A 57671-nucleotide genomic window follows, 5' to 3' on the forward strand; every position below is an offset into this window, starting at 1 on the left:
CGATCCGCCAGGCCCAGCCGGCGGAGGTGTCGGTGGCGCCGCCCCAGGCGTAGTACCAGGACAGCAGGTAGTGCGAGGCGTCCTTGCCGGTGCCGGCCGGGCAGGACGTGCTCGTGCAGTTGCCGATCTTCTTGAAGTACTTGTCGTACATCGCGTAGCGCAGGTAGTCGCCCATCTTGGCGGCCTTGGCGACCGTCGCGGAGACGTCACCGCTCTTGCCCTGCTGCTTGGCCCACACATCCGCCCAGTAGGCGGCCTGCACCGCGCGGGCGTCCGCGTCCGGGGCGTTGGTGAACTTCCACTGCTTGGCGTAGGAGCTGTCGCCGGTGAACAGGTCCAGATAGCCGTTGCGGCCGCCGTACTTGAAGGCGTCGCAGGTCGGCTGCGTGACCGTCTCCCAGACCGACTCCTGCACGCCGCGCTGGAAGGTGTTGATGTACGACGGTCCGGTGGCGGTCGGTCCGGCCTCGCACTTGCCGGGCTCGTTGCCGTATCCGTAGACGTTGTCCACGTCCTGGATCCAGTGCATGCCGTAGATGTCGTCCGAGTTGTACGCGCTCTTCAGCTCACCGGCGATCGGGTCCGGGCCCACCGAGACCGAGGTGTCCAGCTTCGCCGGGTACTCGTTCGGGGTGTCCAGCTCGGGCGCGTAGGTGGCCGGCTTGGAGGCGTTGTAGAAGGAGTTCGTCGGCTGGTCGGCGTGCGTGGGGATCATGTACTTCTCCATGATCTCCCAGGCGCCGTTGAACTTCGACCAGTCGCCGGTGACCTTGCCGTACATCGCCTGCAGCCACAGCAGATAGCTGTACGCCTCGGAGGTGGTCTCGTGACCGTGGTCCGGGGCCTCGACGATCAGCGTCTCCACCGAGTGGTACGGAATGCCCTCGGGGGAGAAGTAGCCGTTCGCCGGGTCGGTGATCTTCCCGTACAGGTCCAGGAAGCGGGCGTCGTACGCCTTGGCCGCGGGCAGCTCGGTGACCGTGACCGTCGCCTTGGTGTGGCCGGTGGCCGACGCGGTGAAGGTCGCGCTGCCGGTGCCGGAGGAGTCGGCCGTGATGGTCACGGTCTGCGCGGTGTTCCAGTTCGACGGGGTGAAGGTCAGCGAGGAACCACCGGTCACGGACAGGCCGGTGTTGCCGTCCGTGCGGGTCGTGCTCACCGTGACGTTCGCGCTCGGCTGCGTGGACAGCTTCACCGAGAACGTGCCCGACTTGCCCTGCTGGACGCCCAGTTGGGACGGCGAGGCGACCACTGCGGGGCCGGAGGACACGGTGATGCCCACGGGTGTGGAGGTGGCGGACGCGCCCAGGCTGTCGTAGGCCTTCGCCACCAGGGAATGACTGCCCACGGTCAAACTTGAGGCCGAGAGCGAGTAGGGCGCGCTGGTGTCCGTGCCCAGCAGCGCGGTGTCGTCGTAGAACTCCACCTTGCTGATGGTCGCGTTGTCGGCCGCCGCCGCGGTCGCCGCGAGCGGGACGGCGTCCCCCTGGGAGTAGACCGCGCCCGGGCTCGGGCTGGTCAGCACGGTCACCGGGGGCTGGTGGGCGCCGGCGCAGGTGGTGCCGTTGACGGCGAAGGACGTGGGAGCGGTGTTGGCTCCGCTGTAGGTGAACTGGGCGCCGGTGGAGACGGCGGCGCCCGCGGCGATGGTGCCGTTGTAGGAGGCGTTCTTCACGGTGACCGACTGGCCGGACTGGGACCAGGTCCCGTTCCAGCCGCCGCTCAGCTTCTGGTTGCCCGCGTAGGCGTACGTCAGCGTCCATCCGTTGATGGCGTCCGTACCGCGGTTGGTGAGGGTGAGGTCGGCGGTGAAGCCCGAGCCCCAGTCGTTGGTCTTGTAGTCGACACTGCACTGCACGGCGGCCGCGTGGGCGGTCTCCGCGCCGGTGGCGAGCATCGACAGCGGCAGGGCGAACGCGGCGGCCACCGCGGTCCACAACCGGCGCGCGGTCGTGCGTCTGCGTCCAGGATCCATGTGCTGGTTCCTCCTTGCGGCTGCGGCTCGGGGGAGAAGTCAAGGCTTGAACCAGTGGGAGCGCTCCCATAGTGAAGACGGGGTAACGGACGGTCAAGACCTGGACACTGCGAAAAACATTCGGGGAACCCGAACGTAAAAAAGTAAAGCGAACCCCCTGTGTTTTCCCGTCGGTTGGCGCTACCTTCCTTCGCACCAGTGGGAGCGCTTCCATCAGTCGTCGTGTCCGTCCGGGCACGCCACACTGCGAGGACTCGCTCATGTGCCACCCCCGTTCTGCGCACCTTCAGCCGCCACCGGCCAGTGGGCGAAGGGTTTCCAGGACGGCCCCGGGCAGTGGAACACCCGCGGATCCGCCGAGCCGGCGGGCGGACTCCCCGCCGCCCGTCACCGCCACGCCCACGACGGCACACCCACCGCGTACGGCGCCGGGCCGTGCGACCGCCCGCGCACCGTCACCCCGCAAGTTCCCGACACGGCACCACACCGCACGACATCACACCGAAGGACACCCGCACTCATGAGTCGTACCAGAACATCACTGCTCGCCGCCCTGGCGCTGGTCGCCGGGGCCTCCGGGACGGCACTGGGCATGCAGTCGGCCTCCGCCGCTGCCGCCGCCGTCCCCTGCACCGTGGACTACAAGGTGCAGAACCAGTGGAGCACCGGCTTCACGGCCGCCGTGACCATCACCAACAACTCGCCCGCCAAGTCCAGTTGGTCGCTGAAGTGGTCGTACGCCGGCGACCAGAAGGTCACCAGCGGCTGGAACGCCAAGCTCAGCCAGAGCGGCAACGCGGTCACCGCCGCCAACGAGAGCTACAACGGCTCGCTGGCCACCGGCGGTTCGGTGAGCTTCGGGTTCCAGGGCAGCTACACCGGCACCAACGCGGTGCCCGCCACCTTCACCCTCGACGGGGTCGCCTGCAACGTCGACAACGGCGGGGGCGGCGACAACGGCGGCGGCGGGGACAACGGCGGCGGGGGCGACAACGGCGGCGGAGGCACCACCGGCCGCGTCGACAACCCGTACACCGGCGCCAAGGTGTACGTGGACCCGGAGTGGTCGAAGCTGGCCGCCGCCGAGCCGGGCGGCAGCCGCGTCTCCAACCAGCCCACGTTCGTCTGGCTGGACCGCATCGCGGCCATCAACGGCGTCAACGGCGGCATGGGCCTGCGCGCCCACCTGGACGAGGCCCTCAAGCAGAAGGGCTCCGGCGAACTGGTCGTCCAGCTGGTCATCTACGACCTGCCCGGCCGGGACTGCGCCGCCCTCGCCTCCAACGGCGAACTCGGCCCGACGGACATCGACAAGTACAAGACGCAGTACATCGACGCCATCGCCTCGATCCTGGCCGACTCCAAGTACGCGGGCCTGCGCATCTCCGCGCTCATCGAGCCGGACTCGCTGCCGAACCTGGTCACCAACGCCGGCGGCACCAACACCACCACCGACGCCTGCGTGACCATGAAGTCCAACGGCAACTACGAGAAGGGCGTGAGCTACGCCCTGGACAAGCTGGGCAACCTCTCGAACGTATACAACTACATCGACGCCGGCCACCACGGCTGGCTCGGCTGGGACACCAACCTCGGCCCGACCGCCCAGGAGTTCTACAAGGTCGCCACGACCAACGGCGCCAGCCTGAGCGACGTGGCCGGCTTCATCGTCAACACGGCCAACTACAGCCCGACCAAGGAACCCAACTTCAAGGTCACCGACACCGTGAACGGCCAGACCGTCCGCCAGTCGAAGTGGGTCGACTGGAACCAGTACGTGGACGAGCAGTCGTACGCGCAGGGCCTGCGGGACAAGCTGATCTCCACCGGGTTCAGCTCCAACATCGGCATGCTGATCGACACCTCCCGCAACGGCTGGGGCGGCACCGCCCGGCCCACCGGCCCCGGCCCGCTGACCTCGGTCGACAACTATGTCAACGGCGGCCGCATCGACCGGCGCATCCACGTCGGCAACTGGTGCAACCAGAGCGGTGCCGGACTCGGTGAACGGCCGACCGCGGCGCCCGCCGCCGGGATAGACGCCTACGTGTGGGCCAAGCCCCCGGGGCAGTCCGACGGTGCCAGCGCCCCCATCGACAACGACGAGGGCAAGGGCTTCGACCAGATGTGCGACCCCACCTACGGTGGCAACGCGCGCAACGGCAACAACCCCTCGGGCGCGCTGCCCAACTCGCCGCTGGCCGGGCACTGGTTCTCCGCCCAGTTCCAGCAGCTGATGCAGAACGCCTACCCGCCGCTGTCGTGACGCGGTGACTCCGCCGGGGCCCGCCCGACCCCCGGGCCCCGGCGGTCCGTTCCGGCATACCTGTTTGCCGGAACGGCAACGGAAGTGGCCCTCGGCCGGTGTGCCGTCGCACCCTGACGGCAACCGGACGAGAGGCTGATCACCATGGCACACGGACACCACGAACAGCACCACGGGCACCACGCCGGGCACGGCCACGGACATGGCCACGGGCACGGCACGGACATCGACTGGAACGAACTGGCCGGTCTGCTTCAGGCACAGGCGGAGCTGTTCGCCCCCCTCTACCGGGAGGCCATCGCCTGGCTCGGGCAGGACGTCACCGAGCCCGGGCTCGTCGTGGACGCGGGCAGCGGCCCCGGCGTCGTCTCCTGCCTGTTCGCCGAGGCGTTCCCCACCGCCCGCGTCGTCGCCGTCGACGGCACCGCCCCGCTGCTGGAACGCGCCCGCGAGCGGGCCGCCCGGCTCGGCGTCGGCGACCGCTTCGACACCGTGGCCGGCGAACTGCCCGAGGCGCTCGGCCGCCTGAACCGCCCGGCCGGCCTGCTGTGGGCCAGCCGCAGCCTGCACCACCTCGGCGACCAGCGGGCCGCGCTCGCCGCGTTCGCCGGGCACCTGGCCCCCGGCGGCACCCTGGCCCTGCTGGAGGGCGGACTGCCCTCCCGCTTCCTGCCCCGGGACCTCGGCATCGGCCGCCCCGGACTCCAGGCCCGGCTCGACGCGCTGGAGGAGGAGTGGTTCGCCCGGATGCGGGCCGAACTGCCGGGCTCCGTCGCCGAGACCGAGGACTGGCCCGCCCTGCTGACCGCGGCCGGCCTGAAGCACACCGGCACCCGTACCTTCCTGCTCGACCTGCCGGCCCCGGCCGACGAACGGGCCCGCGCCTATGTCGCCGCGCACCTGTCCCGGGTCCGCGAGGGCGTCGGCGAGGCGCTGGACGCCGACGACCGGGCCACCCTCGACCGGCTCCTGGACCCCTCCGACCCCGCGAGCGTGCACGTACGCCCGGACGTGTTCGTGCTCGGCGCCCACACCGTGCACACCGCCGTCCGTCAGGACTGATCCCGCACTTGACTTGAAGCGTTCTCCAAGTGATGGACTCCGGGCACCGGGTGACCGTCACCGGACGCGGGGAGCGGCGGCTGCGGGACTTCGCCGACGGACTCGGCCGCCCCGAGGGGCTGCTGACGGTGGCAGGCGACGCCGCGGACCACGCCGACGTCCGGCAGGCGGTCGACCGCACGCTGAAGGCGTACGGCCGGCTGGACACCGTCGTCACCAACGCCGGGTTCGCCACCCATGACACCGTGGCGGACGGCGACCCGTCCGGCTGGGCCGAGATGGTCCTCACCAACGTGCTCGGCCCGGCCCCGGGAACCTCTACGGCGCCACCAAGTGGGCGGTGACGGGGCTCGCCGAGAACACCCGGCGGCAGGTCACGGAGTTCGGTGTCGGGGTCACGCCGGCGGCCCCCGGCCGGGTGGAGACGCCCTTCTGGGACGGCTACGGCAGCCTGCCCCCTGGGCATCTGCTGACCGCCGGCCAGATCGCCGACTCGGTGGTCCGGACGATCCGGCAGCCGGCCGGGGTGGATGTCGACACCGTGGTCGTCCGTCCGGTGGGCCGGCCCGTCCGACGGACGACCGGCGTCAGTTGCTCGCGAGGAACTGCTTGGCCAGCCGGTCCCCGAGGGAGACCGCGGCGCTGTGGCTCTCTATGGGGGAGACCTGGGAGTTCTTGAACAGGATGTAGGTCACCCCCGAGTCCGCGCCCCCGGTCTCGGGGTCCGGGTCGATGCCGAGCGCCTTGGCGGTGGCGTACGACGCCTCGCCGATGATCTGCGAGGGGCCGGTGTCGCCGACGACGGCGTACTCGACCTTGTTGTTGTAGATCACGGCGACCACACCGCCGCCCTTGATGCCGGCGTTCGAGTAGTTCCAGATGCTGCTGGTGCTGGGCACCACGACGTACGGCAGGGTCTCCGCGTTCAGCGGCTTGCCGTCGGACTGGTGGAAGGCGGTGTCGGCCTGGAACCAGGGGTCGCGGTCCTCGTTGCAGTTGGCCGTGCGCTGGCCGTCGCAGTCGATGTCCATGTCCGCCTTCCAGAACACCGCGCCGTTCTTGCCGCACACGGGGACCGTGGCCGAGGTCTCCTCGTCGGTCCGGTACTTGCCGTTGGAGATCTGCGAACAGGAGGTCACCTTGGCGAGCAGGTCGGCGGCACTGACCGTGCCCTCCTGGGCGGACCTGGGGGCGGCGGCGGTGGCGTGGGCGGGCAGGAGACCGGCGGCGAGCAGGGCGGTGCCGGAGGCCGCGGCGAGGGTGAGGGTTCGGAGACGCACGGCGGGACCCTTCTGTTAGGAAAGTTTCCTTACCAGATGGGTCCACCGTGCCCCCACGACATGTCCCCGTCAACCCCGGGGAGGCGAACGGCTGAAACCCGTGCGCATTGCGGTGATCGCGGCCGCTGGAGAGACTGGTGGGGTCGGATGTGTCCTGGACGTCCGGCCGTTTCACGGCCGCCGTTTGCGGAGGCGAGTCCCATGTTCGTACGCGCGGTGTACGCGACCGGTGATCCCGCACTGCTGGACACGGCCGTGCGGTCGCTGAACAGCGAGGGGCGGGACCTGCTGGAGGAACGCCCGGGATACCGGGGCGCGGGCATCTTCGTGGACCGCGAACTCGGCAAACTCCTCGCGGTGAGCTGGTGGGAGACCGAGGCGGCGCGGCACAACAGCGACGAGATCATGCGTGAGCGGCGCGAGGCGCTGCTGGAGCCCTTCGCCGGCACGGTGTCGGTCGCCAACTACGAGGCCGCGGTGTTCCACCAGATCGAGCACCCCCGGCAGGGCGGCGGACTGCGCGCCGCCCGGCTGGAGTTCGACCCGCGCGACGCGGACCTGGTCGTCGACGCCTTCCGGGCCACGGTGGTGCCGCGGGCCGAGTCGCTGCCGGGGCTGTGCCGGACCTCCCTGCTGCTCGACCGGGAGCGGGGCCGGGCCGTGGCCGGCGCCCTGTTCGCCGACCGCGCCGCGCTGGCCGCCTCGCGGGCGGCCATGGCCGGCGTGCGCCACGAGGCGACGGCCAAGGCGCACGTCGACGTGGTCGGCCTCGAGGAGTTCGAGGTCGTGTACGCCGACGTGCGCCTCGACTGAGCCGCGGGGCCGCGCCGGGCCGGTGCTCAGGGCAGGCCGGTGATCAGGCCATGGTGATCAGGCCATGTCGAAGGTGGCCGGGTCGGGGCCGAGCCGCCGGTCCTCGTTGAGCGCGCTGATCGCCGCGAGGTCCTCGTCGTCCAGGCTGAAGTCGAACACCGCGATGTTCTCCTTGATCCGGGACGGCGTCACGGACTTCGGGATCACGATGTTGCCCAGCTGGAGGTGCCAGCGCAGCACCACCTGGGCCGGGGTGCGGTCGTGCTTGCGCGCGATCGCCACGATCGCGGGCACCTCCAGCAGGCCCTTGCCCTGGCCGAGCGGCGACCACGCCTCGGTGGCGATGCCCAGCTCCCCGTGGACGGCACGCGACTCGCGCTGCTGGAGGTGCGGGTGCAGCTCGATCTGGTTGACCGCCGGAATGACCGAGGTCTCCTCGGTCAGCCGCCGCAGGTGCTCGGGCAGGAAGTTGGAGACACCGATGGCGCGCACCCGCTTGTCCGCGTACAGCTTCTCGAACGCCTTGTAGGTGTCGACGTACGCGTCCCGGGACGGCAGCGGCCAGTGGATCAGGTACAGGTCGACGTAGTCGAGCCCCAGCTTCGCCAGCGACGTGTCGAAGGCGCGCAGCGTGGCGTCGTAGCCGTGGTCGCTGTTCCAGACCTTGGTGGTGACGAAGATCTCCTCGCGGGGCACGCCGGAGGCGGCGATGGCCTTGCCGGTGCCCTCCTCGTTGCCGTAGATCGCGGCGGTGTCGATGCTGCGGTAGCCGGCCTGGAGCGCCGTGGCGACGGCTCGCTCGGCCTCGTCGTCCGGCACCTGCCAGACGCCGTATCCCAGCTGGGGCATCTCGACGCCGTTGTTGAGGATGATCGGGGGGACGTTGCTGCTCACGAGCCTCTTGGTCCTTCGGTTGTCGACAGGTGTTACTCCCATGGTCAACGATCACGGGCCGTTCCGCATTCCTGGCCACGCGCGACACCGTGAATTCCCGGCCGCGCCCGGCATCCCGGCCGCCGCCCCGCGAAGGAGCCGCGCGGCGGGGCGTCAGAGGCGGTAGAGCGCCTCCACCTCGTTCGCGTACGCCTTCTCGATCGCCTTCCGCTTCAGCTTCAACGACGGCGTCAGCAGGCCGTGTTCCTCGGTGAACGGCTGGGCCAGGATGCGGAAGGTGCGGATCGACTCCGCCTGCGAGACCAGCGTGTTGGCGGCCACCACCGCGCGGCGCACCTCCGCCTCCAGATCCGTGTCGCGCACCAGCTCCGCCGCGGTCATGCCCGGCTTGCCGCGCATCTGCAGCCAGTGCTCGACCGCCTCCCGGTCCAGCGTGACCAGGGCGGCGATGTAGGGGCGGTCGTTGCCGACCACGATGCACTGGCTGACCAGCGGATGCTCGCGGACCCGCTCCTCCAGCACACCCGGCGACACGCTCTTGCCGCCGGAGGTCACCAGGATCTCCTTCTTGCGGCCGGTGATGGTCAGATAGCCGTCCTCGTCCAGCGCGCCCAGGTCGCCGGTGGCCAGCCAGCCGTCGTGCAGGGTCTCGTCGGTCGCCTTCTGGTTGTGCAGATAGCCCTGGAAGACGGTGCCGCCGCGCAGCCAGATCTCCCCGTCGTCGGCGATGTGCACGGTCACGCCCGGGACGGGCGGGCCCACGGTGCCGTAGCGGGTGCGACCGGGTGGATTGGCGGTCGCGGCGGCCGTCGACTCGGTCAGCCCGTAGCCCTCGTAGATCTGCACGCCCGCGCCCGCGAAGAACAGCCCCAGCCGGCGGTCCATCGCCGATCCGCCGGACATCGCGTTGCGGATCCGCCCGCCCATCGCGGCGCGGACCTTGGCGTACACCAGCTTGTCGAACAGCTGGTGCTGCATCCGCAGCCCCGCCGACGGGCCCGGCCCGGTGCCCCACGCCTTGGCCTCCACCGCCTCCGCGTACTTCACGGCGACGTCGACGGCCTTCTCGAACGGCCCCGACCTGCCCTCCCGCTCGGCCTTGCGGCGGGCCGCGTGGAACACCTTCTCGAAGATGTACGGCACCGCGAGGACGAACGTCGGCCGGAACGCGGCCAGGTCGGGCAGCAGGGCGGCGGCGTGCAACTGCGGCTGGTGCCCGAAGCGGACCCGGCCGCGGATCGCGGCGACCTCCACCATCCGCCCGAAGACGTGCGCCAGCGGCAGGAACAGCAGCGTGGACGCCTCGTCGCCCTTCCTGGAGTGGAACACCGGCTCCCACCCCCGCAGCACGGTGTCCGCCTCGCACATGAAGTTGCCGTGGGACAGCAGACAGCCCTTGGGGCGGCCCGTGGTGCCGGAGGTGTAGATGACGGTGGCGACCGAGTCCGGGGTGACCGCCTGCCGGTGCCGGTGCACCACCTCGTCGTCCAGGTGCGCCCCGGCGTCGTACAGCTCCTGCACACAGCCGGCGTCCAGCTGCCACAGCCGGCGCAGGTTCGGCAGCCGGTCGATGACGGTGGCGACGGTCATCGCGTGGTCCTCGTGCTCCACGACCGCCGCGGACACCTCGGCGTCGTGCAGCATCCAGGAGCACTGCTCCGCCGAGGAGGTGGGGTAGACGGGCACCACCTGGGCGCCGATGGTCCACAGGGCGAAGTCGAAGAGGGTCCACTCGTAGCGGGTGCGGGACATGATCGCGACGCGGTCGCCGAAGCGGACGCCGTCGGCCAGCAGGCCCTTGGCGAGGGCCATGACCTCGTCGCGGAACTCGGCGGCGGTCACGTCCCGCCACTGCCCGGCGGCGTCCTTGCGGCCGAGCGCGACGTGCCGCGGATCGGTCAGGGCGTGCTCGAAGACGATGTCGGCCAGACCGCCCGCCGGCGGTGGCGACACCAGCGGAGGGTTGGTGAACTCGCGCAACCTCGCTCCCCGTGTTCTCGCGTCTCGGTGGCGCTGGTCCACGCACCGCAACAGCGCGGTGAAAGCTACCTCACACGATCCGTGCGCGGGAGGGGTCCGGAAGCCGGGCAAACCGCGCGTTCCGCCCGGACGACGGCGGGGAAATGCCCGCACATGGGGAAGGGCCGGACACAACACCGACGGCACCGTAAGTTTCGGTACCGTAATCTCCACCGAATCTGTACGCGCCGATTACGGCGGCCGGATCCGCGCGGGCCCCGGCCCGCCGGTACACCCCGGGAGGCCGGTCCCGGCCGAAGCGTGCGGGACGGCCCCGGAGCCCTCGCCCCGTGACCGCCCCGTGAGCCGTACCGGCACAGGCGCCGTTCAGCCGCGTGCCGCCGCCTTGTCGGGCGCCGCCTCGGGCGCCGCCCCGTGGGCCGGTGCGGGCGTCGGGCGGCCCGGCCGCACCAGCGCCATCACCAGGCCGCCCGCCACCAGTCCGGCCAGGCCCGTCACCACCAGGGCGCCGTTCAGCCCCGAGGCGAACGCGGCCCGCAGGGAGTGCTCCGGGAACCCGCCGCGCAGCAGCGCCCCGGCGCCGCCGCCGGCCAGCGCGTGCGCCGCGCCCTCGGGGAGCCGGCCGGTCAGCCGCGAGGTGAGAACGGTGCCGACGACCGCCACTCCCAGCGCGTAGCCCAACTGCCGCACGGTGTTCACCGCGCCGCCCGCCATCCCGGCCCGCTCGGCCGGCACCGAGGCCAGCGCCGCCCCGGCCACCGTCGGCGCCACGAACCCGGTACCGATCCCGACCAGCACGAACCCCGGCACCAGCGCCGTCCAGTCGGAGCCCGCGCCCAGCACCGCCTGGCACAGCGTGCCGGCACCGACCAGCAGCAGCCCGCCGCCGACCGTCAGCCAGGCCGGCACCCCGTGCAGCAGCCGGCCCACCAGCACCGCCACCACCATGGACATCACCGTCATCGGCAGCAGCGTCAGCCCGCCGCGCACCGGCGACATCCCGAGCAGCGTCTGCATCCAGATCGACAGGTACGGAATGGCGCCGAAGGCCACCCCGTTGAAGGCGAACGCGCCCAGCATCGTGCCGACGAACGCGGGCCGGCGCAGCAGCGACAGATCCAGCAGCGGATGCGCGACCCGCCGCTCCACCAGGGCGAACACCACCACGGCCAGCGCGGCCACGGCGAACGAGGTCAGCGTGGCGGGCGCCGTCCAGCCGTCCTCGCCGGCCCGCACGACGGCGTACGTCGCCCCGCCCGCGAACACCGCGAAGGACGCCGTCCCCGCCCAGTCGACGCTCATGCCGCGCGGCCCGCGCGACTCCGGGACCGTGCGCAGCGTCAGCCACACCGCCACCACGCTCACCGGCAGGTTCACGAAGAAGATCCAGCGCCAGCCCGGACCCTCGGTGATCAGCCCGCCCAGCACCGGACCGACCGCCGCGGCCCCGCCGCTGACCGCGCCCCACACCCCGAGCGCGGCCGAGCGCTGCCGGCCCTGGTAGACCGAGCCCAGCAACGGCAGCGTCGTCGCGAACATCGCCGCCCCGCCGACGCCCTGCAACGCCCGCGCCGCCACCAGCAGGCCCGGGTCCGACGCCAGCCCGCACAACAGGCTGGCCAGCGCGAACAGCACCACACCCACCACGTGCACCCGGCGCCGGCCCAGGATGTCGGCCGCCGCCCCCGCCCCGAGCAGCAGCGCGGCCAGCGCCAGCGCGTACCCGTCGACCACCCACTGCAAGTCGCCCAGCGACGCGTGCAGCGAGCCCGTCATGTCCGGCAGCGCGACCACCACGATGGTCACGTCCAGCAGCAGCATGAACGTGCCCAGGCATATGGCCGTGAGCGTCCCCCAGCTCCGCAATCTCCTCAACTCCCTGTCCGAACGTGCGGTCTACCGCCGCGTACGATGACCCGGCGACGGCCGATCGGACGCCCCACCGGGGCGAACGCGACGGAATCCGACGGGGGAGAGCATGCTGCGGATGGAATCCGACACCTTCGACCTGCTGGACCTCCAACTGCTCTCCGCACTGGAGATGGACGGCCGGGCCCCCTTCAGCCGGATCGCCGCCGTGCTCGGCGTCTCCGACCGCACCGTCGCCCGCCGCTACCGACGCCTGTGCGCCGAGGGCGGGCTGCGGGTCGTCGTGCTGCGGGACGCCGCACGGCTCGGCGAGGACCAGTGGATGCTGCGGCTGCGCTGCGCGCCCGACGGCGCCGCCGTCATCGCCGACGCGCTCGCCCGGCGCCCCGACACCTACTGGATCGGGCTGTGCTCCGGCGGCACCGAGATCGCCTGCATCACCCGGCCGCGCAGCCCCGGCGACCACGACGACCTGCTGCTCGGCAAGCTGCCCCGCACCCCCAGCGTCGTCGAGATCCGCGCCCAGCAGCTCCTGCACCGCTTCTACGGCGGCCCGGTCGGCTGGCTGCCCAGGTTCCAGGCGCTCGACGCGGACCAGATCGCCGCGCTCCGCCCCGGCCCGCCCGAGCCGGGCCCGGCCCGGCTGGAGCCCGAGGACGCCCCGCTGCTCGCCGTCCTCGAACGCGACGGCCGCGCCGGCTACCCCGAACTCCAGCACGCCACCGGCCGCTCCGAGTCCGCGCTCCGGCGCCGGCTGTCCGCCCTGATCGCCTCCGGCGCGGTGTACGTCGACGCCGAGTACGACACCGCGGTCCTCGGCTTCCCCAAGAAGGCCATGCTGTGGATCACCACCGCGCCGGGCGCCCTGGACTCCGTCGGGCGGACCCTCGCCGGCCACGACGAGGTCGCGTTCGCCTCCGCCACCGCCGGCCCCTCCCAGATCGTGGTCACCGTCGTCGTCCGCGACACCGCCGCCCTGTACGCCTACATCAGCGGGCCCCTCGGCCGCCTGGAGGGGGTGCAGCACGTGGAGGTGACGCCCATCCTGCGCGGGGTCAAGCAGCTGACCTACCGCCCGGCGCGGTGACGCCCCGGCGGGCCGCGCCGGTCAGCCGCCGCTGCGCCGCAGCCGCTCGCCGCCGGCCAGTACCGCCGCCGCCAGCGCGTCGGCGGCCTCCCCGGCCGGGCCCCGGCGGCGGCCGTGCACCAGGACGAAGTCGACCTTGCCCAGCTCGGGCAGGCCCGCCCGGTCGGGCAGCCGGAACAGGCCCGGCGGGATCAGCCGCCGGGAGTGGGCCATCACCCCGAGACCGGCCCGGGCCGCCGCGATCAGCCCGTTGAGGCTGCCGCTCGTGCACACGATCCGCCACGGCCGGCCCTGCCGTTCCAGCACCTCGAGGGCGCGGGCCCGGGTGATGCCCGGCGGCGGATAGACGATCAGCGGAACCGGCCGGTCCGTCTCCAGCCGCAGCCGCTCGGCGCCGATCCACACCAGGTCGTCGCGCCACACCAGCGCGCCGCGCGGATCCTCGGGGCGCCGCTTGGCCAGCACCAGGTCGAGTTTCCCGGCGGCCAGCCGCTCGTACAGCGTGCCGGACAGCTCCACCGTCAGCTCCAGGTCGACCTCCGGATGGTCGTAGCGGAAGCCCTCCAGGATCTCCGGCAGCCGGGTCAGCACGAAGTCCTCCGAGGCGCCGAAGCGCAGCCGGCCCCGCACGCGCGTGCCGGAGAAGAACGCCGTCGCCTGCTCGTGCACCTCCAGGATCCGGCGGGCGAAGCCGAGCATCGCCTCGCCGTCCTCGGTCAGCTCCACCGAGTGGGTGTCCCGGGCGAACAGCTGCCGACCGGCCGCCTCCTCCAGTCGTCGCACATGCTGGCTCACCGTGGACTGGCGCAGCCCCAGTCGCCGGGCGGCCTGGGTGAAGCTCAGCGTCTGGGCGACCGCCAGGAAGGTGCGCAGGTGCGTCGGCTCGTACACACCCCGAGCCTAGCGCGGTCATCACGGTAGGCGATCACAGTCAGAGCGGTATACGGGATTCCCGATCGGCGGCGCCAGGAGGACGATGGAGGGGGGCCCTGCGGGCCCGGGACGTACGACACAGAGCAAGACGACAGCAAGACGACAGCAAGACGACAGCAAGACGAAACAGAGCAATCGGAGCATCGTGACACGCCTGCGCCGGCCCAGTTGGCTGCCGATCGACCCGTACATCGTGCTGCTGCTCGGGACGGTGGGGCTCGCCGCCCTCCTCCCGGCGCGCGGCACGGCCGCCGACGTGACCTCGGGCGCCTCCACGGCCGCCATCGCCTTCCTCTTCTTCCTCTACGGCGCCCGGCTGTCCACCGGTGAGGCGCTGGACGGACTGCGCCACTGGCGGCTGCACCTCACCGTGCTGATCTGCACCTTCGTCATCTTCCCGGTGTTCGGGCTGGCCGCCCGGGGCCTGGTGCCGGTCCTGCTGACCCAGCCGCTCTACCAGGGGCTGCTGTTCCTGACGCTGGTGCCGTCCACCATCCAGTCGTCCATCGCGTTCACCTCCATCGCCCGCGGCAACGTGCCCGCGGCGATCTGCGCCGGATCCTTCTCCTCCCTCGCCGGCATCGTCCTGACCCCGCTGCTCGCGGCGGGGCTGCTCGGCGGCGACGCGGTCGGGTTCTCCACGGACTCGCTGGTGAAGATCGTGCTCCAGCTGCTGGTGCCGTTCCTCGCCGGGCAGCTGCTGCGGCGCTGGATCGGCACGTTCGTCACCCGGCACAAGAAGGTCCTCGGCCTGGTCGACCGAGGCTCCATCCTGCTGGTCGTCTACACCGCGTTCAGCGAGGGCATGAACCAGGGGATCTGGCACCAGGTCAGCCCGCTGCGGCTGGCCGCGCTGCTCGGCGTGGAGGCCGTGCTGCTGGCGGTGATGCTGGTCCTGACCTGGTACGGCGCCAAGGCGCTCGGCTTCGGCCGGGCGGACCGGATCGCCGTGCAGTTCGCCGGGTCGAAGAAGTCCCTCGCCTCCGGGCTGCCGATGGCGAGCGTCCTGTTCGGCCCCCAGGCATCCCTGGCCGTCCTGCCGCTGATGCTCTTCCACCAGATGCAGCTGATGGTGTGCGCGGTCATCGCCAAGCGCCGCTCCCACGACCCGGAGGCGGCCGAGGACGCGCCCCGCGAGCCGGGGGACGCGCCCGAGGGGTCAGCCGCGGACCCGGTCCAGGGGCAGCCACACAGCCGTGTCCTGCGCTGACCGCAGCACCCTGGGGTCCGCCGGTTCCGCGTCGTCCAGCACCCGGTCCCACACCCGCACCTCGTCCAGCGCGCCGGTGAGGAAGGCGCGGCCGTCCATGCGCTGACCGAGGTGCACGCCGAAGGGCGAGTTCCGGCTGACCGAGCCCGGCCGGTCCGGCGTGGAGACGGCCGCGCCGTCGACGGACAGCGACAGCAGCCCGCCGCCCCGGCGGAGCACGGCGTGATGCCACCGGCCGTCGTTGTGGGCGGTCGGGGTCTGCACGGACGCGGACTGCGGCGCCCCGGCCCCGTTCCGTACGGTGATCAGCGCCCGCACCCGGTCGCTCGCGGGCTCCCCGCGCAGCCACACCTGCGGCTGGTTGGTGCCGATCCCGCCCATCCACAGCAGCGGCTGCTCGCCGGCGGTCGCCGAGTACCGGAACCACAGCGACACCGTGAAGTCCTTGGTGCCGAGCGGGAGCCCGGCGCGGTACGGCAGCCGGACCGCGTCGTCCGTGCCGTCGAACTCCAGCGCGCCGCCCGACACGCCGTCGACGCGCTCCGGGTCGCCGAGCACCGCCGCCGGGCGGGCGTGCCGGGCGAGGTCGGGGGTGACGGGGTCGGGGCCGCGGCGCGGGGCGAGCCGGTCCTCGGTGAAGCGGGCGAAGCGGATCTCGTCCCGGGCGTCCACCGCCCCGCCCTCGTACAGCAGGCCGGCCGTGGTGGAGCCGATGCGCACCAGGTCCGAGTAGCCGGACCAGTCCGTGGTGACGACCGTGCCCCGGTCCGCGCTGTCCCAGGTCCGCCCGTCGTCCCAGGAGGAGCGGATCATCATGGTGCGGCGCCGGTCGGGGTCGCCGGGGCAGGCGAGCAGCAGGCGGTCGCCGAGCCGCAGCATCGAGCCCTGCACCTGCGGGGTGTACAGGTCCGGCAGGGCGCGGAAGGGTCCGGTGAAGGCGGTGCCGCCGTCCCGGCTGACGGCCTGGGTGCGGTGGCCGAGGTCGGTGCCGTCCTGTTCCCGCCCGCTGACCAGGACCGATCCGTCGGCGCGCTCGGCGAGGGTGAGTTCGGAGGGCTTCTGCCGGAAGGTGCCGTCGGCGGCGATGGGCCAGGTGTCGGTGGCGCCGATCCGCCAGTGGCCGCCGTGGTCGTCGCTGACGATCAGCGCCGCGTGGTTGGCGGTGACCCTGGTGCCGTCCCAGGTCTCGGTGTTGACGCCGAAGACCAGGCGCCCCGCGTACCGGCCGCGGGTCAGCTGGATGCCGTGCACGGGCCCGGTGGCGTACCAGGAGTTCCAGTCGGCGGGCAGGATCTCGGGGCTCAGGTCGCGCGGCGCGGACCAGGTCTCGCCGTCGTCGTCGCTGTACTGCAGGTGCGGGGTGCGGTCGCAGGGGACGCGGCAATTGGCGCCGTCGGTACGGCCGGTGTTGTAGGTCTCCGCGAGCCAGACCCGGCCGGTGTCGCGGTCCACGACCGGCGCCGGGTTGCCGTGGGTGTCGCCGGCGCCCTCGGTGACGACCTGGAGCGGCCCCCAGGTGCGCCCGCCGTCGGTGGAGCGCTTGAGCACGATGTCGATGTCGGCGGCGTCGCCGCAGTTGAGGACCCGGCCCTCGGCGAACGCCAGCAGGGTGCCGTCGGTCGTGCGCACCACCGCGGGGATGCGGAAGCAGGCGTAACCGGGGTCCTGGGCCGCCTTGAACAGCACCTGCTGCTCGAACTCCGGTGCTGTCACGAAGGGTTGGGCGTGAGCCGGTGCTGCGGGCAGGAACGGCAGGAGCAACCCGGCCAGGACCAGGGCGAGTACGGGTCTGAGGCGGGTGCGGAGACCTGGCGGCACGGTGCGGCCTGCCCTTCGTCGGCCGGATGAGCGGACATCCGGACATCCCATGTCCAACATGCGCCCGAACGACGGTAGTTGCGGGGTGCGCGGCTCACAAGAAGCGTGCACTCACGGGCACAGGACGACTTTGCCGAGGTTGGCCCGCGTGGTGATCACCCGGTGCGCCGCCTCCACCTCCTCCAGGGCGAACTCCCCGTGCACGGCGGGCCTCAGGGCGCCCTCGGCGTACAGCCGCCACAGCTCCCGCAGCCACCGCTCGTACAGCTCCGGCCGCTCGCGGGCGATCAGCGCCATCTGGAAGCCGGTCACCGACTTGGCGCCCACCAGCAGGTCGTACGCCTGGATGGTGCCGCCGCCCGAGCTGTAGGCGACCAGGCGGCCGTGCGGGGCGAGCGCGGCCAGGGCCGGGGTGAGCAGTTCGCCGCCGACGGCGTCCAGGACGCAGTCGACCGGCTCGCCCCAGCCGTCGTCGTCGTACCGCACGCAGTCGTCCGCGCCGAGGGAGCGGACGAAGTCCGCCTTCGCCGCGCCGGAGACGGCCCCCACCACCCGGCCCGCGCCCCGCGCCCGGGCGAGCTGCACCGCGAGGTGCCCGACACCGCTCGCCGCCGCCGTGACGAGGACCGACTCGCCCGGCGCGAACCGTGCCGCCTCCAGTGCGCCGTAGGCCACCAGGCCGCTGCGCACCAGCGCGATCGCGGCGACGAAGCCGGCGTCGTCCGGCACCGGTGAGGCCATCGCCTCGTGCACCACGGCGAAGTCGGCGTAGCCGTGGCCGAAGCACAGCCCGGTCACCCGGTCGCCGGTCCGGAAGCGGGACGCGCCGGGGCCGGCCGCCACCACCTCGCCCGCGACCTCCCCGCCCAGCGGCACCGGCTCGGCGGCCTCGGCCACCTTGCGGACCATCGGCAGGGTGAGGCCGACGGCGGCGCAGCGCACCAGCAGCTCGCCGGGGCCGGGCTCCGGGACGGGCGCCTCCTCCAGGAACAGGGGGCCGCCGGCGGACTCGTAGCGGACGCGACGCATCGCACACCTCCTCGGGCCGGGCACACCGGCACCGTCGGTCGGGGAAATATTCGTTGGGAACACCCATAATTCGTTGGGAGTGCCAACGGTAGAGGAGGTTCGTTGGGAAGTCCAATGATTCTTCGGTTAGGCTGCGGTCATGGCCGAAGCACCCCTGCCCGCGATCCGTTCCCTGCCGAGCTGGCTGCTGGGCCGGGCCGCCGCCCGGGGCCGCGCCCTGGTCGCCGACGCCCTGGCGGCCGAGGGGCTGAAGATGTGGCACCACGTGGTGCTCTCCGCCGTCCGCGACCTCGCCCCGGTCGCCCAGGCCGACCTCGGCCGCGGGGTGAGCCTGGACCCCAAGGACGTGGTCGGCATCCTCAACGACCTCCAGTCCGCGGGCCTGGTCGAGCGCGCCCCCGACCCCCGCGACCGGCGCAAGAACGCCGTGACCCTCACCGACGACGGCGCCCGGCTCCTCGCCCGCTGCGAGAAGGCCGCGCGCGAGGCCAACGACGAGCTGCTCGCCCCGCTGTCGGCCGACGAACGGGAGCGGTTCATGGAGCTGCTGGCCCGGATCTCCGGGGTCTCCGGCGTCCCGGGCGGCACCGGGGGGTCCGGTGGCTCAGCCGCCTCAGGGGGTCGCGGTGGTACCGGGGACTCCGCCGTGCGGGGCTGACCTCGCCGCCCGGCGGTGCCGTCAGTCCTGGGAGGCCGGCTCCCGCAGGGCGATGCGGTGCTCGCCCGCGTAGACGTTCATCGAGGTGCCCCGCAGGAAGCCCACCAGGGTCAGGCCGGTCTCCGCGGCCAGGTCCACCGCGAGCGAGGACGGCGCCGAGACGGCCGCGAGCACCGGGATGCCCGCCATGACCGCCTTCTGCGCCAGCTCGAAGGAGGCCCGGCCGGAGACCATGAGGACCGTCCGGGACAGCGGCAGCGCGCCGCTCTGCAGCGCCCGCCCCACGAGCTTGTCGACCGCGTTGTGCCGGCCCACGTCCTCGCGGGTGTCCAGCAGCTCCCCGTCCTCGTCGAACAGGGCCGCCGCGTGCAGTCCCCCGGTCCGGTCGAACACCCGCTGGGCCGCCCGCAGCCGGTCGGGAAGGCCCGCCAGCAGCTCGGGGGTGACCCGGAGCGGGGGAGTGTCGGCGATGGGCCAGCGCGCGGTCGTGCGGACGGCGTCCAGGCTGGCCTTGCCGCACAGGCCGCAGGAGGAGGTCGTGTAGACGTTCCGCTCCAGGGTGAAGTCGGGGAGGGCGACGCCGGGGGCGGTGTGCACGTCGACCACGTTGTAGGTGTTGGAGCCGTCCGCCGTGGCGCCCGCGCAGTAGACGATGTTCCGCAGGTCCGCCGCCGTGGCCAGGACGCCCTCGCTCACCAGGAAGCCGGCCGCCAGCGCGAAGTCGTCGCCCGGGGTCCGCATGGTGATCGCCAGCGGCTTGCCGTTCAGCCGGATCTCCAGGGGTTCCTCCGCGACGAGGGTGTCCGGCCGGGTGGAGACCGCCCCGTCCCGGATGCGGAGGACCTTGCGTCGTTCCGTGACTCGTCCCATGTTCCGATCAGCCCCGGTTCTGTGCGTGCTGGCCGCCGACCGTCTCATTGTCCTGCACATGGGGAGCGGGGGACCCGGCGGGGGCGGGTTCCCGAGGTGGGCGCGGCGACGCGGATCATGTGGACGTCCGACAGTCTGACGGGAGCCGACAACTGCGGCACCGGTTTCCTGTGGCCTCACCTGCCGTCGTACCGACCGGTCACTGACCACACTGGTGGGTCCCGCCACCCAAGGCCACGAGGGGATTCCCGAATGAACGGCTCGCGCATCGTCGCCATCGGCCACTACCAGCCCGCCCGGGTGCTCACCAACGACGACCTGGCGGGCATGGTCGACACCAGCGACGAGTGGATCCGCAGCCGCGTGGGCATCCGGACCCGGCGCATCGCCGGCCCCGACGAACCCGTGGACGAGCTGGCCGCGCACGCCGCCGCCAAGGCCCTCGCCGCGGCCGGGCTGACCCCGGACGACATCGACCTGGTGCTCGTCGCCACCTCCACCGCCATCGACCGCTCCCCGAACACCGCCGCCCGGGTCGCGGCCCGGCTCGGCATCCCCGGGCCCGCCGCGCTGGACGTCAACGTGGTGTGTGCCGGGTTCACCCACGCGCTCGCCACCGCCGACCACACCCTGCGGGCCGGCGCCGCCACCCGCGCCCTGGTCATCGGCGCCGACAAGATGTCCGACGTCGCCGACTGGACCGACCGCAGCACCTGCGTCCTGGTCGGCGACGGGGCCGGCGCCGCCGTCGTGACCGCCTGCCCGCCGGGGGCCGGGCCCGGCATCGGGCCGGTGCTGTGGGGTTCGGTCCCCGAGATGGGGCACGCCGTGCGGATCGAGGGCACCCCGCCCCGCTTCGCGCAGGAGGGCCAGAGCGTCTACCGCTGGGCCACCACCCGGCTGCCGGCCATGGCCCGCCAGGCCTGCGAGAAGGCCGGGGTGGCACCCGAGGACCTCGCCGGGGTCGTCCTGCACCAGGCCAATCTGCGGATCATCGAGCCGCTGGCCCACAAGCTCGGTGCCGTCAACGCGGTGATCGCCCGCGACGTCACCGAGTCCGGCAACACCTCGGCCGCCAGCGTCCCGCTCGCCTTCTCCAAGCTGCTCGAACAGGGCGCCCTGAGCAGCGGCGACCCGGTGCTGCTGTTCGGGTTCGGCGGCAACCTCTCCTACGCCGGGCAGGTCGTGCGCTGCCCCTGAGGCCCGGCCGCGGGCTCCCGTACGCCCCGTCCGGGACCTGCGTACGGAATCCTGTGCACCGTAGACTGTAGACGAAAGACAATCGATACTGAGCGTCCATCGCCCACGCGTCAGACCCGCCCAGGAGGACCGCGATGTTGTCGACCGGACTGCCGCAGGGGGCGGTGCCCAGGCTGGAGCGGCCGGGCCCGCTGCGCGAGCGCGTGTACGAGGCGCTGCTGGAACTCATCACCACCCGCGCCCTGCGGCCCGGACAGCACCTGGTGGAGAGCGAACTCGCCGGGCACCTCGGCGTCTCCCGGCAGCCCGTGCGCGAGGCGTTGCAGCGGCTGAACACCGAGGGGTGGGTCGATCTGCGGCCCGCCCAGGGCGCGTTCGTGCACGAGCCGACCGAGGAGGAGGCCGACCAGCTGCTCACGGTGCGTACCCTGCTGGAGGCGGAGGCGGCCCGGCTGGCCGCCGCGCACGCGGACAGCGCCGGCGTCGCCGCCCTGGAGGAGCTGTGCGCCGAGGGCGAGCAGGCCGTGGCGGCCGAGGACGTGGACCGCGCGGTCGCCCTCAACGCGGCCTTCCACAGCAAGGTGATGGAGCTGGCCGGCAACACGGTCCTCGCCGGGCTCGCCGCCCAGGTGGACCGGCGGGTCCGCTGGTACTACACCCCGGTGGCCCGGCAGCGCGGCGGCCAGTCGTGGGTCGAGCACCGGGAACTGATCGCCGCCATCGACGCCCGGGACGAGCAGCGCGCCACCCGGCTGATGCGCGAACACACCGAGCACACCCGGCGGTCGTACCACGAGCGCGACACCGCCTGACGACACCCGCCGGGCGTCCCCCCGTCGGGCCATGGACGGGGAAACGCCCGCAGCGGTACGGCGGGTCGAACGGGTGGGCCGTCAGGTGGCCGGACGCGGCGCCGGGGCCGGCACCCGGTCCGTGTCGCCCCGGCCCGGCTGCCGCAGCAGCAGGGCCAGCGCCGCCGCCACCATCGAGACACCGCCGGCCAGCGCGTAGGCACCGTCGTAGCCCCAGGCGCCGACCACCATGGAACCGAGGCCGCCGCCGAACAGCCCGCTGATCAGCTTGCCGCTGTACACCAGGCCGTAGTTGGTGGCGTTGTAGTTCTCCCCGAAGTAGTCCGGGGTCAGCGCCGCGAACAAGGGGTAGAACGCGCCGCCGCCGAAGCCGGAGAGGAAGGCGAAGAACAGGAACAGCCACTGGTTCTTCGCCTCGCCGGCCCAGATGACGCCGAACTGGGCGAGCCCCAGCACCACGATGACGAACACCAGCGTCGTCCTGCGGCCCCACAGGTCCGACAGCCAGCCCACCACCGCGCGGCCGATGCCGTTGATGACGGCCATGACCCCCATCGAGGAGGCCGCGACCAGGGGACCGAAGCCGACCTCCTTGGCGAAGTCGACCTGGAAGGAGATCCCGAAGATCGACACCCCGGCCGTCATCACGACCATGACCCACATCAGCGGCAGCATCCCGGTCCGCACGGCCTCCGCGGGCGTGAACTGGCGTACCGCCGGCGGGTTCTTGGCCAGGCTCGCGGCGCTCGCGCCGTTCACCGGGCCGGTCGGCGGGGCCACGTCGGCGGGCCACCAGTTCTTCGGCGGGTCCTGGAAGAAGAACGCGCAGACCGCGACCACGATCAGCACGTAGACGCCGATCAGATCGAGCACCCGGTCGTAATCCCCGGTGTCGAACGCGTAGTTGAAGATGAAGATGAAGGGCAGCGAGCCGTAGGCGAAGCCCCCGTTGACGAAGCCGGTCTTCGCCCCGCGCCGCTCCGGGAACCACTTGCCGACCATGTTGATGCACGTCGCGTAGATCAGCCCGGAACCGACCCCGCCCACGACACCGAAGCCCACGATCGCCGGCAGGACGTCGCGCAGGTGGGCCAGGGCCAGGAAGCCGAGCAGACACATCACGGCGCCGAGGTACATCGCCCGGCGCGCCGTGAGCAGGCCCCGCTCGCGCAGCCAGCCGGCCGGGAACGCGATGCCCGCCTGGAAGAAGATCCAGACGCTCAGGATCCAGAAGGTGTCGCTCTGGGTCCAGCCGTGGGCCGCGGACAAGGTGTCCTCGGCGGAGCCGTAGGCGTACTCCGAGACACTGATGGCCATCATGGAGAGCCAGGGCAGGTACACCATGAGCTTGCGGGAGTGACCGAGGATGTCCCGGTCCGTCTCGCCGACGCGGTAGACCCGGCCGCGGGCGTCGGTCACCTCGCGGTAGGCGTGGTGCGGCCGGTCCGGTTCGGCCGGGTTCCGCCGTGTCTTCATGTGATCTGACGTCATGTCAGGCCAGCTCCTCGCCGGTGGGGGGAACGGATGGAGGACGGACGGTGCGCCGGGCACGGGGCGGTGCCCGGCGCCGTACGTGAAGAGGAGGGAGGCGGGTGGGGCGAGCGGAGGGGGCGGGGCCGGTGGGACGCGCCCTCAGGCCCGCGACCGCCGGCCGGTCACCTCATGAACCGCCGGGCAGCAGGCCGGCCGCCCGCGCCCACCGGTACTTGGCGCCGAGCACGGCCACCGGCTTCTCGGTCGTGTACGGATACGCCACGACCCCCCGCTCGAACAGGTACCGGCAGGCCTCCTCGACCTCCACGTCACCGGCGAGGGAGGCCACCACCGGCTTCTCGACGCCGCGTTCGCGGAACTCGGCCACCACGCGCGCGGTCAGCTCGGCGAACACCATCGGCGGGGTGACGATGGTGTGCCAGTAGCCCAGCACCAGCGCGTGCACGCGCGGGTCCGCGAGTCCCAGCCGGATCGTCGCCTCGTACGTCGCCGGCGGCTCGCCCCCGGTGATGTCGACCGGGTTGCCGGCCGCGCCGAACGGCGGGATGAACCGGCGGAACGCCTCGTCCAGGTCGGGCGGGATCTCCATCAGCGACAGCCCGTTGTCCGCCACCGCGTCCGACAGCAGCACCCCGCTGCCGCCCGCGCCGGTGATGATGACGACGTTGTCGCCTTGCGGGGCGGGCAGCACCGGCAACGCGCGCGCGTACTCCAGCAGGTCCTCCAGGCCCGGCGCCCGGATCACCCCGGCCTGCCGGAGGATGTCGTCGTAGACCGCGTCGTCGCCCGCGAGCGCCCCGGTGTGCGAGCCGGCCGCCCGCGCGCCCGCCGCGGTACGGCCCGCCTTCAGCACCACCACCGGCTTCCTCGGCACGACCTCGCGGGCCGCCGCCACGAACGCCCGCCCGTCCTTGAGGTCCTCGAGGTGCATGGCGACGCACTCGGTGTGCGGATCCTCGCCGAACCAGGTCAGCAGGTCGTCCTCGTCCAGGTCGGCCTTGTTGCCGAGGCCGACGATCGCCGACACGCCCGTCCGCGTGGTGCGCGCGAAGCCGAGGACGGCCATGCCGATGCCGCCGGACTGCGAGGTGAGCGCCACCGGGCCCTTGACGTCGTACGGCGTGCAGAACGTGGCGCACAGGTCCTGCCAGGTGGAGTAGTAGCCGTAGATGTTCGGGCCGAGCAGGCGTACGCCGTACCGCTCGGCGATCTCCACCAGCTCCGCCTGGAGTGCGTGTTCGCCGGTCTCCGCGAACCCGGACGGGATGAGCACGGCGTTGGGGATGCCCTTGCGTCCCACCTCCTCCAGCGCCGCGGCCACGAACCGGGCCGGGATGGCGAAGACGGCCACGTCCACCTCGCCGGGCACATCGGCGACGCTCTTGTACGCCTTGCGGCCCAGGATGTCGTCGGCCCGGGGATTCACCGGGTGGATGTCACCGGCGAACCCGCCGTCGAGGAGGTTGCGCAGCACCGAATTGCCGATCTTCCCGGGCTCGTTGGAGGCACCGATCACGGCGACCGAGTGCGGCCTCATCAGCCGGCGCATCGAGGCGAGGATCTCCTCGCGGCCGTACGTCCGCCGGGGGACCGGCCGCTGCTCGGCGAGGATGATCCGGATGTCGGCGGCGACCGCGCCCCGGTCCGTGGCGATCACCGGATTGAGGTCCACCTCCCCGATCTCGGGGAAGTCCGCGACCAGTCGGGACACCCGCCGGATCTGCTCGGCCACCGCCCACCGGTCCACCCCGGCCCGGCCGCGGACCCCGCGCAGGACCTGGGCCGCCCGGATGGAGTCGAGCATCGACAGCGCCTCGTCCGCAGAGACCGGAGCGAGGCGGAACGTCACATCCCTCAGCACCTCCACCAGCACCCCGCCCAGCCCGAACGCCACCACCTTCCCGAAGGCCGGATCGGTGACCGCGCCGACGATGACCTCCTGGCCCGCCGGCAGCAACTCCTGCACCAGCACGCCCTCGATACGGGCCCCGGCGTCGTAGGCGCGCGCGTTGCCGACGATCTCGTGGAACGCGGCCCGCACCCGGTCCGCGCCCGCCACCCCCACGACGACCCCGCCGGCCTCGGTCTTGTGCAGGATGTCCGGCGAGACGATCTTCAGCACCACCGGCCCGTCCAGCCGCGCCGCCGCGGCCACCGCCTCGTCCACGTCCCTGGCCAGTTCCTCGCCCGGCACGGCGATCCCGTAGGCGTCGGCGACCACCCTGCCCTCGGGTGCGGTCAGCGCGGTACGGCCCTCGGCCCGCACCGACTCCAGCAGCGCCCGCACCCGGGCCACCCGCTCCTCGTCCCGCACTCAGATCACCCCGTCCGATTTCAGCAGCCGCAACTCTTCGTCACCGAGGCCCAGTTCGCCGGCGTAGACCTCTTCGTTGTGCTCGCCGAGCAGGGGCGAGGAGGTCACCTCCACGGGGGAGTCGGAGAGCTTGATCGGGCTGCCGACGGTGACGAACTCGCCGCGCTCGGGGTGCGGGACGCGGACCACCATGCCGTCGGCGGCCAGCGAGGCGTCCTCGATGATCTCCTTGGTGGACAGGATCGGCCCGCACGGGATGTCGTGTGCGGTCAGCCGCTCCAGCACCTCCCACTTGGGCAGCGTGGCCGACCACTCCTCGATCAGCTGGAACATCTTGTTCAGCTTCGGCAGCCGGGCCTCCGGCGTGGCCCACTCGGGGTCGTCGGCGAGCTCCGGCCGGCCGATGAGCCCGGTGATCGGCCGCCAGCCGACGGGCTGCACGATGACGTACACATAGTCGTTCGGGCCGCCCGGCGCGCACTTGACCGCCCAGCCCGGCTGACCGCCGCCGGAGGCGTTCCCCGAGCGGGGGACCTCCTCGCCGAAGTCCTCGTTGGGGTATTCGGCCAGCGGCCCGTGCGCCAGCCGCTGCTGGTCGCGCAGCTTCACCCGGCACAGATTGAGCACGGCGTGCTGCATGGCCACGTTGACCCGCTGGCCGCGCCCGGTCCGCTCCCGCTGGAACAGGGCCGCGAGGATCCCGGCGACGGCGTGCACCCCCGTCCCCGAGTCCCCGATCTGGGCTCCCGTCGCCAGCGGCGGCCCGTCCTCGAAACCGGTGGTCGCCATCGACCCGCCCATGGCCTGCGCGACGACCTCGTAGGCCTTGAACCGGGTGTACGGGCCGTCCCCGAACCCCTTGATGGAGGCGTAGACGATCCGCGGGTTGATCTCCCGGACGCGTTCCCAGCCGAAGCCCATCCGGTCGACGGCGCCCGGCCCGAAGTTCTCGACCATGACGTCCGAGCGGCGGATCAGCTCGGTGAGGATCTCCTTGCCGCGCTCGGTCTTGGTGTTCAGCGTGATGCTGCGCTTGTTGCAGTTGAGCATCGTGAAGTACAGCGAGTCGGCGTCCGGCAGGTCCCGCAGCTGCCTGCGGGTGATGTCACCGGTCGGTGCCTCCAGCTTGACGACGTCCGCGCCGAGCCAGGCCAGCAGCTGGGTGGCGGACGGCCCGGACTGGACGTGGGTCATGTCGAGGACGCGAATGCCCTCAAGAGCCTTGGCGGTCATGGGCGTTCACCTCACTTGTACATCGTCTGGTTCATGGTTCCGGGGGCGTACGCGTCCGGGTCGACCCAGACGTTGATCAGCGACGGCTTCCCGGACTCGCGGGCCCGGCGCAGGGCGGGGCCGATGTCGGCCGGGTCGCGGACCTCCTCGCCGTAACCGCCCAGGATCCGCGCGAACTGGTCGTACGGCACGTCGCCGAGGGTGTTGCCGACCCGCTCGCGGTCCTTGCCGTACTTGGCGGCCTGGCCGTAACGGATCTGGTTCATGGAGGAGTTGTTGCCGACGATGCCGACGAACGGCAGGTCGTAGCGGACGAGGGTCTCGAAGTCCCACCCGGTCAGCGAGAAGGCGCCGTCACCGAAGAGCGCGACCACCTCCTTGTCCGGACGGGCCTGCTTGGCGGCGAGCACGAAGGGGATGCCGACGCCGAGGGTGCCGAGCGGGCCCGGGTCCATCCAGTGGCCGGGCGACTTGGGCTGGACGACCTGCCCGGAGAAGGTGACGATGTCGCCGCCGTCGCCGATGTAGACCGAGTCCTCGGTGAGGAAGTCGTTGATCTCGCTGACCAGCCGGTACGGATGGATGGGCGAGGCGTCCGACCTGAGCTGCGGCAGCCGCTTGCCGAGGGCCGCCTGCTCCACCGCGCGCAGCTCGTCCAGCCACTCCTTGCGCCGCACGGCCCCGCCGTCGGTCCGCCCGGACGCGGCCTGGGTGACGGCACTCAGCACCAGTGAGGCGTCGCCGACGATCCCGAGGCCGATGTCGCGGTTCTTGCCCACCGTCCGGTAGTCGAGGTCGATCTGCACGACCGTGGCGGTGGGGGAGAGGCGCCTGCCGTAGCCCATGCGGAAGTCGAACGGGGTGCCGACGATCACGATGACGTCGGCGTGCGAGAAGGCGTACCGGCGGGAGAGCTGGAAGTGGTGCGGGTCGCCGGGCGGCAGGGTGCCGCGCCCGGCGCCGTTCATGTACGCCGGGATGTTCAGGGTGCGCACCAGTTCGACGGCGGCCTCGGTGCCGCGGGTCGTCCACACCTGGCTGCCCAGCAGGACGGCGGGTTTGCGGGCGTGCACCAGCAGGTCGGCGAGCCGTTCGACCGCCTCCGGGTCGCCGGCCGAGCGGGTGGAGGCCCGGTAGGCGCCGGCCCGGGGCACCCGGGCCTGCTCGCGCGGCACCTTGGCGTCGAGGACGTCCCGGGGGATCTCCAGGAAGGAGGGGCCGGGGGCGCCGTGGTAGCACTCGCGGAAGGCCATCGACACCATGTCCGCGGCGCGGGTGGTGTCCGGCACGGTCGCCGCGAACTTGGTGATCGGCGTCATCATGTCGACGTGCGGCAGGTCCTGGAGGGACCCCATCCTGTGCTGGCTGAGCGCGCCCTGGCCGCCGATGAGCAGCATCGGGGACTCGGCGCGGAAGGCGTTGGCGACCCCGGTGACGGCGTCGGTCGTGCCGGGGCCGGCGGTGACCACGGCGCAGCCCGGTTTGCCGGTGATCCGGGCGTACCCGTCGGCGGCGTGCGCGGCGACCTGCTCGTGGCGTACGTCGACGACCTCTATCCCCTCGTCCACGCAGCCGTCGTAGATGTCGATGATGTGGCCGCCGCACAGGGTGTAGACGCGGTCGACGCCTTCGGCCTTCAGCGCCTTGGCGACGAGATGGCCGCCGGAGATCAGGTCCTGGGCGGGATGGGCGTCCTGGGTTTGGGGCATGGCGAGGTCCTCTCCCTTGCCGAGGTGTGCATACAGCACATTGCATACAGTCGACGAATACTGTATGGACTCGTTATCCCTCATCCGGCGGGCGGTGTCCAGGGGGCGCAGGCACTTTCGGCCGCCGCGCTCGACGGATTCCGGTCCGTCGCGCAGGGTGCGTTCGCTCTCACCGACCGTGCGGGACGGGCGTACCGCGCAGGTGGGAGCGTTTCCGGCTGTCGCCCCGCGGTGGATACGCAGGTGAAACGCACTCCGAAACCTTGGTATTGTTGTCCATGTCGCCGCGGGGAACACGCCCCGCAAGGCGGCAGACACCTGGTCCGGGTGGCGGAATGGCAGACGCGCTAGCTTGAGGTGCTAGTGCCCTTTATCGGGCGTGGGGGTTCAAGTCCCCCCTCGGACACCAGCGGAAGACCCCAGTTCACCTGGGGTCTTTCTGTTTCTCCGGCTGTGACGTGACCGACCACGTGACCTTCCGTCTCTGCGCAGCGGTCTCCCGGGAGCGTTTCCGGTTCCGTCAGGGGGGGGGGGCGGCGGCAGACGGTCAACCTGCCGCGGTGGTCAGGAGTCCTCCTGGATACCGAATCCGGCTAGGGATGGGGAACCTCACATGCCCACGCACGCCTTACCCCGCACTCTGGTCGCCGTCGCTCTGGCGGGAGCGGTGGCCGTGACCGCGGCCGTCCCGGCCTCCGCCGCACCGCGCGCCACCTCACACCACTCCACTCACTCCGCGACGCAGGACGCCCTCGACGCGATCACTCGTGGAGGAACGCCCGGTGTCCTGGCCAGGGCCGACCGCGCGGGCGAGGTCTGGCATGGCACTTCCGGTGTGGCGGATCTTCGCACCGGCCGCCCGCGCCTGCCGCGGGACCGGTTCCGTATCGGTAGTCTGACCAAGCCCTTCATCGCCACCGTCGTGCTCCAGCTCGCCGCCGAGCCCGCGTACGGCCTGTCGATCGACGACACGGTGGACAAGTGGCTGCCCGGCCTGGTGCGCGGCAACGGCAATGACGGGCGCCGGATCACCCTGCGCCGGCTGCTCCAGCACACCAGCGGGCTGTACGACTACATCGACGACGACGGATTCCGCGCCAAGTTCACCGGACCGGCGTTCCTCTCCCACCGGTACGACGGCGCCACGCCGGAGGAACTGGTGCGGACCGGCCTTGCCCACGAGCCGCTGTTCGATCCCGGCGACGGCTGGTCCTACTCCAACACCAACTACATCCTGGCCGGCATGGTCATCGAGAAGGCCACGGGCAACAGCTACGCCACCGAAGTGGAACGGCGCATCATCAGACCCCTCGGCCTGCGCGGGACCACGGTTCCCGGCACGTCGTCGTCGGTGCCCGGCCCGCATGGGCGGCACTACTCCAAGCTCTACGTGGACGACCCTGCCGCTCGGGTTCACGACGTCACCGACTTCAACCCTTCGGTCTCCGGGGCCTCCGGCGAGATCATTTCAACCACTCGCGACCTGAACACCTTCATCCGTGCCCTCCTGCGCGGCAAGCTCCTCCCTCCGGTCCAGCAGCAGGAGATGTTCACCGGCTACGACCTGGGGGGCGGCCGGACGTACGGCCTAGGGATCAGGTCACAGACGCTCAAGGCATGCGGTGTGAAGGTCTGGGGGCACTCGAGCGAAGTCCCCGGTTCCCTGACCCGGACGGCGGCCACCACCGACGGCGAGCACGTCTTCACGCTCAACCGGAACAGCGACTGGGGTGATCCGGCACTTGAACAGGCAGCCGTCGAAGCGGAGTTCTGCGGCTGACCCGACGCCGTTGATCGGCGTCCGGGTGCGGCCACGACCGCCCCGCACCCGTGAGCCGGGTGAGTGCCGAACGTTCGGACCCAAGAGCCGGGGCGGTATTGCAATGGATGGTCCAAAAACGTAGGCTCCGGGTATGGCCCGACCGAGGACGTTCGACGAAGAGCAGGCTCTGGACGCGGCGATGCGGACCTTCTGGCGGAAGGGGTATGAGGCCACCTCCACCGAGGATCTGTGTGCCGCCACCGGACTGGGGCGCAGCAGCATCTACAACACCTTCAAGAGCAAGCGCGCCCTGTTCCAGCGCGTCCTGGACCGCTACATGACCACCATGAACGCGGGTCAGCTGGCCGTGCTGGAGGATCCGGGACTCAGTGGCGCCGACCGGATCCGCGCCCTGTTCGCCCGGGTGCTCGACGGTGACGCCGAGAACCGGCCCACCGGTCGCAGCCTGGGCTGTCTCGGTGTGAACACCACCATCGAACTCGCCGGACGCGACGCCGTCGCGGCCGGGATGCTCGAGCGCGACACGGCCCATCGGCTGGACGCCCTGCGCGCCGTCGTCGAGGCCGGCCGGCGTGACGGCAGCATCACCTCCTCCCGGGACGCGGGCGACCTGGCCCGGTTCCTCAACGCCACCATCGCGGGCCTGCGTGTCTCCGCCCAGGGCGGCGCCGACCGGGCCGCGCTGGACGCCATCGCCGCGATCGCCCTCGACGCGCTGACCGCCTGACCCCGGCGGGCTGTCGGGCCCCGTCCGCCGGGTCGGCGGGGAGGGCTGTGGCGCGTCGTGAGCCTTCCCGCTGACCTATTTTTGAACTGATCTATCCAAAATTCCCTGCATGACCCTCGCGTGTCTGTGTTTTGGACAGATCAGTACGTAACTGAGTCGCCCGCCGTTCAGTGCGGGTCCGTACCCGAAGGAGCAACCACCGTGCCCCGTGCCGTCTACGTCCTGGCGCTCGGCATCTTCGCCATGGTGACCAGCGAGTTCGCGGTCGCCGGCCTGATGCCGCAGATGGCCGCCGGCCTGCACGCCACCGTTCCGCAGATCGGCTATCTCATCACCGCGTTCGCCGCCGCCATGGCCCTCGGCGGCCCGGTGCTCACCGTGGCGGTGATGAAACTCCCGCCCCGCACCGCCCTGCTGGTGCTGTTCGCCGTCTTCCTGGCCGGCAACGTACTCGCCGCCACCGCGACCGGTTACGGCACCATGCTCGTCGCCCGTATCGTGACCGGTGTCGCCTCCCAGGCCTTCTTCGGCGTCGCCATCTCGCTGTGCGCCCGGCTCACCCGGCCCGAGATCCGGGGCCGGGCCATCGCCGTGGCCATGAACGGGCTGATGCTCGGCACGCTGCTCGGACTCCCGCTGTCCACCCTGATCGGCGAACGGCTCGGCTGGCGCGCCGCGTTCTGGGCCGTCTCGGCGCTCGCCCTGGCCGCCGCCGCGGCCACCGCCGTCGGCGTGCCGCGCCTCGCCGCGGCCCCGAGCGGGGGTCTGCGCGCCGAGGCCGGTGTCTTCGCCCGGCCCCGTCTGTGGCTGGCGCTGGCCACCAGCACGCTGATCATCGGCGCCACCTTCTCCGCCTTCAGCTACTTCAACCCCATCCTCACCGGTCTCACCGGCTTCTCCGCGGGCACCGTCCCGCTGCTGCTGATCGCCTACGGCGCCGCCACCGTCGTCGGGAACACGGTCGTCGGGCGGTTCGCCGACCGGTACACCCTGCCGGTCCTCGCCATCGGCCTGGTGCTCAGCCTGCTCTTCCTGACCGGCTTCGCGGTCTTCGCAGGTGTGCCCGCCCCCGCCGTGGTCTGCATGCTGGGCGTCGGTCTGGTGGGCGTCACCATGAACCCGGCGATGGTCACCCGGGTGCAGCGCGCGGGCAACGCCGGGCCGCTGGTCAACACCGTCCACTCCTCCTTCATCACGCTCGGCGTCATCCTCGGCTCGTCCCTCGGCGCCGTCGCCATCGACCTGTGGAGCCTGCGCGCCCCGCTCTGGCTCGGCGCCGCCCTCGCCGCCGTCGGACTGCTCACCGTCCTGCCCGAACTCCGCCGCACCGGCGGGACGTCGGCCGGCATGGGGGCGGTCCCGACAGGGGTTGTCGAGGAAGCGGCGGCAGGGGTTGGGGGAGAGGTGACAGGCCTGCGGGAAACGGTGCGCGAGGGCTGATCGGTCGGTGGACGCCGGTCCGGGGCGCCGACATCACGCCGGGCCGGCCGTCGGCGTCGCGCTGGACTGGGTGTCGGCGTGGTGGGGGGAGGGGGTGTCGGCATCGTGCCGGGTCGGCTGTGCGTGGTGCTGGACCGCGTGCCCGGAGTTCGCTCGGCCGAACGTCGGCATTGCGTTGGCCGGCGACCGGGTGCCGGGTGCCGGGTCCGCGCGGGGGCCGGCTGCGACATCGCGCGGGGCGGCTACCGGCATCGTGCGAGCCGGGTGCCGATATCGCGTTGCGCCGGGTGCCGGCATCGCGCTGGCCGGGTGCGGGATCGCGCGGGCCGACCGCTGACATGCGTCGCCGGCACCTAGCCGGGCCGCCGTCGACGCCTCGCCGGGCGATTCCTACCGGCCCAGCCCCGGTCCGGCCTCAACGGCCCACCTCCTCGGTCCGGCCTCACGGCCCAGCCCGCCCCACCGGCCCCGCCCGTCCCGCGCGCCCGCACTCCCTGACGATCACCTGTCGAATCCCTTGACGATCGCCCTCCCTGCGGATTAACTCACGTCGTAAATTAAGTCATGAGTGCAACCCCCGAAGGGACACCGGGACGCATGCGCAGCATCCGAGCCGCGGCCGTAGGCGCCGTCACCCTGTCACTCGCCCTCGCGGCCACGGCCTGCGGAGGCGGATCGGCCACCGGCGGCGGGTCCAACGACTCGCCGAAGACGCTGACGTACTGGGCGTCCAACCAGGGGGCCAGCATCGAGGCGGACAAGAAGGTGCTCCGGCCCGAGCTGGACAAGTTCGAGCAGCGAACCGGGATCAAGGTCGAGCTGGAGGTCGTGCCCTGGTCGGACCTGCTCAACCGGATCCTGACCGCCACCACGTCGGGCCAGGGCCCGGACGTGCTGAACATCGGCAACACCTGGAGCGCCTCCCTCCAGGCGACCGGCGCACTGCTGCCCTGGGACGAGAAGAACTTCGCCGCGATCGGCGGCCGCGACCGGTTCGCCGAGACCGCGCTCGGCTCGACCGGCGCCCAGGGCAAGGACCCGGCCGCGGTCCCGCTGTACTCGATGGCGTACGCCCTCTACTACAACAAGAAGATCTTCGCCGAGGCCGGCGTCTCCAAGCCCCCGGCCACCTGGGCGGAACTGATCGAGGCCGGCAGGAAGATCAAGGCCAAGGGCAAGTCCCCGCTGGGCGCCGAGGGTTCGAACCTGTCGGAGAACATCCACCACGTCTTCGTCTTCGCCAAGCAGCACGGCGCCGACTTCTTCACCGCCGACGGCAAGCCCGACTTCACCAACCCCAAGGTGGTCGACGCGGTCAAGAGCTACGTCGATCTGATGGCCGAGGACAAGGTCATCCCGGCCGGTGACGCCGAGTACGCGCAGAACCAGTCCGTCAGCGACTTCGCCAAGGGCAAGCAGGCGATGCTGCTGTGGCAGACCGCCTCCGCCAACCTCAAGTCCCAGGGGATGAGCGAGGACTCCTACGGCATCGCGCCCGTGCCGGTGATCTCCGGCACGCCCGGCGGCGGCACCCAGGTCAACTCGCCGGTCATGGGCATCAACATGGCCGTCTTCAAGAACACCGACAACCTCGACGGCGCCAAGGAGTTCGTGAAGTTCATGACGTCCGACGAGGAGCAGAAGATCCTCAACAAGGCCTACAGCGCCATCCCGCCGGTGAAGTCCGCGCAAGCGGACCCCGCGTTCGCCGCCCCGGACACCGCCGTACTGAAGAACACCCTGGCCACCAGCGCCGCCGCGCTGCCGCAGGTCCCGTCCGAGTCGCAGTTCGAGACGACGGTCGGTACGGCCGTCAAGGAACTGTTCGCCGACGCCGCCGCCGGGCGGCCGGTGACCACCGGTTCGGTCGAGGCCAAGCTGCGCAAGGCCCAGCAGCAGATGCCGGCGGCGTGAGCCCGACGATGACCACCACCGCCTTCAAGGAGCCGGTGCGCCAGGCCCCGTCCGGAGTGGCGGCGCGCGCACCCCGCCGCCCCGGACGGCTGCGCCGCCTGTCGCTGCCGTATCTGCTGCTCCTGCCCGCCCTGCTGCTCGAACTCCTCGTCCATCTGGTGCCGATGGTCATCGGCGTCGTGATGAGCTTCAAGGAGCTGACCCAGTTCTACATCCGCGACTGGGGCACCGCCCCCTGGTCCGGCCTCGGCAACTACCAGGTGTCGGTGGACTTCGACGCCCCCGTGGGCGAGGCCCTGCTGCACTCCTTCCTCGTCACCGTCGGCTTCACCCTGCTGTCGGTCGGCCTGTGCTGGCTGATCGGCACCGCCGCCGCGGTCTTCATGCAGGACGCCTTCCGCGGGCGCGGGCTGCTGCGCGCCCTGTTCCTGGTGCCGTACGCGCTGCCCGTCTACACCGCCGTCATCACCTGGGTGTTCATGTTCCAGCACGACAACGGCCTGGTGAACCACGTCCTGCACGACCAGCTGCACCTCACCGACAAGCCCTCCTTCTGGCTCATCGGCGACAACAGCTTCTACGCCCTGCTGACCGTCTCGGTGTGGAAGGGCTGGCCGTTCGCCTTCCTCATCGTGACCGCCGGGCTGCAGAACATCCCCGGCGAACTGTACGAGGCCGCCGCGCTGGACGGTGCCGGGACGTGGCAGCGGATCCGCCGCATCACCCTGCCCTCGCTGCGCCCGGTCAACCAGGTCCTCGTCCTGGTGCTGTTCCTGTGGACGTTCAACGACTTCAACACGCCGTACGTGCTGTTCGGCAAGTCCGCGCCCGAGGCCGCCGACCTCGTCTCCGTCCACATCTACCAGTCGTCCTTCGTCACCTGGAACTTCGGCACCGGCTCCGCCATGTCCGTCCTGCTGCTGCTCTTCCTGCTCGTCGTCACGGGCGGCTATCTGCTGCTCACCTCGCGCGGACGGAGGGCCGCCGATGTCTAGCACCCGCACGCCGGCGACACCCACCCGCACGCCGGTGACAGCCACCCGCTCGCCCATGGCGCCGGCGCGGTCCTTCCTGTGGTTCCGGCGGATCTTCCTCACCCTGCTCGCCGGGTTCGTGCTGGTCCCGGTGTACGTGATGGTCTCCAGTTCGCTGAAGCCGCTCGCGGACGTCACCGGCGAGTTCCGCTGGCTGCCCAGCGGGCTGACCGTCCGCCCGTACATCGACATCTGGTCGACGGTCCCGCTCGCGCGGTACTTCGTGAACTCGCTGATCGTGGCGGGCGCGGCGACCGTCTGCTCGGTCGTCATCGCCGTCTTCGCGGCCTACGCCGTCAGCCGTTACGACTTCCGCGGCAAACGCGTCTTCACGGTGACCGTGCTGTCGACGCAGATGTTCCCCGGCATCCTCTTCCTCCTGCCGTTGTTCCTGCTCTACGTCAACATCGGCAACGCCACCGGCATCGCCCTGTTCGGCTCGCGCGGCGGGCTGATCCTGACCTATCTCACCTTCTCGCTGCCGTTCTCCATCTGGATGCTGATCGGGTACTTCGACTCGGTGCCGCGCGACCTGGACGAGGCGGCCCTGGTGGACGGCTGCGGCCCGCTGAAGGCGCTGCTGCGGATCGTGGTGCCGGCCGCGATCCCCGGCATCGTCGCGGTCGCCGTCTACGCCTTCATGACCGCCTGGGGCGAGGTGCTCTTCGCGTCGGTCATGACCAACGACACCACCCGCACCCTCGCCGTCGGCCTCCAGGCCTACTCCACCCTCAACGACGTCTACTGGAACCAGATCATGGCCGCCTCGCTGGTCGTCAGCGTGCCCGTGGTGGCCGGGTTCCTGCTGCTCCAGCGCTATCTCGTCGCGGGCCTGACGGCGGGCGCCGTCAAGTGACCGCCACCCCTGATCCCGAAGGGACTTCCGTGTCCGAACCCATCGACCTCGCCGCCTTCCCGCCCGACTTCCTGTGGGGCACGGCCACCGCGGCGTACCAGATCGAGGGAGCCGTGGCCGAGGACGGCCGTTCGCCCTCGATCTGGGACACCTTCTCGCACACCCCGGGGAAGATCGCCAACGACGACAACGGCGATGTCGCCTGCGACCACTACCACCGTTGGCGCGAGGACATCGGCCTGATGCGCCGGCTCGGCGTCAACGCCTACCGGTTCTCCGTGGCCTGGCCCCGGGTGGTCCCAGGCGGCACCGGCCCGGTCAACGCCAAGGGCCTCGCCTTCTACGACGAGCTGGTGGACGCGCTGCTGGAGGCGGGCATCACCCCGTCCGTCACCCTCTACCACTGGGACCTGCCCCAGGTGCTCCAGGACCGCGGCGGCTGGCCGGAGCGTGACACCGCGCAGGCGTTCGCCGAGTACGCCTCCGTCGTCGCCGGCCGCCTCGGTGACCGGGTCACGCTGTGGACCACCCTCAACGAGCCCTCCTGTTCGGCCTGGATCGGTCACCTGGAAGGCACCATGGCACCCGGCTGGACGGACCTGAACGCCGCCGTCCGCGCCTCCAGCCATCTGCTCCTCGGCCACGGCCTGGCCACCCAGGCGGTCCGCGCCGCCGCCCCCGGCGCCCGGGTCGGGATCGTCAACAACCTCTCCACGGTGCACCCGGCCACCGACCGCCCCGAGGACGTGGCGGCGGCCCGCCGGCTCGACGGCCATGTCAACCGCTGGTGGCTCGACCCCGTGCACGGCCGCGGCTTCCCCGCCGACATGGTGGACACCTACGGCGTCGAACTGCCCTTGAAAGACGCCGACTTGGCGGCCATCGCGACCCCGCTCGACTGGCTCGGCCTGAACTATTACTTCCCGCAGTACGTCGCCGACGACCCCGGGGGGCCGGCGCCGTACGCCCGTTCCGTCCGGCGCGAGGGCGTCCCGCGCACCGGCATGGACTGGGAGGTCGACGCCTCGGGCATCGAGACGCTGCTGCTCCGGCTCACCGAGGAGTACGGCGCCCGCACCCTGTACGTCACCGAGAACGGCTCGGCCTTCCCGGACGTCGTGCGCCCCGACGGCAGCGTGGCGGACCCCGAACGCCAGGACTACCTGGAGCGCCACCTCGCGGCCTGCGCCGCCGCCGTCCGCCAGGGCGCCCCGCTGGCCGGCTACTTCGCCTGGTCCCTGCTGGACAACTTCGAGTGGGCCTACGGCTACGACAAGCGGTTCGGGCTGGTCCACGTCGACTACCGCACCCAGGTCCGCACGATCAAGGGCAGCGGCCGCCGGTACGCGGACCTCGTCCGCACCCACCGCGGCCTGACCCGCCGGGCGGCCTGACCCGCCGGGCACCCCGAGGCGCCGGGCCGCCTGAGCCCGGCCCGGACGGCCGGTGGACACGGCAGGGGAGTCCGTGTCCACCGGCACACCGCACCCCATGTGTGTCATGCGCACGACAAACCACCGAGTGCACCTCCACCCCACAAGGAGAGCCGCATGCGATCCCGCACCCTGCTCGCCGCCCTCGCCGCCACCGCCCTGCTGTCCTCGGGGCCGCTGCTGGCCGCGCCCGCCCCCGCCGTCGCCGCCCCGGCCGCCGTCGGCTGGGACACCGACCGGGCGGCCGCCGCCTACGCGCTGAACCCGGCCGCCGTCACCGCCTCCGGCAGCGAGAACGCCGGCACCGGCCCCGGCCTGGCTTTCGACGGCGACGCGGCCACCCGCTGGTCCAGCAATTTCGCCGACGACGCCTGGATCCGCGTCGACCTCGGCGCCGTGCTCCGGGTCGACCGCGTCACCCTCGACTGGGAGGCCGCCTACGGCAAGCGCTACGTCCTGGAGGTCTCGAGGAACGGCACCGACTGGACGCCGTTCTACACCGAGACCGCCGGCACCGGCGGCTCGGTCACCGCGTACACCCACCCCCAGGAGGTCACCGGCCGCTACATCCGGCTGCGCGGCCTGGAACGCGCCACGCCCTACGGCTACTCGCTGTGGAACTTCAAGGTCTACGGCGGCGAGCCGGCCCCGGCCGCCACCACCCGCGCCAACCTCGCCCTGCACCATCCGGCATACGCGAACCACTACCAGGACGCGGCCCATTCACCGGCGTTCCTCACCGACGGCGGCTGGCCGGCGAGCCTCAAGGGCGATGCCAGCCGCTGGTCCAGCGACTGGAACGCGGACCGCTGGGTGTCGGTGGACCTCGGCGCGCCGTCCACCATCGACACGGTGGACCTCTACTGGGAGTCGGCCTACGCCGTCGACTACCTCCTCCAGGTGTCCGACGACAACCGCACCTGGCGCACGGTTCACGAACCCTCGCCCGCCGAGATCGCCGCCCGCCGCTCCGACGTCAAGGCACCGTCCGACGCGGCCGGTGTGCACGACTCGGTCCGGCTGCCCACGCCCGTGACGGGCCGCTACGTCCGCATGCTCGGCAAGGAGCGCCGCTCCTTCTACAACCCGGCGCCCGCCACCGCCCAGTTCGGCTACTCGCTCTACGAGTTCCAGGTCTGGGGCACGGGCGGCAGCGCCTCGGCCGCGTATCCGGCGCTCCCGGCCGACCCGCCGGGCGGCTACCGCACCACCTTCTTCGACGACTTCACCGGCACTGCCCTGGACCGCTCCAAGTGGCGGGTGGTGCGCACCGGCACCGAGATGGGCCCGGTCAACGGCGAGTCCCAGGCGTACGTCGACTCGCCCGACACCGTCGCCACCCGCGACGGCAGCCTGGTGCTGAAGGCCGGGTACTGCAAGGGCTGCACCCGGGCGGGCGGCGGGACCTACGACCTCACCTCCGGCCGCGTCGACACCCACACCCACTTCGACTTCACCTACGGCAAGGTCAGCGCCCGGATGAGGCTGCCGGTCGGCGACGGGTTCTGGCCGGCCTTCTGGCTGCTCGGCAGCGACGTCGACGACCCCTCCGTGTCCTGGCCGGCCTCCGGCGAGACCGACATCATGGAGAACATCGGCTACCCGGACTGGACCAGCACCGCCCTGCACGGCCCCGGCTACTCGGCGGACGGCAACATCGGCGCCCGCCAGACCTACCCCGGCGGCGGCACCGCGGACCAGTGGCACACCTACGCGGTCGAATGGACCCCGACGGCACTGCGCTTCTTCGTGGACGACCGCCTGGTCCAGGAGACGACCCGGAACAAGCTGGAGTCCACAAGGGGCCAGTGGGTCTTCGACCACCATCAGTACGTCATCCTGAACCTCGCCCTCGGCGGCGCCTACCCGGCCGGCTGGAACAAGGTCACCGCACCCTACTGGGGGCTGCCCCAGTCCAGTGTCGACAAGGTCGCCTCCGGCGGAGTGCGGGCCGAGATCGACTGGGTACGGGTCGAGCAGAAGGGCTGACCCGGCGGCGGGCGAGCTCCATGAGCGTCACACAGCAGGGTGTAGAAGCGGACGAATGACTGGTATGTTGCGGCCTGCGCCGATCACTCGGGCAGGCGTGACGGCCCTTTCTTGCGCAAGCGTCCTACGGTGAGGCGCGTGCACATCCGCCTGCTCCGGGACTTCGGCCGTGGCCGGGACGCCGCGTCCCAGAGGAGGCAGCATGGATGAGAGCAGAGCCGTCGGTGAGAGCGCACTCAGGAAGGCCGGGCGGCGGCTCATCCCGGTGATGGTGCTGTGCTATTTCTTCGCCTATCTCGACCGCACCAACCTGAGCGTCGCGTCACTGACGATGAACGAGAGCATCGGCCTGTCCGCCAGCGCCTACGGCCTCGGGGCAGGCCTCCTCTTCCTCGGGTACGTCTCACTCGAAGTCCCCAGCAACCTCATGCTGCACAAGGTCGGCGCCCGGATCTGGATGTGCCGGATCATGGTGACCTGGGGGGTGGTCGCCTCCGCCGGAGCGCTCATCCAGGGCGAGAAGAGTTTCTACCTGTTGCGCCTGCTGCTGGGCCTCGCGGAAGCCGGCTTCTTCCCCGGCATGATCCTCTATCTGACCTACTGGTTCCCCGCCGCCCAACGCGCCCGCGTGACCGCTCAGTTCATGATCGCCGTACCGTTGTCCTCCGCGCTCGGCAGCCCCCTCTCCGGGCTGCTGCTCAAACTGCACGGCCTGGCCGGCCTGCAGGGCTGGCAGTGGCTCTTCGTCATCGAAGGTCTGCCGTCGGTCGTTCTGGGTGTCATGCTGCTGTGGCTGCTGCCCGACCGCCCCGCGGCTGCCTCCTGGCTCACGCCCGGCGAGCGCACGTGGATCACCTCAACCCTCGCCGCCGAGGAGTCGGCCGTCAGGCGCGGCCGTGAGATGACGGTCCGGCAATCCCTGGGCGACAAGCGGGTGCTCGGCCTGTCGGTCGTCTACTTCGCCCTGGCCTTCGGCCTCTACGGTCTCGGATTCTGGATGCCGCAGATCATCAAGAAGAGCCTGGACATCCAGAGCGACCTGCGTGTCTCGCTGCTCACCGCCCTGCCCTACGCACTGGGTGCGGCCGCCATGGTGATCTGGGGCCGGCGATGCGACCGGGGCGGCCAGACCCCCGGCTACACGGCCCTGCCGATGGTCCTCGGTGGTGTGGTGCTGGCCGGTTCCGCCCTGCTGACCGAGAGCCCTTGGCTCGGCTACGGCGGCCTGTGCGTCTGTTCCATCGGGATCATGGCCGCCTTTCCGGCCTTCTGGTCCCTGCCGTCGGGGATCCTCGCCGGTGTCGCCGCCGCGAGCGGGATCGCGGTCATCAACACCCTGGGCAATGTCGCGGGGTTCGTGGGTTCCTACTGGATGGGCTGGATGACCGACCTGTTCGGTGACAGCCGTTGGGCCCTCGTCACGGTCGGCGCGGTGATGTCCGGCGGCGGGCTGCTCGTCCTGAAGGTCGGAAGTGGCCTGCGTCACCAGTCGGACCCCAAACTCCTGACTGGACAGTTGTCATGAGACTCTGACTTCCTAGAGCCCTTGTGTTCAGTAAACGAGTGTCTTAGCGTTCCAATTGATGACTCGATACTGGAACCCTCGCACAGAGGCTCTGGCTCGCGAAGAGCTGGAGCGTCTTCAGCTCGCCAAACTGCGCCGGACAGCCCAGTGGGCGGCCGAACGCAGTCCCTTCTACCGCGCGCGGTTCGAGGCGGCCGGATCACGCCCCGAAGACCTGGAGACCTTGAGCGACGTCCGGCGCCTGCCCTTCACCACTCGTGAGGAGTGGCAGGCGTCGCAGATCGAGGCCGCCCCGTACGGCACGCTGGGCACGATCGGCGCCGACCGGGCGATCCGCGTGCACACCACCAGCGGCACCAGCGGCCGGATGCCGCTGCGTGCCCTGGACAGCCGTAAGGACTGGTCCTGGGCCGCCGAGATGTGGTGCTACGGCCTGTGGGGGGCGGGTGTCCGCTCCACCGACACCGCGTACGTGGCCTTCGGCTACGGCTCCTTCATCGGGTTCTGGGGGCTCCACTACGGTCTGGAGAAGCTCGGCGCGCTGGTCGTCCCGGGCGGCGCCCAGAGCACCGAGAGCCGGGTGCGTCAGATCATCGACTTCCAGGCCACCGTCGTCGCGTCGACCCCCACGTACGCCCTGCGCATGGCCCAGGAGGCGGAGCAGCTCGGAGTCGACCTGCGCGGCGCACCGGTGCACACCCTCATCCTCTCGGGCGAGCCGGCCGGGTCCATCCCCGAGACCAAACAGCTCATCGAAGAGGCATGGGGCGCCCGCGCCTTCGACACGGCCGGCATGACCGAAATCTCGACGATCTTCATGTTCGAGTGCGCGGAGCAGCCGGGAGGCGCCCACATCATCGAGGACCACCTCCTGGAGGAGGTCGTCGATCCCGTCACCGGAGAGCCCGTCGGCTTCGGTGAGCTGGGCGAACGCGTCGTCACCAGCTTCGGCCGTTCCTCGTTGCCCCTCCTGCGGTACCGCACCGCGGACCTGGTGGTCCGGGTGCCGGGCACGCGCTGTCCCTGCGGCCGCGTCTTCGACCTCTACGAGGGCGGGGTGCAGGGCCGGACCGACGACATGAAGGTGGTCCGCGGCACCAACGTCTACATGCGGGCCGTCGAGGCGATCGTGCGAGGCACCGGCGGCGTCGAGGAGTTCCAGCTGCGCATCCACCGGGAGGGCATCCGGGACGAAGTGACGCTGCACGTCGAGCCCTTGGCTCCGTACGAGGACGAGAGCGGCTGGCGCGATCTGGCCGACCTGATCGCGCGGGAGCTGGCACACGCGCACGAGGGGCTGCGTTTCCACGTCGAGCGCGCCGAACCCGGCTCGCTGCCCCGCTTCGAACTCAAGGCCAAGCGGCTGGTGGACAACCGGCCGGCACTGGAGGTGGCCCATGTCCGCTGACGACCGCACAGCGCCGCGGGCCGGGGCGTTCACCGGCGAGCCGGACACCGACCTGCTCGGGCGTCCCCTCCGGCTCCGCGACCGTGAGCTGCTGCACGCCTACCGCATCCTTCGTGACCTCGCCTCCGATCCCCAGTCGGAGCCCTGCGCCGCGGCCAACACCCGGGCAGCCCTCGCCCACCTCGCCGTGGCCGTCACCGACCTGGGACTCGCCTACGAGCACCTGGTCGACCTGGGTGTCTGAAGCGCGCCGCACCGAGCCGCGCACGGCGGCCCGCCGAGAGGAGCACCGTCCCGCAATGTCAGCCTTACGCATCGCCTGTATCGGAGCCGGGCCCGGCGGTCTGTACTTCGCCGCCTTGATGCGGCAGCGGAACCCGTTCGCCCGGATCACCGTGTGGGAGCGCAATGCCGCCGACGACACCTTCGGTTTCGGCGTGGTCTTCTCGGACGAGACCTTGCAGGGGGTCGCGCAGAGCGACAGGACCGTCCACGAGCGCATGGCGAACTCGTTCGTCACCTGGGACGCGATCGACGTCCACTACCGCGGCCAGGTGGTCACCTCCGGCGGCCACGCCTTCGCAGCGATGGGGCGCCATCAGCTTCTGGCGATCCTTCAGGAGCGCTGCCGTGAACTCGGCGTGGACCTCCGGTTCGGCACCCCGGCGCCGGATCCGGCCGAACTGTCCGACTACGACGTGGTGGTCGTCGCCGACGGTGCCCGTTCAGGGACCAGGCAACGCCACGCCGAACAGTTCGGACAGCGGGCGGAGGAACGCCACTGCAAGTACATCTGGTTCGGCACCGATCTGCCCTTGAAGTCCTTCAAGTTCTTCATCGCCGAGACCGAGTACGGCGTCTGCCAGGCTCACGCCTACCCGTACAGCGAGGACCGCAGCACGTTCATCATCGAGATGCCGGAAGCCGTGTGGCGTCGGTACGGCTCCCCGGGCGCGGACGGTGAACCGATCGGTCCCGAGGCCACGGCCGACTGCGAGCGGCTCTTCGCCGACGCCCTGGCCGGATATCGGCTTCTCACGAACCACAGCAGGTGGGCCGCCTTCACCACCATCACCAACGAGCGGTGGCACGACGGCCGTACGGTCCTGCTCGGCGACGCGGCCCACACCGCGCACTTCTCCATCGGCTCCGGCACCAAGCTGGCCATGGAGGACGCGGCCGTCCTCGCCCAGCGGCTGGCCGGCTGCGCGGATCCGCTCGCGGACGTCCCGGCGGCCCTGGACGCCTACGAGCAGCAGCGTCGCCCGGTGGTGGAGAGTCTGCAGCGCAGCGCCCGCGCCAGCCTCGAATGGTTCGAACACCCCGAACAGTACGTGGGCCAGGAGCCGCTCCAGTTCGCCTTCAACCTGCTGACCCGCAGCCGCCGGGTCACGTACGACAACCTTCGGCTGCGCGACCCGGATTTCGTCGCGGAGGTCGACGCCTGGTTCGTGGGGGCGGAGATCCGCCGCGGTACCGTCCCGGAAGGCACCCTGCCCCGGCCCCCCATGTTCCTTCCCTACCGCCTGCGCGGCCTGGAGCTGCGCAACCGTGTCGTGGTCTCCTCGATGGACACCTACTCCGCGGTCGACGGCCTGGTGGGCGACTTCCATCTGGTCCACTACGGCAGCCGGGCCCAGGGCGGGGCCGGACTGGTGATGACGGAGATGGTGTGCGTCTCGGCCGAAGGGCGCATCACTCCGGGCTGCGCCGGGCTCTACGAGCCAGGACATGAGGCGGCCTGGCGGCGGATCGTCGGCTTCGTCCGGGAAACCGGCGCGCGCATGGGTGTTCAGCTCGGCCACTCGGGCCGCAAGGGGTCCACCCGGCTGATGTGGGACGGCATCGACGAGCCGCTCCCGGACGGCAACTGGCCGCTCCTCGCGCCGTCCCCCCTCCCTTACCTGCCGCACGGACAGGTACCGAGGGAGATGACCCGCGCGGACATGGAGGTGGTTCGCGATCAGTTCGTCGCCGCGGCACGGGCCGCCGAGCGGGCCGGCTTCGACCTGCTCGAACTGCACTGCGGGCACGGCTATCTGCTCTCCAGCTTCATCACGCCCGTGGCCAACAGGCGCACCGACGCCTACGGCGGCTCGCTGGAGAACCGGCTCCGCTTCCCGCTGGAGGTCTTCGACGCGGTCCGCGCGGTCTGGCCCGAGGAGCGTCCGATGACGGTCCGGATCTCCGCGACCGACTGGGTCACGGGCGGGCTGGGAGGCGACGACGCGGTCCGAGTCGCCGAGGCGTTCGCCCGGCACGGGGCGGACGCCATCGATGTGTCCACCGGCCAGACCACCCCCGACGCCCGGCCCGCCTACGGGCGCAGTTACCAGACCCCCTTCTCCGACCGGATCCGCAATGAGGTGGGGGTCGCGACCCTCACCGTGGGCGCGATCAGCAGTGACGACGACGTCAACAGCATTCTGCTGGCCGGGCGTGCGGACCTGTGCGCCCTGGGGCGGCCGCACCTGTACGACCCGTACTGGACGCTGCACGCGGCAGCGGAGCGGGGGGTGCCCGAGGCGGTCGAATGGCCGATCCAGCTGCGGGCCGGCAGCCGCAAGCCGCCGACCGGCCGCCGATGACCGGCCCCGGAACGGAAGCGACCGCCCCCGGGACGCCCCGGCACACTGTCGGCGCACCGGACCGATCCGGGACGGGCCTCAGGGAAGGACGGCGACACCCTCCAATTCGATGAGCGCCTCTTCGTCCCAGAGCCGGGTGACGCCGATGACCGCCATCGTCGGATAGCTGGAGCCCACCAGCCGCTTCCAGATCCGGCCCAGCTCGCTCGCGTGGGCGCGGTAGTCGGCCACGTCCACGGCGTACACCGTGCATTTGGCCAGGTCGCCGGGGCCGGCGCCGGCGGCCTGGGCGGCGGCCAGAAGGTTGGTCAGAGCCTGCTCGAACTGCGTGGTGATGTCGTCGCCGACGATACGGCCGGCCGCGTCGAGCGCGGTCTGACCGGCCAGGAAGATCAGCTGCCCGGGGCCGATGACACGGACCGCATGACTGAATCCGGTGGCTGGGGCCAGGTGACCCGGGTTGATCCGTTCGATGCCGCTCATGACTGTACGCTCCCCCCGTCGACCATCAAGGACTGCCCGTTGAGGGCCTCCTCCTGGACGAGGAGGCCGATGACCGCCGCCACCTCGCCGGGCAGGATCAGCCGCCCGATGGGCTGCGCCGCGGCCAGCTTCGCCCGGATGCCGTCCGCGTCCCGGCCGGTGTGCGCGGCGATGGAGGCGACGGAGCGGTCCGTCATGGGGGTGTCGACATACCCCGGACAGACGGCGTTGACGGTGACGCCGGTATCGGCCAGCTCCGCGGCGGCGGACCGGACGAGTCCGAGCACCCCGTGCTTGGCCGCGGTGTAGGCACTCACATACGGGGCCCCGACCTTGGACGCGACGGAGGCGACGACCACGATCCGGCCGAACCCGGCCTTCCGCATCGCCGGCACCGCTCGCCGCACACAGCGGAAGGGGGCCGTCAGGTTCAGCTCCAGCTGGCGGTCCCACATGGTGTCGGTGGTGCTCTCGAGGCGGGCCGAGTCCCCCGCGCCGGCGCTGTGCACCAGCACCTCCACCGGGCCCCAGCTCTCCTCGCAGGCCGCGAACATCGACTCGATGTCCTCGGGGCGGGTGACGTCCGTCGGCAGGACGAGGCTGGGGCCGGGCAGCCGGGCGGAGAGCTCGCGCAGCGGTTCTTCCCGGCGTCCGGCCAGGGCGACGCGATGGCCCTGACCGGAGAGGAGTTCGGCCACGGCGGCACCGATGCCGGATCCTGCCCCGGTGACGAGACAGTTGCGTATGGCCATGGGCCGGGCTCCTTCATCGAGACGGCTGACGGTCCCCGGGGTGCCGTCCGCGCGCCCCGGGGACCGTCCGTGCGCTTGTGTCACTTGTAGGTGATCGTCGCCTGGTCCAGGTCACGCACCGCGCCCTCGGAGGCAGAGGTGGTGAAGGCGGCGTACACCCGCAGGGCGTCGCTGATCGGGCGGTCACGGTCGCGCGGCACGAAGCCGTCACCGTTCACGAGCCGCTGCCGGCGGGCGGCCAGTTCCTCGTCCGGGACGTCGAGTTCCAGTGTGCGCGCCGCGATGTCCATGCGGATGATGTCACCCTCCTCGATGAGGGCGATCGGGCCTCCCGCGGCGGCCTCGGGCGAGATGTGGCCGACCGAGACACCGGCGGATCCTCCCGAGAACCGGCCGTCGGTGATGATGGCGCACTTCTTGTCCAGGCCCTGGCCGCGCAGATAGCTGGTCGGGTACAGCATCTCCTGCATGCCGGGTCCGCCGCGCGGGCCTTCGTAACGCACGACGATGACGTCGCCCGCCTTGATCTCCTTGTTGAGGATGGCGGACGCGCATTCCTCCTGGCTCTCGAAGACGCGGGCCGGCCCGGCGAAGGTCTCCATGCCGGCGGGGACGCCCGCGGTCTTGACGATGCCCCCGTGCGGGGCGAGGTTGCCGTACAGCACGGCCAGGCCGCCCTCGGGCGAGTGGGCGTGCTTGACGGAGCGGATGCAGCCCTTCTCGTCGTCCAGGTCCAGCGAGGCGAACCGGTTGCTCTGGCTCATCGGCTTGATGGTGCGCACACCACCCGGCGCGGCCTTGAAGAACTCCACCGCCTCCGGGCTCGGGTCGGTGCCGCGGACGTCCCACGCGTCCAGGGCCGCGCCGAGCGTCGGGCTGTGGACGGTCCGCGCGTCCTCGTGGAGCAGCCCTGCCCGGCGCAGTTCACCGAGGAAGGCGGGGATGCCGCCGGCCCGGTGCACGTGCTCCATGTGGAACGGGCCGCTGGGAGCGAGCTTGGCCAGGTTGGGGACCTGGCGTGACAGCGCGTCGATGTCCTGGAGGGTGAAGTCCAGTTCGGCCTGGCGGGCGGCGGCCAGCAGGTGGAGGACCGTGTTGGTGGAGCCGCCCATGGCGATGTCGAGGGCCATGGCGTTCTCGAAGGCCTTGCGGTCGGCGATGTTGCGCGGCAGCACTCCTTCGTCGCCCTGCTCGTAGTAGCGCTTGCCGAGCTCGACGGCGAGGCGTCCGGTCTCCTCGAAGAGCTTCCGCCGCGCCGCGTGAGTGGCCAGGACCGAGCCATTGCCCGGCAGGGCCAGACCCAGCGCCTCCACCAGGCAGTTCATGGAGTTGGCGGTGAACATGCCGGAGCAGGAGCCGCAGGTGGGGCAGGCGGACTGTTCGATCTCCGAGACGTCCTCGTCGGAGTACTGGTCATTGGTGGCCGCGGAGAACGCCGTGACCAGGTCCATGCCGATCATGTCCGGGCGGTTGCCGGAGCCGGCCAGCTTGCCGGCCTCCATGGGGCCGCCGGAGACGAAGACGGTCGGGATGTTCAGCCGCAGCGCGGCCAGGAGCATGCCCGGGGTGATCTTGTCGCAGTTGGAGATGCACACCAGGACGTCGGCGCAATGGGCGTTGGTCATGTACTCCACGGAGTCGGCGATGAGTTCGCGACTGGGCAGGGAGTAGAGCATGCCGCCGTGGCCCTGGGCGATGCCGTCGTCCACGGCGATGGTGTTGAACTCGCGCGCCACTCCGCCGGCTGCCCAGATGGCGTCGTTGACGATGGTTCCGACCTCTTGGAGGTGGATGTGCCCGGGGACGAACTGCGTGTAGCTGTTGGCGACGGCGACGATCGGCTTGCCGAGATCCTGCGGCTTGAGGCCGGAGGCGTACAACAGTGAACGTGCGCCCGCCATGTTGCGTCCGTGCGTGACGGTCTTCGACCTCAATGTGGGCATGGGGGCTCTCCTTGCAGCTTTGTGACAGGGCGGCTCGAGCGACGGCGTAGGGCGTATGGGCCCGCCCCGGCTCGGATGCGATGAGCTTCATGGGTGGTCAGCTCGACCTGTTGTGCCCGGAGTTGCGCGGCAGCGAGGCTGGGTGGCTGAGCAGGGCGTCGCGGGCTTCATTCTTCCACGAACGCCCGCCAAGGGCTACTTTCAAGTGCTTGGCTGTCCGGCTGATCGTTCGACCAGTGCACGAATGTCCGATCTCGCTGGCTGGATCTATGCGCTGACTTCCGAGATCTCCCGCCGAGAACACACCCTGGAGGTTCGATGGTGCTCGCGTTCGAAGGTGAAGAGCCGCAAGTGGCGGAGGGGGTGTACGTCGCCGAGAACGCCACGCTGGTCGGCGCGGTGTCGATAGGCGAAGGCAGTTCCGTCTGGTTCGGCGCGGTGCTGCGCGCGGACCAGAACCGGATCCGCGTCGGGCGGCGGAGCAACATTCAGGACAATGCCGTGCTGCACGCCGACCCGCCGGATTACCCCGGCAGCCCGCTGGTCCTGGGCGATGACGTGACGGTCGGTCACGCGGCCGTCCTGCACGGCTGCCGGGTCGGGGACGGGGCGGTGATCGGCTCCGGCAGCATCGTGCTGGACGGCGCCGAGATCGGTGCGGGCGCGCTGCTCGGCGCGAGGGCGCTGGTCCCGCCCGGCGCCTCGATTCCGCCGGGCGTGCTGGCGGTGGGTGCCCCCGCGAAGGTCGTACGGGAGTTGACGGCCGAGGAGCGCGAAGGCATGGCCCGGCCGTCCCGGGTCTACGAGTCACTGGCGGTGCGCTACCGCAAGGGCGTCGGCGACTGATGTGAGCGCGGGGGCGACAGGACGTAAGGATCGAGAATCTCGAATCCAATGAGCAATTGTCCCCTATCTTGCCCGTCAACTGAACATCCGTTAAGTTGACGGCGGTGGCGGGCCACTCTGGCCTGCTTGCCCCACCGCGCCCGACTCCAGTCGAGAGGTAGCGACATGAAGGTCTTCGACGACCCGATCGAGTTCCGCGATCACAACCTGAAGGTCCGTGAAAGCGGCCGGCAGATAGGGCTGTTCGCCACGCTCGGCGCGGTCCACCGCGGACACCTGAGCCTGGTGGACCGCGCCCGGGCCGAGAACGACTACGTGGTGTCCAGCGTCTTCGTGAACCCGCTGATGTTCAACGGCGGCACCGAGGAAGCCGATGCCTATCCGTACGACCCCGCCGGCGACCTGGAGAAGCTGGAGGGCAAGGGCGTCGACGCCGTGGTGGTGCCCTCCCGGGAGGCCGTCTACCCGCCGGGATACGTCACTCGCGTGACCGTTCCGGAACTGGAGGGCCGTTACGAGGCCGCCCGCATGCCGAACATGCTCAGCGGCATCTCCACCATCTGCACCAAACTCTTCCAGCTCTGCGTCCCGCACCGCTGGTACTTCGGTGAGAAGGACGCCCAGCAGCTCGCGCTGGTCAAACAGGTCTGCAAGGACCTGAACTGGCCCACCGAGATCGTCCCCTGCCCCAGCATCCGCGAGGAGGACGGGCTCCCGTTCAGCTCCCGCAACAAGCTGATGAGCCCCGAGGAGCGCGCTCTGGCCGGCTGTGTCGTCGACGCGATCCGTGCGGCGAAGGCCCTGTACGACACCGGTGAGCGGGGGGCCGATGCCCTCGCCGCCGCGGCCGCGCAGGCGGTCGAGGTGACCGCGGCGAAGCTGGACTACGCGGCGTTGGTCGACAGGAACTCGTTCCAGGACCTGACCCAGGCCACGGACGACGCCCTGCTGGTCGTCGCCGCCGACCTCGGCCGGCTCCGCGTGCTCGACAACCACCGCCTGTCCCGCCCGCTGCCGCCCGAGGTCGCGGCCCGGGCCAACTGAGAACGGCCCGGTAGCAGTCCGACAGCCGGGAGCCTCCTTCGGCGACCACCCACACGAGCAGCGGAGACCGCAGCATGCCTCACATCGATGACATCGACATCACCGATCCGCGCTTCTACGCCGCCCAGGACCCGCATCCTGTCTTCGAGCGCCTGCGCCGCGAGAAGCCGATCTTCTTCCACGAGGAGGAGGGTTCCCAGGGGTACTGGGTCCTGCTGAAGCACGACGACCAGTCCCGGGTGCACAGGAACCCCGGCACCTTCACCACCGAGTACGGCGTCACCTTCGACACCTTCCGTGGTGACCGCCGCGACCCGGCTGCCGGAAAGATGCTGGAGTTCTCCGTCCCCGGCCACCACAAGGTGCTGCGCCGGGAGTTCAACAAGCACTACAACCGCCGCGCCATGACGCGTATGGAGGACCAGGTCCGCACCTTCGCGCGGAGGACCATCGACGCCGCCCTCGCCCAGGGCGAGGAGTTCGACTTCGCCGCCGAGATCGCCGACCGCGTCACCTCCGCGGTGGTCTTCGGTCTTCTCGGCTTCCCCGAGCGCGACTGGCCCGAGCTGTTCGACCTCAGCCGCCGGTCGCAGGAGGAGACGAACGCCAACACGTGCCCGGTCACAGGTCACTTCGACACCAGCGCCAACGCGGCCAACCACGAGCTGCTGAAGTACCTGATGCGGCTGCTGGCCTCCGACGAGTGCAGCGGTCACCTCAAGATGCTGGCCTCGCTGCGCTTCGACGACAAGCCCCTGACCGACGAGGAGACCATCCTCAACTGCCTGAACATCATGCAGGGCGGCAACTCCACCACCCGGCACGCCGCTTCCGGCGGCATCCTCGCCCTCATCCAGAACCCGGACCAGGCCGAGCTGCTGCGCGAGGACCGTTCCCTGCTGCCCGGGATGGTCGAGGAGACCGTCCGCTGGACGACCCCGGCCATTCACTTCATCCGCAAGGCCACCCGCGACGTCGAAGTGCGCGGTCAGAAGATCAGGAAGGGCGACGCGGTCACCGTCTGGACCATCTCGGCCAACCGCGACGAGGACGTGTTCGAGGCTCCCTACCGGTTCGACATCAGGCGCAGCCCCAACAAGCACCTCGGGTTCATCGCCGGCCCGCACATCTGCCTGGGCATCCATCTGGCGCGGCTCGAGATGCGGATCCTCTTCGACGAGTTCCTGAACAAGACCAGAGAAGTAGAGCTGCGCGAGGAAGTGAAGCGCGTGCCGTCCAACTTCATCGCCGGCATCGAGAGCCTGCGCGTCGGCGTCAAGGCCGCCTGACCCGGCCCGGTCCGCCGAGTCCGCCGACCGTCCGGCACCGCCGCACCGCACCCACAGCAAGGAGGCCCACATGCCGCAGCAGACGCACGAGTCCCTGGAACAGATCCAGCAGACCGTCCTGGAGATCATCAACAGCAAGGTGGAGGAAGCCCGGATCGGTGCCGAGGACAACCTCCTCGACTGTGGGGTGGACTCGCTGCTCGCCGCCCAGATCGTGGCGGCCCTGGAGATCCGCTTCGACGTGGAACTCGTCGAGGAGTTCTTCGCCGCTCCCACCGCCGCGGCCATCAGCCGCTCGATCGTAGCGGCAAGGACCGGTTCGTGACCCTGGGGCCCGCTGCCGGATCAGCCCCGGCCCTGTGGAGCGTGGCTCACCGGGCGCGTGCCGCCGACATGGCGCAGCTGGTCGCGGTGGCCGCGGCCGACCACGGGGACCGCGTCTTCATCCAGCCGGCCGAACGAGGCATCGCCCCCGTCACCTTCCGTCGGCTGGAGGCCTTCGCCGCCGGCCTGGACGCGTATCTGGAGAGCCTCGGCGTGCCCCGCGGCGCGACCGTGACCACGCTGTTCCACAACTCCACCCTGGCGGCACTGCTCTTCCTCGGCACCCTCGCCGGGCGCCGCGTCCTGGTTCCGCTCAACCCGAAGCTGGGGGCGGGCGAGATCGGCGGCATCCTCGCGCGCACCGCCCCCGCCATCCTGATCCACGAGGCGGCCGCCGCGTCCCGCGTCCCCGACGGTGTCCACCCCGCGCACGTCGTGCCGGTGGCGGACCAGGGCGCCTTCATGGAGTCGATCCTGGCCCTGGGCGGCGACGGACGGCTCTCCTCCCGTATGGACCTCGCCGACGCCGACCCCGGCCGTGACGCCGAGATCGTCTTCACCTCCGGATCCAGCGGGCCTCCCAAGGGCGTGGTGCTCCCGCACCGCAGCCTGTTGTCGGACTCCTTCGCGCTGGGTGGATGGTTCGGCATCGGCCGGGAGGACACCTTCCTGACGGCCTGTCCCCTCTTCCACAACAGCGGACAGGTCTTCACCACCCTGACCCCGCTGTGGTCCGGCGGTCGTACGACGGCCGTCCGCTCGGAAGTCGCGATGCTGCGCTTCTGGCCCACCGTCGCCAAGTTCGCCCCCACCTGGACCCTCGTCGTCAACGCCTACATGGCCCTGCTGGCCGAACGGCCCCAGGACGCGGTCCCGACCGGCCTCAAGGGGCTCCTCTCGGGCGGCTCGCGTCTCGACGGCGAGCTGATCGCCCGCTTCGAGTCCGCCTTCTCGGTCCCCGTGCACCAGGTGTACGGGCTGACCGAGACGACGTCGGTGGCGACGGTGGAAGCACCGAACGATCCTGGCCGAGTGCTCGGGAGCGCCGGCCGCACGCTGCCGATCTGCCGGATCCGGATCGTCGCCGAGGACGGCACCGAGCAGCCGGTCGGCGAGAACGGCGAGGTATGGATCCGGGGCGAGAACCTCCTCACCCGCTACCACGAGGACCCTGACCTGACGGCTCGGCAGATCCGGGACGGCTGGTTGCGCACCGGGGACATCGGCCACCTGGACTCCAGCGGCAACCTCTTCATCGTCGAACGGCTCGACAGCATGCTGTTCGTCGGCGGCGAGAACGTCTACCCCTCCGAGGTGGAGAACCTCGTACCCGAGTTGGAGGGCATCGAGGAGGCCGTCCTGAGCCATGTGCCCGATCCGGTGATGGGCTCCGAACTGGTCCTGGTGTACGGCCTGGCGGAGGGCGCGCTGCCCCGCACCCAGGACTGGCTGCGCGTTCTGCGGGCCAAGCTCAGCACCTTCAAGGTGCCCAAGAGGCTGGTCCCGGTCACGGACCTGGGCATCGCCGGGCTCCCGCGCGCCGCCAACGGCAAGATCCTGCGCCGCCGGGTCGAAGAGCTGCTGGCCGAGCGTGTCCGGCCGTCGGAGGAGGACGAAGGGTGATCCACCACTACCAGGGCCGCGTACCTGATGTGAGCCCCACTGCCTACGTGGCCCCGAGTGCCGACCTCATCGGCGCCGTGACCGTGGCGGACCAGGCCAGCATCTGGTTCCAGGCGGTTCTGCGAGCCGACCAGAACGAGATCCGGATCGGCGCCCGCAGCAACGTCCAGGACGGCACGGTCATCCACTGCGACACCTCGCAGTGGCACGGCCGGCCGGTCGTCATCGGCGAGGACGTCACCATCGGTCACAAGGTGCACCTGCACGGCTGCACCATCGGCGACCGCTGTGTCGTCGGCAGTGGTTCGGTGGTGATGGACGGCGCCGACCTGCCCCCGTACACCTTTGTCGCGGTCGGCAGCGTCGTACGCCCGAACTACTCGCCCAAGCCCGGGATGTTGCTGGTGGGAAACCCCGCCCGGGCGCTTCGTCCGCTGACCGACGACGAGCGGGACTACATCGAGCGGGCCTCCGATTCGTACCTCGATCTCGCGAAGAACTACTCCGAACGAACCGATTGACCGGACATCACAGCAGCGGGGAATGAGGCAGCAGCCATGACCATGCTTGATCCGAGTACCCACACCCACTGGCATTGCGGCGCGCTCACCGTGCGCTGCCGTACCCGGGCTGCCTCCTCAGGGGACTGGGACATGCTGGTGGACTCCCTGGACAGCCGTCCGGGCGGGCTGCTGGAAAGCGCCATGAGCTACCCCGGCCGTTACACCCCGTGGCGGCTGGGTTTCACGGAGCCCTTCCTCGTGTACGAGGCGCTGCAGCACGACTTCCGGTTCACTCTGCTGCGCCCCGATGCCGGCCCGGTGGCCCGTTTCGTCTTCGACGTCCTGGCCGGCGCGCCCTCGGTGGCGGACCTGGCCTGGTCCGCGGACGGATCGGTGTTCACCGGCACGGTCGTGCGGGGCCGGCCGGAGCTCACCGAGGAGATGCGCACGACTCGGCCGACCTCGCTGGAACCGCTGCGCCTGGCCTCGGCGGGCCTGGCGACCGACCAGGACCACCATTTCGGGTGGTACTCGGCCTTCGGATACGAGCTCCTGACCGAACTCGACCCGATCACGCCGGGGCTGCAACGCTCCGACGACTTGCGGAAGATCGTCGCGTACTTGCCGGGACGCCTGCTGACCGCCGGAGCCGAACGGGACCGTCTGACCGAGCGGGTGTACACCTTCGACTCCGGTCGCTCCGCCCCGTCGGGCACCGGCCTCTGCGGAATCGCCGCCGGGGAGGCCTTCACCGCACTCGTCGACAGCAGCCGTTGCGAGGCCGGTACCGACGACACGCACCAGTACCAGGAGGGGGTCCGTCGCTCGCTGGACTCCTTCGGCCGCGGCGAACTCTTCGAGGTGGTGCTGAGCCAGACCATCAGCCGACCGGTCGAGGCCCGGCCCAGCACGGTCTACCGTCGGCTCGTGGCCGCCAATCCGGCGCCGTACCAGTTCTTCTTCAACCTCGGGCGCGGCGAGTCGCTGGTGGGCGCCTCACCCGAGATGTACGTACGGGTCACCGGCGACCGCGTCGAGACCTGTCCCATCTCCGGCACCGCCGCCCGCGGCGCGGACGCTCTGGAGGACGCGGAACGCATCCGGGACCTGCTCGGCTCCGAGAAGGAGGAAGCGGAGCTGACCATGTGCACGGACGTGGACCGCAACGACAAGTCGCGCGTGTGCCGCCCGGGCACGGTCGAGATCATCGGGCGGCGCCAGGTGGAGGTCTACAGCCGGCTGATCCACACGGTGGACCACGTCCACGGCATCCTGCGTGAGGACTGCGACGCCTGGGACGCCTTCCTCAGTCACATGTGGGCGGTCACCGTCACCGGCGCCCCCAAGCACGTGGCGACCCAGTTCATCGAGGACAACGAGCGCTCGCCACGCCGGTGGTACGGCGGCGCGGTCGGGGTGTTCCGCTTCGACGGCACGCTGGATTCGGGCCTGACGCTGCGTGCGGCACGCCTGAGTGCGGGCGAGGCCGAGGTACGGGTCGGCGCGACGCTTCTGCTGGGCAGTGATCCGGAGGCGGAGGAACGCGAGACGCGGCTGAAGGCGTCGGCGGTGCTCGGCGCCGTGACGGGGGCGACCCCGCCGGGAGCGGGCCGGGCGGTCGTGGCCGGGCGGGCGGGCCGGGGCACGGCCGACGCCGTCACCTCGTCACTGGCCGGGCCGGCGCTGCGGGTGCTGCTGATCGACCATGAGGACTCGTTCGTCAACACCCTGGCCGACTATTTCCGGCAGACCGGCTGCGCCGCCAGCACCCGCCGGTGGGGATTCGACCGAAGCTATCTCGCCGATGCCGATGCGGTGGTGCTCTCGCCCGGACCGGGCCGGCCGGAGGAGTTCAAGATCTCGCAGACGGTGCACGAGTGTGTCGTGGCCGGCATACCCGTCTTCGGAGTGTGCCTGGGCATGCAGGGCATCCTCGAGTACTTCGGGGGCCGTCTGTCGGTGTTGCCGCGGCCCGTGCACGGCCGGCCGTCCGAGCTGCGCGTGCGGAAGACCGACGACCCCCTGTTCGAGGGGCTGCCCGGCCGGTTCCCCGTGGGTCGCTACCACTCACTGCACGTCCTGCCGGAGGACGTACCGGAGTCCGTGGAGGTGACAGCACTCTCCGACGACGGTGTCGTCATGGCCGTGCGGCACCGGGAACTCCCGGTGAGCGGAGTGCAGTTCCACCCCGAGTCGCTGATGTCGCTGCAGGGCGGGCACGGGCTACGGATGATCGGGAACGCGGTGCGGACGTTCCGGGCGGCACGGACGATCGCCCGCTGAGCGTGCGCGGGAGGAGCCGGCGGTCAGGCCTTGGTCTGGCCGCTGTGGCTTTCCAGAATGATCATCGCTTCGCTGCGCTGGAGGTTGGGCACGGAGCGGATCGCCCCCAGGATGACGTCACGCAGATGCGGGTGGTCACGCACGCGCACCTCGATCACCAGGTCCCAGGCTCCGGTGGTGAGGTAGACCGTCTGGACTTCCTCGATCTCCAGCAACGCGTCCACGGTCTGCTCGATCTCGCTGTGCTGGTCGACCAGTGCCCCCACGAGTACGTCCACGCCGAAACCGAGCGCCGCCGCGTCGATGTCGGCGTGGTAGCCGAGGATCACTCCGGCCGCCTCCAGCCGGCTGATCCGCTCCGAGACGGCGCCGGGAGACATGGAGATCTCGCGGGCGATGGCGCGGGCCGACTGCCGTGCGTTGCTCACCAAGTGTTCGATGATGCGGCGGTCGGTCTCATCCGGCACGTAGGGCGAATGCGTCTCGCGGAGGGCGGCGGCGTCAGCGCTGGGCGTCTTCATGGTGGATGGTCCTCGCTCTGCGGGTGCGGGCGCCTCGTCGGCTGGGTGCCGTAGTGACATATCAGATGTGGCTGGTGGACAAAAGTATATGCGTGTACCCATCCTCAGATAACTGAGCCGACGATACGGCTTGTTCTCCGGACGATTGTCCGGATGAAGGGGGTCCCACGGTAATACCTCCACGGACACCGCCGGATCGATCATGGATGAACGTATGCTGAACTCTCTTCTCACTGGACAACTGTCCGCACAGACGGTTACTCTGCGGTCAGACTGTTCTGTCGATTCTGGCGTGTGCCAGGCAGGGGAGTGTTCATGTCGAGAGTTACCGGCCTGACCGGCGAGAGGGCCCGGGACACCAAGTTCAACTCCCTGCGCTACACGCGGGAAGGCTGGACCGCGACCGTCACCATCGACCGGGAGCGCACCCTCAACAGCTTCTGCCTGGAGCTCTTCGAGGAAGTCCAGGAAGCGTTCCGGCTGGCCGAACGGGACGACTCGGTGGCCGTCATCGTCCTCACCGGAAGCGGTGACCGGGCCTTCTGCTCCGGCGCGGACCTGCGTGAGCACTGGGAGCTCTGCCAGCGCCCGCGGGACTACAACAAGTGGATCCGCGAGTTCATCGCCATGCAGACGGCGATCATGCGGTGCGGCAAGCCCACCATCGCCCGTCTCAACGGCCTGGTCCTGGGCGGCGGCAACGAACTCAACATGGCATGCGACCTCGCCATCGCCGCCGACGACGTCGTCATCCAGCAGGCCGAGCCGGCTCGCGGCAGTGTCTCCGGCATCGGGGTCACCCAGTGGCTTCCCCAGCTCGTCGGCGACCGCAGGGCCCGCGAGGCGGCCTTCCTGTG

General features: G+C 71.1%; 44 protein-coding genes, 1 tRNA gene and 2 pseudogenes (2 of these 47 cut by a window edge). 30 read left to right on the forward strand and 17 right to left on the reverse strand.

Annotated elements, in window-relative coordinates; genetic code table 11:
* Nucleotides 1–1975, reverse strand: partial view of a glycoside hydrolase family 48 protein gene (locus tag HB370_RS32435; protein WP_030789136.1) — the 5' portion only. Its footprint begins 938 nt before the window's first position; only the first 1975 of its 2913 coding nucleotides appear in the window; its start codon is at nt 1973–1975; its stop codon lies off the left edge, out of view.
* Nucleotides 1976–2495: 520 nt separating this feature from the next.
* On the opposite strand from HB370_RS32435, the gene HB370_RS32440 reads away from it, so the two are divergent.
* From HB370_RS32440 to HB370_RS32450, 3 genes and pseudogenes are all read left to right on the forward strand, one after another.
* Nucleotides 2496–4241 (forward strand): glycoside hydrolase family 6 protein, encoded by a 1746-nt coding sequence (locus HB370_RS32440; RefSeq protein ID WP_030789120.1) that lies wholly within the window; start codon nt 2496–2498, stop codon nt 4239–4241.
* Between the two features lie 144 nt (nt 4242–4385).
* Complete coding sequence (locus tag HB370_RS32445) at nt 4386–5303, forward strand: class I SAM-dependent methyltransferase (RefSeq protein ID WP_030789117.1); 918 nt, start codon at nt 4386–4388, stop codon at nt 5301–5303.
* Nucleotides 5304–5335: 32 nt separating this feature from the next.
* A pseudogene (locus HB370_RS32450) lies at nt 5336–5871 on the forward strand (SDR family NAD(P)-dependent oxidoreductase); the annotation flags it as partial.
* Nucleotides 5872–5890: 19 nt separating this feature from the next.
* Here HB370_RS32450 and HB370_RS32455 read toward each other — a convergent pair.
* The gene (locus HB370_RS32455) at nt 5891–6583 is read right to left on the reverse strand and encodes a glycoside hydrolase family 75 protein (protein WP_030789114.1); all 693 of its coding nucleotides are present in this window, start codon (nt 6581–6583) and stop codon (nt 5891–5893) included.
* A 201-nt stretch (nt 6584–6784) separates the two neighbouring features.
* Here HB370_RS32455 and HB370_RS32460 point away from each other — a divergent pair, with 201 nt between their 5' ends.
* Nucleotides 6785–7396 carry a hypothetical protein gene (locus HB370_RS32460; protein WP_030789110.1) on the forward strand — a complete coding sequence of 204 codons (612 nt, stop codon included), beginning with the start codon at nt 6785–6787 and terminating at the stop codon, nt 7394–7396.
* A 57-nt stretch (nt 7397–7453) separates the two neighbouring features.
* On the opposite strand, the gene HB370_RS32465 is transcribed toward HB370_RS32460, so the two are convergent.
* The 3 genes from HB370_RS32465 to HB370_RS32475 form a co-directional block, all read right to left on the reverse strand.
* Nucleotides 7454–8290: an aldo/keto reductase gene (locus HB370_RS32465; protein ID WP_030789106.1), complete on the reverse strand. Its 837-nt coding sequence runs from the start codon at nt 8288–8290 to the stop codon at nt 7454–7456.
* 153 nt (nt 8291–8443) lie between these two features.
* Entirely contained in the window at nt 8444–10270 is a 1827-nt protein-coding gene (locus HB370_RS32470) for an AMP-dependent synthetase/ligase (RefSeq protein WP_030789104.1), read from the reverse strand.
* Between the two features lie 366 nt (nt 10271–10636).
* On the reverse strand, nt 10637–12136 hold the full coding sequence (locus HB370_RS32475; RefSeq protein WP_030789101.1) for an MFS transporter: 1500 nt from the start codon (nt 12134–12136) through the stop codon (nt 10637–10639).
* 112 nt (nt 12137–12248) lie between these two features.
* Between HB370_RS32475 and HB370_RS32480 the strand changes: the two genes are divergently transcribed.
* Nucleotides 12249–13226: an Lrp/AsnC family transcriptional regulator gene (locus tag HB370_RS32480; protein WP_030789098.1), complete on the forward strand. Its 978-nt coding sequence runs from the start codon at nt 12249–12251 to the stop codon at nt 13224–13226.
* A gap of 21 nt (nt 13227–13247) precedes the next feature.
* Here the strand turns inward: HB370_RS32480 and HB370_RS32485 are convergent, their stop codons facing one another.
* Nucleotides 13248–14117: a LysR substrate-binding domain-containing protein gene (locus HB370_RS32485; RefSeq protein ID WP_030789095.1), complete on the reverse strand. Its 870-nt coding sequence runs from the start codon at nt 14115–14117 to the stop codon at nt 13248–13250.
* Between the two features lie 187 nt (nt 14118–14304).
* On the opposite strand from HB370_RS32485, the gene HB370_RS32490 reads away from it, so the two are divergent.
* A complete protein-coding gene (locus HB370_RS32490) occupies nt 14305–15369 on the forward strand; it encodes a bile acid:sodium symporter family protein (protein ID WP_051816046.1) in 1065 nt (354 codons plus the stop codon).
* Here HB370_RS32490 and HB370_RS32495 read toward each other — a convergent pair.
* Together HB370_RS32495 and HB370_RS32500 are read right to left on the reverse strand one after the other, a co-directional pair.
* Entirely contained in the window at nt 15319–17187 is a 1869-nt protein-coding gene (locus HB370_RS32495) for a sialidase family protein (protein ID WP_030789091.1), read from the reverse strand. The two genes, HB370_RS32490 and HB370_RS32495, sit on opposite strands and share 51 nt — an antisense overlap.
* Before the next feature lie 111 nt (nt 17188–17298).
* The gene (locus tag HB370_RS32500) at nt 17299–18216 is read right to left on the reverse strand and encodes a zinc-binding dehydrogenase (protein WP_030789089.1); all 918 of its coding nucleotides are present in this window, start codon (nt 18214–18216) and stop codon (nt 17299–17301) included.
* Nucleotides 18217–18355: 139 nt separating this feature from the next.
* Here HB370_RS32500 and HB370_RS32505 point away from each other — a divergent pair.
* Nucleotides 18356–18790: pseudogene (locus HB370_RS32505) on the forward strand (MarR family transcriptional regulator); the annotation flags it as partial.
* A gap of 105 nt (nt 18791–18895) precedes the next feature.
* Here the strand turns inward: HB370_RS32505 and fdhD are convergent.
* Entirely contained in the window at nt 18896–19744 is an 849-nt protein-coding gene (gene fdhD, locus HB370_RS32510) for a formate dehydrogenase accessory sulfurtransferase FdhD (RefSeq protein WP_030789083.1), read from the reverse strand.
* 252 nt (nt 19745–19996) lie between these two features.
* Between fdhD and HB370_RS32515 the strand changes: the two genes are divergently transcribed.
* Both HB370_RS32515 and HB370_RS32520 read left to right on the forward strand, forming a co-directional pair.
* On the forward strand, nt 19997–20944 hold the full coding sequence (locus tag HB370_RS32515) for a beta-ketoacyl-ACP synthase III (RefSeq protein WP_030789080.1): 948 nt from the start codon (nt 19997–19999) through the stop codon (nt 20942–20944).
* 134 nt (nt 20945–21078) lie between these two features.
* Nucleotides 21079–21756 carry a GntR family transcriptional regulator gene (locus HB370_RS32520; RefSeq protein ID WP_030789077.1) on the forward strand — a complete coding sequence of 226 codons (678 nt, stop codon included), beginning with the start codon at nt 21079–21081 and terminating at the stop codon, nt 21754–21756.
* 81 nt (nt 21757–21837) lie between these two features.
* Here the strand turns inward: HB370_RS32520 and HB370_RS32525 are convergent, their stop codons facing one another.
* From HB370_RS32525 to HB370_RS32540, 4 genes are all read right to left on the reverse strand, one after another.
* The gene (locus tag HB370_RS32525) at nt 21838–23247 is read right to left on the reverse strand and encodes an OFA family MFS transporter (RefSeq protein WP_030789074.1); all 1410 of its coding nucleotides are present in this window, start codon (nt 23245–23247) and stop codon (nt 21838–21840) included.
* 169 nt (nt 23248–23416) lie between these two features.
* Nucleotides 23417–25564, reverse strand: coding sequence for an acetate--CoA ligase family protein (locus HB370_RS32530; protein ID WP_030789071.1), 2148 nt, complete (start codon nt 25562–25564; stop codon nt 23417–23419).
* On the reverse strand, nt 25565–26797 hold the full coding sequence (gene frc, locus HB370_RS32535; RefSeq protein WP_030789069.1) for a formyl-CoA transferase: 1233 nt from the start codon (nt 26795–26797) through the stop codon (nt 25565–25567).
* Nucleotides 26798–26808: 11 nt separating this feature from the next.
* Nucleotides 26809–28506, reverse strand: coding sequence for a thiamine pyrophosphate-binding protein (locus HB370_RS32540; RefSeq protein WP_030789066.1), 1698 nt, complete (start codon nt 28504–28506; stop codon nt 26809–26811).
* A 321-nt stretch (nt 28507–28827) separates the two neighbouring features.
* Between HB370_RS32540 and HB370_RS32545 the strand changes: the two genes are divergently transcribed.
* The 13 genes from HB370_RS32545 to HB370_RS32605 all read left to right on the forward strand — a co-directional run bounded on the left by HB370_RS32545 (nt 28828) and on the right by HB370_RS32605 (nt 45203).
* A tRNA-Leu gene (locus HB370_RS32545) sits at nt 28828–28915 on the forward strand.
* A gap of 204 nt (nt 28916–29119) precedes the next feature.
* Complete coding sequence (locus HB370_RS32550) at nt 29120–30286, forward strand: serine hydrolase domain-containing protein (protein ID WP_030789063.1); 1167 nt, start codon at nt 29120–29122, stop codon at nt 30284–30286.
* 133 nt (nt 30287–30419) lie between these two features.
* Nucleotides 30420–31016 carry a TetR/AcrR family transcriptional regulator gene (locus tag HB370_RS32555; RefSeq protein ID WP_030789060.1) on the forward strand — a complete coding sequence of 199 codons (597 nt, stop codon included), beginning with the start codon at nt 30420–30422 and terminating at the stop codon, nt 31014–31016.
* Nucleotides 31017–31217: 201 nt separating this feature from the next.
* Complete coding sequence (locus HB370_RS32560) at nt 31218–32456, forward strand: MFS transporter (protein WP_078637702.1); 1239 nt, start codon at nt 31218–31220, stop codon at nt 32454–32456.
* Nucleotides 32457–33053: 597 nt separating this feature from the next.
* On the forward strand, nt 33054–34370 hold the full coding sequence (locus HB370_RS32565) for a sugar ABC transporter substrate-binding protein (protein WP_030789055.1): 1317 nt from the start codon (nt 33054–33056) through the stop codon (nt 34368–34370).
* A gap of 8 nt (nt 34371–34378) precedes the next feature.
* Entirely contained in the window at nt 34379–35365 is a 987-nt protein-coding gene (locus HB370_RS32570) for a sugar ABC transporter permease (RefSeq protein ID WP_030789052.1), read from the forward strand.
* Between the two features lie 55 nt (nt 35366–35420).
* Nucleotides 35421–36260 carry a carbohydrate ABC transporter permease gene (locus HB370_RS32575; protein WP_030789049.1) on the forward strand — a complete coding sequence of 280 codons (840 nt, stop codon included), beginning with the start codon at nt 35421–35423 and terminating at the stop codon, nt 36258–36260.
* Nucleotides 36261–36289: 29 nt separating this feature from the next.
* Complete coding sequence (locus HB370_RS32580; RefSeq protein WP_030789046.1) at nt 36290–37654, forward strand: GH1 family beta-glucosidase; 1365 nt, start codon at nt 36290–36292, stop codon at nt 37652–37654.
* 156 nt (nt 37655–37810) lie between these two features.
* The gene (locus HB370_RS32585) at nt 37811–39682 is read left to right on the forward strand and encodes a discoidin domain-containing protein (RefSeq protein WP_030789043.1); all 1872 of its coding nucleotides are present in this window, start codon (nt 37811–37813) and stop codon (nt 39680–39682) included.
* Nucleotides 39683–39884: 202 nt separating this feature from the next.
* Complete coding sequence (locus HB370_RS32590; protein ID WP_051816044.1) at nt 39885–41207, forward strand: MFS transporter; 1323 nt, start codon at nt 39885–39887, stop codon at nt 41205–41207.
* Between the two features lie 58 nt (nt 41208–41265).
* Entirely contained in the window at nt 41266–42615 is a 1350-nt protein-coding gene (locus tag HB370_RS32595; RefSeq protein WP_030789037.1) for an AMP-binding protein, read from the forward strand.
* On the forward strand, nt 42605–42859 hold the full coding sequence (locus HB370_RS32600; protein ID WP_030789034.1) for a hypothetical protein: 255 nt from the start codon (nt 42605–42607) through the stop codon (nt 42857–42859). Before HB370_RS32595 ends, HB370_RS32600 begins: the two co-directional genes overlap by 11 nt.
* Nucleotides 42860–42914: 55 nt before the next feature.
* On the forward strand, nt 42915–45203 hold the full coding sequence (locus HB370_RS32605) for a bifunctional salicylyl-CoA 5-hydroxylase/oxidoreductase (RefSeq protein WP_030789031.1): 2289 nt from the start codon (nt 42915–42917) through the stop codon (nt 45201–45203).
* Nucleotides 45204–45281: 78 nt separating this feature from the next.
* Here HB370_RS32605 and HB370_RS32610 read toward each other — a convergent pair whose 3' ends face one another.
* From HB370_RS32610 to ilvD, 3 genes are all read right to left on the reverse strand, one after another.
* The gene (locus HB370_RS32610; protein WP_030789028.1) at nt 45282–45686 is read right to left on the reverse strand and encodes a RidA family protein; all 405 of its coding nucleotides are present in this window, start codon (nt 45684–45686) and stop codon (nt 45282–45284) included.
* A complete protein-coding gene (locus HB370_RS32615) occupies nt 45683–46438 on the reverse strand; it encodes an SDR family oxidoreductase (RefSeq protein ID WP_030789024.1) in 756 nt (251 codons plus the stop codon). Before HB370_RS32615 ends, HB370_RS32610 begins: the two co-directional genes overlap by 4 nt.
* 80 nt (nt 46439–46518) lie before the next feature.
* Nucleotides 46519–48381 (reverse strand): dihydroxy-acid dehydratase, encoded by a 1863-nt coding sequence (ilvD, locus tag HB370_RS32620; RefSeq protein WP_030789021.1) that lies wholly within the window; start codon nt 48379–48381, stop codon nt 46519–46521.
* Between the two features lie 351 nt (nt 48382–48732).
* Here ilvD and HB370_RS32625 point away from each other — a divergent pair, with 351 nt between their 5' ends.
* The 7 genes from HB370_RS32625 to HB370_RS32655 all read left to right on the forward strand — a co-directional run bounded on the left by HB370_RS32625 (nt 48733) and on the right by HB370_RS32655 (nt 56293).
* Nucleotides 48733–49227: a gamma carbonic anhydrase family protein gene (locus HB370_RS32625; RefSeq protein WP_348273511.1), complete on the forward strand. Its 495-nt coding sequence runs from the start codon at nt 48733–48735 to the stop codon at nt 49225–49227.
* Between the two features lie 165 nt (nt 49228–49392).
* Entirely contained in the window at nt 49393–50271 is an 879-nt protein-coding gene (panC, locus tag HB370_RS32630) for a pantoate--beta-alanine ligase (RefSeq protein ID WP_030789015.1), read from the forward strand.
* Between the two features lie 74 nt (nt 50272–50345).
* Nucleotides 50346–51560, forward strand: a complete 1215-nt coding sequence (locus tag HB370_RS32635; protein ID WP_030789012.1) for a cytochrome P450 — start codon at nt 50346–50348, stop codon at nt 51558–51560.
* Nucleotides 51561–51630: 70 nt separating this feature from the next.
* Entirely contained in the window at nt 51631–51885 is a 255-nt protein-coding gene (locus HB370_RS32640) for an acyl carrier protein (protein WP_030789009.1), read from the forward strand.
* Complete coding sequence (locus HB370_RS32645; protein WP_157855633.1) at nt 51882–53507, forward strand: class I adenylate-forming enzyme family protein; 1626 nt, start codon at nt 51882–51884, stop codon at nt 53505–53507. The genes HB370_RS32640 and HB370_RS32645 overlap by 4 nt, the downstream gene beginning before the upstream one ends.
* Nucleotides 53504–54028, forward strand: a complete 525-nt coding sequence (locus HB370_RS32650; protein WP_030789003.1) for a gamma carbonic anhydrase family protein — start codon at nt 53504–53506, stop codon at nt 54026–54028. The genes HB370_RS32645 and HB370_RS32650 overlap by 4 nt, the downstream gene beginning before the upstream one ends.
* Before the next feature lie 36 nt (nt 54029–54064).
* Nucleotides 54065–56293 (forward strand): anthranilate synthase component I, encoded by a 2229-nt coding sequence (locus HB370_RS32655; protein WP_030789000.1) that lies wholly within the window; start codon nt 54065–54067, stop codon nt 56291–56293.
* A 23-nt stretch (nt 56294–56316) separates the two neighbouring features.
* On the opposite strand, the gene HB370_RS32660 is transcribed toward HB370_RS32655, so the two are convergent.
* Nucleotides 56317–56814, reverse strand: coding sequence for an Lrp/AsnC family transcriptional regulator (locus HB370_RS32660; RefSeq protein WP_051816042.1), 498 nt, complete (start codon nt 56812–56814; stop codon nt 56317–56319).
* 315 nt (nt 56815–57129) lie between these two features.
* Here HB370_RS32660 and HB370_RS32665 point away from each other — a divergent pair, with 315 nt between their 5' ends.
* A protein-coding gene (locus tag HB370_RS32665; protein ID WP_051816041.1) for an enoyl-CoA hydratase/isomerase family protein crosses the window boundary here: on the forward strand, nt 57130–57671 show its 5' portion. The gene runs 454 nt beyond the window's last position; 542 of the gene's 996 nt are visible here — the first part of the coding sequence; the start codon lies at nt 57130–57132; the stop codon falls past the right edge of the window.

The organism is Streptomyces sp. DSM 40868, assembly GCF_011820545.1.
Taxonomy (GTDB): Bacteria; Actinomycetota; Actinomycetes; order Streptomycetales; family Streptomycetaceae; genus Streptomyces; species Streptomyces eurythermus.

Excerpts from the sequence above, each read along its gene's own strand:
- HB370_RS32440 (WP_030789120.1), top strand. The coding sequence starts at position 2,496 with ATGAGTCGTACCAGAACATCACTGCTCGCCGCCCTGGCGCTGGTCGCC.
- HB370_RS32445 (WP_030789117.1), top strand. The coding sequence starts at position 4,386 with ATGGCACACGGACACCACGAACAGCACCACGGGCACCACGCCGGGCAC.
- HB370_RS32460 (WP_030789110.1), top strand. The coding sequence starts at position 6,785 with ATGTTCGTACGCGCGGTGTACGCGACCGGTGATCCCGCACTGCTGGAC.
- HB370_RS32480 (WP_030789098.1), top strand. The coding sequence starts at position 12,249 with ATGCTGCGGATGGAATCCGACACCTTCGACCTGCTGGACCTCCAACTG.
- HB370_RS32500 (WP_030789089.1), bottom strand. The coding sequence starts at position 18,216 with ATGCGTCGCGTCCGCTACGAGTCCGCCGGCGGCCCCCTGTTCCTGGAG.
- fdhD (WP_030789083.1), bottom strand. The coding sequence starts at position 19,744 with ATGGGACGAGTCACGGAACGACGCAAGGTCCTCCGCATCCGGGACGGG.
- HB370_RS32515 (WP_030789080.1), top strand. The coding sequence starts at position 19,997 with ATGAACGGCTCGCGCATCGTCGCCATCGGCCACTACCAGCCCGCCCGG.
- HB370_RS32520 (WP_030789077.1), top strand. The coding sequence starts at position 21,079 with ATGTTGTCGACCGGACTGCCGCAGGGGGCGGTGCCCAGGCTGGAGCGG.
- HB370_RS32525 (WP_030789074.1), bottom strand. The coding sequence starts at position 23,247 with ATGACGTCAGATCACATGAAGACACGGCGGAACCCGGCCGAACCGGAC.
- frc (WP_030789069.1), bottom strand. The coding sequence starts at position 26,797 with ATGACCGCCAAGGCTCTTGAGGGCATTCGCGTCCTCGACATGACCCAC.
- HB370_RS32540 (WP_030789066.1), bottom strand. The coding sequence starts at position 28,506 with ATGCCCCAAACCCAGGACGCCCATCCCGCCCAGGACCTGATCTCCGGC.
- HB370_RS32550 (WP_030789063.1), top strand. The coding sequence starts at position 29,120 with ATGCCCACGCACGCCTTACCCCGCACTCTGGTCGCCGTCGCTCTGGCG.
- HB370_RS32555 (WP_030789060.1), top strand. The coding sequence starts at position 30,420 with ATGGCCCGACCGAGGACGTTCGACGAAGAGCAGGCTCTGGACGCGGCG.
- HB370_RS32565 (WP_030789055.1), top strand. The coding sequence starts at position 33,054 with ATGCGCAGCATCCGAGCCGCGGCCGTAGGCGCCGTCACCCTGTCACTC.
- HB370_RS32570 (WP_030789052.1), top strand. The coding sequence starts at position 34,379 with ATGACCACCACCGCCTTCAAGGAGCCGGTGCGCCAGGCCCCGTCCGGA.
- HB370_RS32575 (WP_030789049.1), top strand. The coding sequence starts at position 35,421 with ATGGCGCCGGCGCGGTCCTTCCTGTGGTTCCGGCGGATCTTCCTCACC.
- HB370_RS32585 (WP_030789043.1), top strand. The coding sequence starts at position 37,811 with ATGCGATCCCGCACCCTGCTCGCCGCCCTCGCCGCCACCGCCCTGCTG.
- HB370_RS32590 (WP_051816044.1), top strand. The coding sequence starts at position 39,885 with ATGGATGAGAGCAGAGCCGTCGGTGAGAGCGCACTCAGGAAGGCCGGG.
- HB370_RS32595 (WP_030789037.1), top strand. The coding sequence starts at position 41,266 with ATGACTCGATACTGGAACCCTCGCACAGAGGCTCTGGCTCGCGAAGAG.
- HB370_RS32600 (WP_030789034.1), top strand. The coding sequence starts at position 42,605 with ATGTCCGCTGACGACCGCACAGCGCCGCGGGCCGGGGCGTTCACCGGC.
- HB370_RS32605 (WP_030789031.1), top strand. The coding sequence starts at position 42,915 with ATGTCAGCCTTACGCATCGCCTGTATCGGAGCCGGGCCCGGCGGTCTG.
- HB370_RS32610 (WP_030789028.1), bottom strand. The coding sequence starts at position 45,686 with ATGAGCGGCATCGAACGGATCAACCCGGGTCACCTGGCCCCAGCCACC.
- HB370_RS32615 (WP_030789024.1), bottom strand. The coding sequence starts at position 46,438 with ATGGCCATACGCAACTGTCTCGTCACCGGGGCAGGATCCGGCATCGGT.
- ilvD (WP_030789021.1), bottom strand. The coding sequence starts at position 48,381 with ATGCCCACATTGAGGTCGAAGACCGTCACGCACGGACGCAACATGGCG.
- panC (WP_030789015.1), top strand. The coding sequence starts at position 49,393 with ATGAAGGTCTTCGACGACCCGATCGAGTTCCGCGATCACAACCTGAAG.
- HB370_RS32635 (WP_030789012.1), top strand. The coding sequence starts at position 50,346 with ATGCCTCACATCGATGACATCGACATCACCGATCCGCGCTTCTACGCC.
- HB370_RS32640 (WP_030789009.1), top strand. The coding sequence starts at position 51,631 with ATGCCGCAGCAGACGCACGAGTCCCTGGAACAGATCCAGCAGACCGTC.
- HB370_RS32655 (WP_030789000.1), top strand. The coding sequence starts at position 54,065 with ATGACCATGCTTGATCCGAGTACCCACACCCACTGGCATTGCGGCGCG.
- HB370_RS32660 (WP_051816042.1), bottom strand. The coding sequence starts at position 56,814 with ATGAAGACGCCCAGCGCTGACGCCGCCGCCCTCCGCGAGACGCATTCG.